Here is a 57,671-nt window from a genome sequence, read left to right on the forward strand (position 1 = left end):
TTCTTTTTTATATGTTTTTCCTTAATCCTAATCTTGATGAAAGCAGTCTGAGCTAAGAAAAATAGTCTGTCATGATTACAGCTTGCTGCCGTAGCACAGGTCGCCGGCATCGCCGAATCCCGGCACGATGTATTTGTGCTCGTTCATGCCCGGGTCAACGGCTGCGCACCATATTGTGGTCTTGTCGTCGGGCAGAGTCTTCTTTATGTGGTCTATGCCGTCGGGTGTGGCTATCACGCAGGCTATGTGTATGCGCTTGGGCGTGCCTTTGGTAAGGAAGGCCTTGTAGCCCAGCTCCATCGATCCGCCCGTTGCCAGCATGGGGTCGGCTATGATGAGCGTCTTGCCGTCGATGCTCGGCGTGGCAAGATATTCAACATGTATGCCCACCTCGGTGTGCTCGTTGTCGGTATATTCGCGGTATGCGCTCACAAAGGCGTTTCCGGCATGGTCGAACACGTTGAGGAATCCGTTGTGGAAAGGCAGTCCGGCGCGGAATATCGTGGCAAGGATAATCTTGTCGGCAGGCACGCTGACGCGCGATACGCCCAGGGGCGTGGTTACGTCTTTCGTCTCATATTCGAGCGTCTTGCTTATCTCGTAGGCCATCATCTCGCCCACGCGCGTTATGTTGTTGCGGAACAGCAGGCGGTTCTGCTGATAGTTTACGTCTCTTATCTCTGCCAGATACTGATTGATGATTGAGTTTCCTTTACTAAGGTCTATGATTTCCATAAGTCGTTTTTGAAAGACAAAGATAACGTAAATATGTTGCAATGCAAAAAAAATTCGTATGAAACGATATATTTTTCTTTTTTCATATAACATGATGGCATGTAGCATAAGTATGTTTGTCAATAAGCTTAAATGTTAGTAATACAATAAAGTTTATTATATAATTTTGTTAAAAACATTATTTTGTATTAATATATTTCTTGCATGTCGATAAAATTTATATGTTTGCCATATGAAAAGAGTGGAATACGTTATTTTTATGCTTTTTGCTTTTATCATGTTTTCATGTTCTAATGAAGATAATGATACTGAGCGTCATATAATGAAAGACGGTAAGGTTGTTTATACTTATCCTGATGTCAAGTTTTATGGCGATAAGGAATCTTTTCGTGATGCAGTATTGGAAAATAGAGAGCATAATGACAGCGTAAAGGATGATTTGGAATGGCATAAGGATTCACTGTACGGATACAATGGTGAATTGAAATATGATAAATGGGAAAAGGCAAAGTTCGGCTCATGGATAAGCGATTACGGGCTGACACCTGGCGCTGTTTATTTTGTGTCAGCCGTCAAGGTGCTGAAGTATATTCCTGCAACTTATGAAGATTGGGTCGTGACAGGTGAATATTTTACTCATGATGAAGACTCGATAGGTGCTTATGCTGATTACAACAATGGCAAAGTTGGCTTTGTCCTTAATCCGAACATGAGCTACGGATATTATGAGGCCACAACTTTCGTCAAGTGCATATCTTATGACGTAGAAGGAAATACGGTTGGCGTTTATTTTCCGGTAAGTCCAGACAAATTAAAATGGAAGTTCTTTAAAACGAAAGCAATATGGTAACTAAAACGTTTTAAAGTCAGTTGTAAGTATTTTCCTATGATTTATTTACAGATATAACTTCCTGTTTTGTCAAAGTGCTAGCCATGTTTACTCCTGTTTTATATGGTGCTGCGTCTTTTCGTGGTCTCCGTCGTGATATAGAAGTAGCTTGTTTGTTATAATTTAAAGATTTGCGCAAGATGCTAGGTTATAAAGTGTTTTGCAGTCTTTTTGTCTAGAGAAGCGTTTGTTTTTGCAAAGTGCAAATTGCAAAAATACTTCGGGCAGTTTAAATTTTTAATACTTTAACCTAAAAAGACTTTTTATAGGTGTTTTTTATACCCTTCATTGTTGGCTGATAATCGATTTTTTGCTAACTTTGCAGCCGATTTAAGGTAACTATCAGGAACAAATAATTCACTTTTTAATATATTATTAAAATGGCAAAGTTTGATAAGTCAGTTTTAGAAAAGTATGGAATCACAGGTACAACTGAGGTTCTTTACAACCCGTCTTATGAGGTATTGTTTGAGGAAGAGACAAAAGACGGCCTTACGGGTTTTGACAAAGGTCAGGTGACAGAACTCGGTGCAGTAAACGTAATGACAGGTATTTACACCGGACGTTCTCCTAAAGATAAGTTCATCGTAATGGATGAAACTTCAAAGGACACTGTATGGTGGACTTCAGACGAATATAAGAACGACAACAAACCTGCTTCTCAGGAAGCTTGGGCTGCTGTTAAGGAAATAGCAAAGAATGAGCTTTCAAACAAGAAACTCTATGTTATCGACGGTTTCTGCGGTGCCAACAAGGACACACGTATGGCTGTTCGTTTCATCATGGAGGTAGCTTGGCAGGCTCACTTCGTAAAGAACATGTTCATCCGTCCTACTGAGGAGGAGCTTGAGGACTTTGAGCCTGACTTCGTTGTTTACAACGCTTCTAAGGCTAAGGTTGAAAACTACAAGGAGCTCGGTCTGAACTCAGAGACAGCTGTTGTGTTCAACGTAACTTCAAGAGAGCAGGTTATCATCAACACATGGTATGGTGGTGAGATGAAGAAGGGTATGTTCTCTATGATGAACTACTTCCTGCCGCTGAAGGGCATCGCTTCAATGCACTGCTCTGCTAACTGCGACAAGAACGGCGAGAACACAGCTATCTTCTTCGGTCTGTCTGGTACAGGTAAGACAACTCTGTCTACTGACCCGAAACGTCTGCTTATCGGTGACGACGAGCACGGATGGGACGACAACGGCGTGTTCAACTTCGAAGGTGGATGCTACGCTAAGGTTATCAACCTCGACAAGGAGAGCGAGCCCGATATCTACAACGCTATCCGCCGCGACGCTCTGCTCGAGAACGTAACTGTTGACGCTGAGGGCAAGATTGACTTCACAGACAAGAGCACAACTGAGAACACTCGTGTTTCTTATCCTATCTACCACATCGACAACATCGTTAAGCCTGTTTCTCACGCACCGGCTGCTAAGCAGGTAATCTTCCTGTCAGCTGACGCATTCGGCGTACTGCCTCCTGTATCTATCCTGACTCCGGAGCAGACTAAGTACTACTTCCTCTCAGGCTTCACTGCTAAGTTGGCTGGTACAGAGCGTGGTATCACAGAGCCTACTCCTACATTCTCTGCTTGCTTCGGTCAGGCATTCCTCGAGCTGCATCCTACAAAGTATGCTGAGGAGCTGGTTAAGAAGATGGAGAAGAGCGGTGCTAAGGCTTACCTGGTTAACACAGGTTGGAACGGAACTGGCAAGCGTATCTCAATCCGCGACACACGTGGTATCATCGACGCTATCCTCGACGGTTCTATCAACAACGCTCCTACAAAGAAGATACCTATGTTCGACTTCGAGGTTCCGACAGAACTTCCTGGAGTTGATCCTAAGATCCTCGATCCGCGCGACACATACGCTGACGCTGCTGAGTGGGAAGCTAAGGCTAAAGACCTCGCAGGCCGCTTCATCAAGAACTTCGTTAAGTACGAAGGAAATGAGGCTGGTAAGGCTCTCGTAGCTGCAGGTCCGAAACTCTAATTCTGAATAAAATAGATTTAGATATCCTTTTAAGTAGGCGTGCCTTATGGCATGCCTACTTTCTTTTTGTGCCCTGCCGTATGGCCCATGGCGCCCTGCCGTGCAGCGTGCGGTGAGTCTGCCTGACAGCCCCTGATGCCTGTCGGAGGGGTGGGGCAGATGGATAATCCCAAGTCTGCCGTTGTTATTCAGTCTGTATTTTTGCTTAATATTGAGCGGGTCGTAGTTTTCGCCTTTCGCGGTTATGGCGGGCTATGTCATTAAAAACAGACGAAAATGCTTCAATAGAGACAAAAAGACGGCTTGAAGGCATGAATGAACAAAATGGATTAAGCCATATACGATATGATGACGATTTGGGATAATATGAAACAGAAAAGTTTTTCGTATTTACTCGTCACTCATCACGGCGGTATGTTATGCGCTGTATGTCAGACGTTTGCGGTGTGATGAGTTGATGTATTGACTCATCACATCTGCCTCATGGCATCCCGGCGTGATGAGCTGCAGACATGGTTTGCTGTGGCTTATGTTGTTGACAGTCAGTCGGTTATACCATATTGTCGTGGGTGATGAGCCTTTCTTGAAAACATATTGCATTTTACGGCTTTGCAAAAGCATACCTTTTACGTTCCAAAAGGTGCCCTTTCAGCCTGCAAAAGGCCATGTTTCGGCGTGCCGTTTGCCGTCTTTTGCAAAGCAGGCTGTTTTTGTGGTGCCGGCATTAGGCCAGGCCCTTTGTTTCTGCGCATTTTACAGTTGTCAACATTTCATGCCATATCCCCTCTGCCTTATATAAATTATGCGGTTGCGCTTTTATTTTTTTTATCCTGCCGGCACGAAAGAAAAATAAATTCAGTATATTTGTAAAAAAATATCCCGTGCGTGTCATTGTGCGTCTTCCGCCCTTGTATGCCCTGCGGGGATGAGTTTCTTAAATGTTTAACCTAACCATCTTATCTCAAAATTATGAAACCTGCAATGCTGCTAAAAGCTATTATCAGTGTGTTGTTATTCTCGTCTGTAACTGCGGCTCAGGCTCAGACTGCCCGTCCGTTCAAGGGTGCCTGGTATGCCGACGGACTGTATGTCGACATCGACTTCTACGGAAAGAGTATATCTGACCCTAACTCGATGGACGGCGACCCGTGTGCCGGCATAATAAGAATCAAGCCCGATGACACGTCGATGGCGTATACGATTGAAAACCTTAAGATGAGCGGCAACAGGGCCACGGCCACAGCCTACTTTGCTGAGAAAGACTCTAGGCTCAGCTTCGAGTATATGGCAGACGGCAGTTTGAAGATGACCAGCAGCGACGGCTTCTCGTATGTGGACGACGAACTGAAGAAACTGCCGCAGAATTCGTATGTCCTGCACAGGGCGTCGCCGTTCAACGGTGAATGGAAACTGGCAAAGGGCGACGGCACGCTGCGCATAAACCTCTACTACAAGAGCATGTATGAGGAAAACGCCGAAGGCGGAAGCGAGATGTGCTACGGAACTATTTATGTTGCATACGGCAACGGAATGAAGGTGGACAACAGCCTGATAAGGGCCCGCAAGATAGAGGGCAACAAGGCTGTGATTGAGTATGTAGGCGGACGCGACGGCAACACTTACCGTGCCGTGCTCGTTTATAACCCGTCAACACGCCAGATTACGGTCAAGTCGCCCGTGTCTGTCGGTGCCTCTGGCGGAATTAAGGAGAGCTTTGTGGTAGACGGCATGGTGTTCACGCGCCGCTGATGCCGCTGCGTGATAGTCTTTTTGTCCCTTTCAGGGCGGTATGTGCGCCCGGCCTGCATGCGTGTGCATGTGTGGCCGGGCGCGGCTTTTGTCATGTCCTGCCGCAGGCTTTTAGCTCCCGTGCAGGCTGCCGCCGCCCGGTTTCCGTCCGTGCATGCTGCGGCGTGCGGGGGCATATTCCGTGGCCGTTCGGGCCGTTTTAGGTGGTCGGCTGTCGTGCGGCAGCCTGTTTGCGTTGACGAAAAACAAGTGTTTTGATTTAAGTCAAAAAAACAGCTTTTTGATGCAAAAAACAAAGTAAAACGCTTGTGTGTTCGCACACAATGCGCTATCTTTGCTTCGTGTTCGTGAGAATACGTTTTCATAGGTTAGTAGTTTGATAGATTTAAGGTAAAGATTATGTTATTAGATTTTTAATTAAGTGATGTTGGTCTTAAATTTTGTTGATGACCAAAATGTACATCATTAATTTGATTAACACCAACATCAGTTAAGGTTTTGTGAGGTCGGCGTGAGTGATTCATACCGGCCTCTTTTTTATAAAAACTTTAAAAAAACTTATATATGTATATAAAAAGTCCAATTTATTAATAATTTAGACAATAAAGTATTTAAAATCAGGCTTTATTTAAGGAATTCTGATTAAATTTGCAGCTAAAAATAGAAAATATTCAGCGAATGAAACGTATTATCCAGTGTTTGGCAATACTGTTCTCCGGGACATTTTTACTGGCTTCATGCCTTAGTGACGACAACGACAACAATTTTGTATATTATGACGACACCGCCATAACGTCATTTTCTTTAGGTACGGTCAATCAGTATCTTCACACTCTGTCATCCGAAGGAGAGGACAGCGTCTACAAGGTAGAGATTACCGGCAGCAACTACAAATTCTACATCGACCAGCTTAAACGCGAGATTTACAACCCCGACTCTCTGCCCGCAGGCACTGATGCCGCGCACGTGATATGCAACGTGGGAAGCAAGAACTCGGGCATCGTGGTGATAAAGAATGTAGACAGCGACACCCTGTCGTATTACAGCAGCTCTGACTCTGTAGACTTCACACAGCCGCGCGAGTTCAGAGTATATTCGGTAGGCGGAGCATACTATCGTGCCTACAAGGTCAGCGTGAACGTCCATAAGGAAGATCCCGACTCATTCCGCTGGAACGCTCTGCCCGTGGAGCCGCGCTTTACGGCCATGAGCGGCATGAAGGCCGTTACGCTCAACGGCAAGGTGATGCTGTTCGGAAGCAACGGAACGGCAACTACAGCTCTGACAACTGATGCGGCAGGCACATGGACCGCCCTGACTGCGGCAACTCAGCTCGACGCCGACGCTTACAAGAGCGTTATCGTGAAGGACAACATGCTGTATACGCTCAGCAACGGCACCGTGATGACATCTGCCGACGGAACGGCCTGGACAGCAGTGGCAGCCGCTGATATCAGACAGCTCCTTGGCGCAGGCACAAGCAAGATATATGCCATGGATGCGGCAGGCAGACCCGTAAGCTCTGCCGACAACGGTGCCACATGGACAGCCGACAACATAGTAGGCGACGAGGCAAAGTTGCCCGTGCACAATGCCGGACTTGCCACCTTCGCGCTTAACACAGACAAAAGCTCAGAGCGCATAATAATAGCCGGCAATCCTGCCGACGACGCCTTTACGGCAGACTCTGTGGCTTTCGTGTGGAGCAAGATAGAGGAGTATGCCCCAGGTTCGGAGCAGCACTCATGGATAGAATGCAACGAAGAGAACAACTATCAGCTGCCGCGTCTGTCTGACCTCAAGATGACACGCTACGGCGACGTGCTCATAGCCATGGGCGGAACAGCGCTCGGCACATGCAAGGAAAAAGCATTCGGAAAGATATATGTAAGCCAGGACAACGGACTGACATGGCATACAGACGACAGCTATGTTATGCCCGAGGGCTTCACCAACGGAACGAGCAACACGTTTGCCATAACGGTTGACGACGAAAACTGCCTTTGGATAATATGCGGCGGCAACGGACAGGTGTGGCGCGGAAGGCTCAACAAGCTGGGATGGGCCGACAACCAGACCTCGTTCACAAAATAACAAAATAACCGTATAATAACAGTTCACCACCCGTAAATGAGAAAAATCCTGCTTTGCATCATTGTCTCGGCGCTGTCGCTTTGTGCAATGGCACAAGACGACAACGAATATAAGATGGAGATTGGTGTGGGCGCAGGCATGGTGGCATACGAGGGCGACTTCAACGGCAACGTGACCAAGAACATGCAGCCCATGGCGTCGCTCATTCTCAGACGTGTAATCAATCCGTACATGGGCCTTAAGCTCGACCTCTCATATGGAAAGCTGAAGGGCAGCTCGGCCGGGCTTGAGACATGGTATCCCGAGTATTCCGACAATCCGGTTGAATTCAGCAACACGCTCATCGACCTCGGAATAACTTATGAATACAACTTCTGGCCTTATGGCACGGGCCGTGAGTACAGAGGAGCCAAGCGCCTCACTCCGTTCATATTCCTCGGACTTGGCGCAACATACGTAAAGGCAGACGCCGACAACGTGTTTACGGCAAACCTTCCGCTCGGCCTGGGCGTGAAATATAAAATAGGGTCGCGGCTGAACCTTGGCCTTGAGTGGGCTGTCCACTTCTCGCTCAGCGACAAGCTCGACGGCGTGGCAGACCCTTACTGCATCAAGAGTTCGGGACTTTTCAAAAATACTGACTGCTATTCGGCTCTGAAGCTGACATTAACCTACAGCTTCATGCCTAAATGTATAACATGTAATAAAGATGACTGAGACTAAGATTGACATGAACCGTATACCGCAGCACATTGCCATCATCATGGACGGCAACGGCAGATGGGCAACTGAGCGCGGCAAGAAGCGCAGCTACGGCCATCAGGCCGGTGTTGAGTCGGTTAGGAAAATCACGTCAGAGTGTGTGAAGCTCGGCGTGAAGTATCTGACGCTTTACACCTTCTCAACCGAAAACTGGAACCGCCCCGCCGATGAGGTGGCCGCACTTATGGGCCTTGTGCTCACGGCTCTTGAGGACGAGATATTCATGAAGAACAATGTGCGCTTCCGCGTTATCGGTGATGTCGACAGGCTTCCGCTACAGGTCAGGGAGAAGCTGGACGAGACAATGGAGCACACCAAGGACAACAGTGCCATGACGATGGTGGTGGCTCTCAGCTACTCTTCAAAGTGGGAGATAACCAACGCCGTAAAGAACATAGCCGCCGAGGTTAAGGACGGACGTCTCGCAATCGACGCAATCGACGAGAATGTCGTGGCAGACCACATGCAGACACGCTTCATGCCCGACCCCGACCTGCTGATACGCACGGGCGGAGAGGTGCGCATATCCAACTATCTGCTCTGGCAGATAGCCTATTCGGAGCTTTATTTCTGCGACACTTACTGGCCCGACTTCGACGAGCAGAGCCTGCATGAGGCCATTGCAAGCTATCAGAAGCGCCAAAGACGCTTCGGCAAGACCGAGGAACAAGTTGAAAACGATAATTAATATTCAAGACAACAGACATATAAGATGAACAGAATAATAGGATGCTTGACACTGCTCGCTGCATTGCTTTTCAGCATTGGGGCTGTAGCGCAGGAAAAGATTGTTAATCCTGAAATCTCTTATGCGGGCACTCCGCGTTCCGGTGTTATCGGCGGAATCGCTGTGTCAGGCGTGGAAGGTTACGAAGATTATATGCTTACGGGTATTTCGGGCCTTACCGTCGGCCAGAAAATAGAGCTTCCGGGTCAGGAGATTACAGAGGCAGTGAAGCGCTATTGGAAGCACGGACTGTTTTCAAACGTGCAGATTGCGGCCGACTCTATTGTAGGCGACAAGATATATCTGCACTTCTATCTGGCTCTGCGCCCGCGTGTGTCAACTATTAATTATATAGGTGTGAAGAAGTCTGAACGTGAGGACCTTGAGACAAAGCTCGGACTTCTTAAGGGCAACCAGATTACGCCTAACATGATAGACCGTGCTGAGCTGCTGGCCAAAAACTATTTCGACGACAAGGGTTATAAGAATGCTGAGATAAACATACGCCAGCGCGACGACGTAACGGCTAAGAATCAGGTGATACTTGACGTCGAGATTGACAAGAAGGAGAAGATGAAGGTGCGCCAGATTATCATTGAGGGCAACAAGAACCTGAGCGACTCTAAGATTAAGGGCGGACTGTTCACAAAGGGTGCCTTCACCAAGACACACGAGGCCGGCAAGCTGTCGACATTCCTTAAATCGAAGAAATATACCCCCGAACGATATAAGACTGATAAGCAGAACCTTATAGACAAGTATAACGAACTTGGCTATCGCGATGCCACCATCGTTGAAGACAGCGTATGGAACGTTGACGACAAGCATGTCAGCATTTATCTGAAGGTGGACGAAGGAAAGAAATATTATATAAGAAACATAACATGGGTGGGCAACACCGTGTTCTCAACCGACTATCTGAGCCGTCTGCTCGGCATGAAGAAGGGTGATGTGTATAACCAGAAATTCATGCACAAGCGACTCTCTGAAGACGACGACGCTGTGGGCAATGAGTACTGGAACAACGGTTATCTGTTCTACAATCTGCAGCCTACCGAGGTGAACATCGTTGGCGACTCAATCGACCTTGAGATGCGTATCATGGAGGGCAACCAGGCCCACATCAGCCGTGTGCGCATCAACGGTAACACCCGTGTGTATGAAAACGTTGTGCGCCGTGAGCTGAGAACAAAGCCGGGCGACCTTTTCTCGAAGGAGGCCTTGATGCGTTCAGCACGTGAAATGGCGTCTATGGGACACTTCGACCCTGAGCAGATCAATCCGGATGTAAGACCTAACTATGAAGACGGAACCGTTGACATCAACTGGGATCTTGTTCAGAAGTCTAACGACCAGGTTGAGTTCTCGCTCGGTTGGGGACAGACCGGTGTCATCGGACGTATCGGCTTGAAGCTCAACAACTTCTCAATGGCCAACCTCTTCAACAAGAATAAGGAGCACCGCGGCATATTGCCCGTCGGCGACGGTGAGGTGCTTTCTATCGGAGCGCAGACCAACGGTACGTATTATCAGTCGTACAACGCATCTTACTCAACCAACTGGTTCGGCGGAAAGCGTCCTATACAGTTCACCGTCGGAGCTTACTTCTCTAAGCAGACCGACGTGTCGAGCAACTATTACAACAGCGCCTACATGAATAATTATTATAACTACCTTTACGGTTACGGAAACAGTTACAATAATTATTATGAAAACTTCTACGACCCCGACAAGTATGTCAAGCTGCTCGGTGTGTCAGTGGGATGGGGTAAGCGTCTGCGCTGGCCTGACGACTACTTCCAGTTGTCTGTCGAGCTGGCCTACCAGCGCTATATGCTGAAGAACTGGCAGTACTTTATCGTTACCAACGGTAACTGTAACAACCTTAACCTGGGCATCACCCTGTCGCGTGTATCTACCGACAACCAGCTCTTCCCGCGCCGCGGTTCAGAGTTCATGGCATCGCTCACAATCACTCCGCCTTGGTCAGCGTTCGATCATAAGGACTACAAGAACCTTGCCGTCAATCCGGAGTCGCCGACATACACAGCCGAGCAGCAGGAGAAATACCGCTGGGTTGAGTATCACAAGTGGAAGTTCCGCGCCAAGACATATACCGCACTTACCAACGGACAGAAGTGTTTCGTGCTCATGACCCGCGTAGAGTTCGGTCTGCTCGGTTCTTACAACAAGTATAAGAAGTCGCCTTTCGAAACCTATTATATGGGTGGTGACGGTATGAGCGGCTACTCAACAGGTTATGCCGAAGAAACTATCGGCTTGCGCGGATACGACAACGGTAGCCTCACTCCTTACGGATATGAGGGCTATGCCTACGACCGCTTCACTCTTGAGCTTCGTTATCCGTTCCTGCTCGGCAACACCACAATCTATGGTCTTGGATTCCTTGAGGCAGGTAACGCATGGAACGACACCAAGGACTTCAACCCGTTCGACATGAAGCGTTCAGCCGGTATCGGTGTCCGCATCTTCTTGCCGATGGTAGGTCTTATGGGTATCGACTGGGCTTACGGCTTCGACAAGGTGTTCGGCACACGCGGCGGCTCACAGTTCCACTTCATCCTCGGACAGGAGTTCTAATGGCTTAGATGCCGAATGTCAAGATAAAGAGAGTTAATAAATTGGCCGTCAGGACATATAGGCGTATCTGTCACGTCGGTTTTGTCAGTTTAATTTATAATAAGGAGAAAAAGTATGAAGAAGATATTGATGATGTTTGCCATGCTGGCCGTTGCATTTACGGCCAGTGCGCAGAAGTTTGCTCTTGTCGACATGGAGTATATCCTGAAGAACATCCCTGCCTATGAGCGTGCCAACGAGCAGCTCACCCAGGTGGCCAAGAAGTGGCAGGCAGAGGTGGACGCCCTCAACACAGAGGCTCAGACCATGTACAAGAACTATCAGAACGAGGTGGTGTTCCTCTCTCAGGAGCAGAAGAAGGAGCGCCAGGAGGCCATAATGAACAAGGAGAAGGAGGCTAGCGAGCTTAAGCGCAAGTATTTCGGACCGGAGGGCGAGCTCTTCAAGAAGCGCACCAGTCTGATGACTCCGATTCAGGAGGAAATCTACAACGCGGTGAAAGACATTGCCGACCTGCGTGGATATTCGCTCATACTCGACCGTGCGTCAGACACAAGCATCATTTTCGGCTCGCCGAAGATAGACATAAGCAACGAAGTGTTGTCGAAGTTGGGCTATTCTAACTAATGTCTTGTGTTTGAACAAGATATGGCCGGCGCCTGAAATTAAAATAAAAGCGCATTTCACACTCTTTTATTTTGTAGTTCTCGCTGCTTGCATTATCTTTGCAGACAAATAATAAACATTTAAATATAAAAATTGCAATTAAGAAATGAAAAAACTAGTTTTAATGTTGTTGCTGTGCGCACCTCTGACATTGTTTGCCCAGAACGCTAAGTTCGGACATGTTGACGCACAGGCTATCATGCAGAGCCTTCCCGAATTCATCAAGGCCCGCGGCGAGCTTGAAGCTCAGTCTAAGCAGTATGAGAATGATATGAAGGCCATGCAGGACGAAATTCAGAAAAAGTCTGACGAGTATGACCGTACAAAGAGCACAATGAACGAGACAAAGCGTCAGGAGACAGAGGCTTCACTGCAGCAGCTGTTCCAGAAATATCAGCAGGCTCTGCAGGACAACCAGCAGGCTCTGCAGAAAGCTCAGCAGGAGAAGATGCAGCCTATCATGACCAAGATAATGACTGCCATAAAGAATGTAGGCAAGAACGGCGGATATGTTTACATCATGGACGTATCGGGCGGCATACCTTACATCAGCGACACTCTGAGCAAGGATGTTACGGCAGATGTGAAAGCTGAAATGAATAAACTGAAATAATTAAACACTATAACGAGCGCTGCTTTCCATCAGGGAGGCGGCGCTTTTGACTTTTTAACTATGCCTCTATGAAGAAACTTATTCTTTTTTTGTTGTTGCTCCTGCCGGCTGCCATGGCCGACGCACAGGTTAAGTTTGGTTATTTAAGCTATAGCGAGGCTATCAAGGCCATGCCCGGCTATGCCGACATGCAGAAGAGTCTGGCTGAGCTTAAGCGTCAGTATGCCAACGAGACAAAGCGCTCTGAAGAAGAGTTCAACCAGAAATATGAGGCGTTTCTTGAGGGTCAGAAAGACTTTGCGCCTTCAATTCTGAAGAAAAGACAATATGAGTTGCAGGAGCTTCTCAACAACAGCGTGTCTTTCAAGAAAGAAGCTGCCCGCCTGCTCGAGCAGGCCGAGGCCGACATGTATGCGCCTCTGAAGAAGCGTCTTAACGAAATATTGCGTCAGGTTGGCCGCGAGCGCGGATATGCCTTTATCCTCAACACCGACAACGACGCCGTGCCGTATATCGACACTACGAGCGGTGAGGACATAAGCTCGCTGGTGCGCAACATGTTTACATATTTGGAGAAATAGCAGCATGCCGGCTCAGGCCGTGCATGCCGTACAGTTATTTGTCATGCCGGCATGTCTTTGAGGTTCTGCCTTATGGCCTCAGACGTGCGTGGCTGATGTCTTTTTCAGGCCGGAGCCGTGCGCCTTGTGTGGCAGGTCCGGCCTTATTTCAACGGCTGTATGCCCGTGTGCCACCGGCTTAATTTGTCAGCAGCGCATTTGCAGGCAGCCTTCAACGTATAAAATATCAGTGCTTATGCAGCTTTCAGAAAAACCAGGCCCTATAGGAGTGTTCGATTCGGGTTACGGCGGACTTACCATCCTGCATCAGATGCGCAACATTCTGCCACACTATGATTATCTTTATCTTGGCGACAACGCACGTGCGCCTTACGGAGCGCGCTCGTTCGACGTGGTTTACCAGTTTACGCGGCAGGCTGTCATGAAGCTTTTCAGCATGGGCTGTCATCTCGTAATCCTGGCATGCAACACGGCTTCGGCCAAGGCCCTGCGCTCCATTCAGCAGAACGACCTGCCCTCTCTCGACCCTAACCGCCGTGTGCTGGGCATCATACGTCCCACGGCCGAGTGTATAGGCAGCATCACTCAGAGCCGCCACGTGGGCATCGTTGCCACCGAGGGAACAATAAAGAGCGAGAGCTATGTGCTCGAGATAAACAAGCTATTCCCCGACATCACCGTTACGGGCGAGCCTTGCCCAATGTGGGTTCCGCTTGTGGAGAACAACGAGTACGACGGTCCGGGTGCCGACTATTTTGTAAAGAAGCGCATTGAGAACCTCATGATACGCGACCCGCAGATTGACTCAATCATCCTCGGCTGCACTCACTATCCGCTGCTGCTCAACAAGATTCTGAAGTATACGCCGCGCGGTGTCAAGATAGTTCCGCAGGGCGAGTATGTGTCCAACAGCCTAAAAGACTACTTTGTGCGCCATCCCGACATTGAGGCAAAGTGTACAAAGAACGGCTTGTGCCATTATCTCACCACGGAGAACACCGACAAGTTCCGCGAGTCGGCTCAGCTCTTTCTGCATGAGCGGGTTGACGTAGAGAACATCACGCTGGGATAAATCCGCAGGCTTGCCTCATCTGCGGCTTACGGTTTTTTGTTCAATTCTTAATAACATACCGTTCAGGGCGGCATGCTGCAATGTCTTTTTGCAGCGTGCCGCCCTGAATCTTTCCCGTCTGTTTCGCCGTTGCAGCAATCTGCTCTTGTGTCATCCGTCACGATTTACCCTTAAAAACACAAGGCTTCTGCATGATATTTATAAGCGTTTTTTCTCCATGTTGCCTGCGCCCGTGCCTCTGTATCTGTCACGTGTTACGTTGAAGTTGTACTGCAGTGTGAACATCAGGCACCGCATGTCACTGAAATTCTTCTGGTTAAGCGTTACGGCATTGTTGTATAGAGTAAGATTCTGGCGTGAGCCGTTGAATATGTCGCGTGCCTCAAGTGTCATGCTAAGTCTGTTCTTGCAGAAATCCTTGTATAGCTTTGCATTTATGTATGAAGAATGGGCCGCATAGATATTTCTGTCATTTCCCGCAGTTGTAAACTGGCAGTCGATGTTCAGCCAGATGTCCATTGGCAGATGTATCGCATTTTGCCATTGCACAATGCCTATGGGCTTGTTCATGCTTTTGCTGTTGCCGTTGACCACAATGTCAAACCACTGCGTAAACATTCCCACATTTACACGTGGCTGCCATATCCCAAGCCTGAACTGTCCGCCCATAAATGCCTGCACGAAGTGCCTCCTGCTAAAGTTCTCATAAGTAAGGATGGTTTTCTCTCCGTCGTTGCTGTATGGCCTGGTGGTATTTACAATGGGATTGTCAAAATAGGTATAGGCCACCTGTGCAAAATAGTTCCTCCACACCATTCTGTACTCCAGGTTGTGCAGTCTTGTTGGCTGTAGGCGCGGATTGCCCGACTCGTACGTCATTCTGTTAAGATATGAAACATTGGCATTCAGCGCCGAATAGCCCGGCCTTTCCACCCTGTTGCCATATGATAGCGACATCTGCAGGTCGCCCAGCCTTGTGTTGGCATTGAATGAAGGGAAGATGTTGTTATAGGTCCGGCTGAGGTTGTTTTCAGACCGAGAATGCTCAAAATAGTCATAGTTTACATGTTCATACCTCAGTCCCGCACCGATGCTTATCCGGCCTAACTGCTGCATTATCTCAACAAAGCAGGCTATATTGCTTTCCCTTATCGTTGAATGACTGCTGTTGAGGTTGGCGTATTCAGTATTGAAGCGGTTGTCTGTGCTGGATCTTGTATATTCCTCGCCCAATGTCAATACACCTTTCCCTACAGGATAGCTTAATGCCAGTTTCTCGGCAGCCATGCTGGTCTTGCGTTTGCTGTATGTCGTTATGTAGCGGTCTTCCTGCATCAGACTTGTCTCTTCATTAGTGGTCTGCTGCGTTCCTCTGTTCCAGATGTAATCGGCATTGAAGTCGATGCTTAGTTTGTTTATCTGTCCGTTGTAATAAATGTTCGCAGCATGCCTTGGAGTGTTCTCCGATATGTCGTCGGCATCAGTGCTCCAACTGTCGTAAAACGTTCCGTTTTCAGACACATCGCTTTCAAGAAACGACCTTATTTCATTCTTTGCATATTCGTTCTGATAAAAGGCTCCTATGTAATGGCCGCTGCTGATTGTCCATGAAAAGCCCAATTTGCCTGAAAAGCCTTTATAATGCCTGGTGTTGGCCGTGGAGAGCTGTTGGTTCCATTCTGATTTTGTAACAGTAGCCATGTCTGTAAACTTCTTTTCCCTGCTTCTGCCCGTATCGTATGTCAAGGTGGAGAATACTTCAAAACCTCCTGCACGGTATTTAAGGTTCATCATGTTGCCACTTTGAAAGTAATGTCTGAATCCGTCTTCCGACCTGAACGTGCCGCTCCATCCGTCTCCCTGTGGCTTTTTCGTGCGGATGCGTATTACGGCCTTTGCATCTGCCGCATAAGATGAACCAGGATTGCTTATCACCTCCACATTCCGGATATTGCCGGACAATAGTGTTGATAATTCCTGCAAGTCGTTGATCTTACGTCCGTTGATATAAACGGCAGGCGTCCCCTTGCCAAATATTTCCAGATTTCCGTTGGTTTCAACAACCATTGGAATCTGTCTGAGCACATCTTTTGCCGTTCCTGCCTTGGCCAGGATGCTGTTCTCCACATTCGTTACCAGAGCGTTTCCCTTCAGATAAGTTTTAGAGGCGTTGCCTTTTATCACCACATTCTCCAGCATGGTGTTGGCTGAGGCCGTCATCCTGATGTCGCCCAGTTCGCCGTCAGGAGTGATGTCGGCATATCTTGAGTCGAAACCCACGTATGACAGCCTTAACCTTAATCCCTGCGCTGCGTCGTATGACAGACAGAAACAGCCGTTGCCGTCGGTAATAACTCCGTCGACAAATGCAGAATCATGAAGAAGTACCACATTTACAAATTCCATAGGCACCCCGTCTGTATCGGTAACACGGCCTTTTATGTCCTTGCCGGATAAAGAGGATAAGGCAAGGCCTGCTGCTACAATCAATGTGAAACGTTTCCTTATGTTCATTGCTTCTCAATCTCCTTCCATTCAATTATTCTGTCTTTATCTTCATTGCATACCACATGGGCTGTATGCATTTCTTTTACGCCATTTTCTGAAACCACACAGTAAGTTATGTTGCAGGCGAAACGCAGCTCGCCGTTTTCCTTATAGTCTTTACATAAGAATCTGCTGCCGAGTTCTACCTTTTCTCCCTTGGCAAGTGTGGCCTGCACATGGCTTACTACCGTCTCTTCAAAACTTCTGTTGGTCCTGTTGCCGTGTCCGGGCAGATGCAGTTGTCCGGCTGATGCAAGCACAATAAGCATGATGACCACCAGGCTGCCTGCTGTTTTTACAAATCTGCTTTTTCTCATTATAGTTCTTCTCCGTTTTGTTGATATTATGGTTTGCCGTCAGAGGCCGGGCGTCATGATAGTATGCCCCATGCGCCCTTTATGGATTTAAGCTTCTGACGATGCAAAGTTACGGCGAAGAAGAACCTTACAACGACTAAACAGACAAATAAAAAGTCTTAATAAGAAAAGCGTAACCTGCTGAATATCAGTGGTTACGCTTTTTGTAAATCTAAATGTCGCCCTGCCGCGTCTTAATCGGCCTTAATGCCGTTGATGTAGGACACGATGTCCTGTCCTTCGGCAGCCCCGGTCTTCTTCCTGATGGAAGTCTTGCGGACATAAATCGTGGCATCCGACTGCTGTGTTACTACGCCAATCTCTTTTGTTGAGAAGCCGGCGCACAACAGGCAGGCAATCTGTATCTCCTTTTCCGTAAGCACATTGCCGTATCGTTCCGTAAGCCTGTTGTGGAAGTTGTCATAAAGACGGTCAATTACAAGATAAAGATCAGGCCACACAAGCAGACTGTCTGTCTGAATCTTGCCCTCACTGATGCCGGCTATGCGTTTCAGAAGAGCCTGGTTATGGTTGGTCGGGGTGCTTGCCACCATGCGTATAATTCCAAGTTGCTGCAAAAGTATTTTCTTGAAGAAGGCGTCGTCTTCACTCTTCTGCTGCTTTTCTTCAGGTGTTTCTTCCGCCGGAGTCTGCGTCTCTTTCAGCATCCTTTTCAGCGTGTCTATGCTGTTTTCGGCTTCAGCCAGCCGGCTTAGTCGGTTTCTGTAATATATCCATCCGCCAGCCACGCCGAGCAGAAGCAACAGCACTGCTGCCGCCAGCATCCATCCCATACGCTGTCTGTCAAGTCTCAGTTCGTGGTTTGCCCACTGCAGGCGCTCCTTCGCTTCCTGCCGTCTTGCCAGGGTGCTCTCCTTGGCATGCATGTCGGCAGTTATCGAGTCGCAATACCGGGATAAGCCAACATAAGATACGGGCTTTCCGTCCCCGTAGTCTAACAGGCAGCGCTCCAGCTCTATCACCATCCTGCGCGAAATGTCGTCAAAGCCTTTTGCCTCAAGTCTCGCTTCGCTCTCTATGGCCTTTTCGTTGCAGATGCGCGCAGAGTCGGGCATGTGCAGATTGATATAGTTTCCTGCCATGGCCATCTGAATGGCCGACAGACCTGCCATCTGCGGCATCATTCGGCTTATCTCGCGGTAAACGTTGTTAGATTGGCGATACTTTCCGTTGTTTGCCAGATAGTCGGCATAGTTGCGCAGAAACTCACACGCCATGGCCGTGTCGCCGTTCTCAGTGGCCATCCTTACGCTTTGGCTGTAAAATTGTTCCGACCGAGGGTCTCCCGCTAACGAAAGGTTCAGCCCTATCTTATAGTTCAATATTGCTTTGTCACGTTTCGTCGGATTAAGTTCCAGCGCCCTTTCCATCACCTCGGCAGCCTTGCTGTATTCCCGCTGAAGCTCAAGCAGCCTTGCCTGTTCGGCCATCAGCTTAACCCGTTTTGTTGAATCCTTAATCTTGCCAATCCCTTTGTTTAGGACGTTTATGGCGTCAGCCCTCTTGCCTTTCCAGTTCAGGTATGATGCCTCCAGAAGATAGCTGTCTGTTTGCTTGTCGGCCTCTTCACGATAGTGTATGATGGCCTCCGGCAGCTGTTCGTCCTCAGCCAGAGACATCCCCATTATCTGATGGGCCATAGCCCGGTTCCATACCAGGTGCAGCTGCTCTTCCCTGTTCAGTCCTCCGGCATTTTCTATAGAGTCCAGTATGGCCAATGCCCTCTCCGGTGCTGTCTTCAGCATATTGTCGCTTAGCTCCAGCGCCTTCCTTCCGGGTGAACTGCATGACGCAAGCAGCACCGCAACCAGCATCATTATATATATTGCCTTTTTATGCATAAATAGCTTATTTCATGTTTGTTGTCATGCAAAGATAAGGATTTTAAGGCAAATCCAAATCAAAATACTTTGTTGTTTTCGTTCGCCGTTACACACGCCTGTGTCAGTCTTTGTCGCATAGATGTTTACGGGGGAGAAATGCATCACAGATAAACACTGTCCGGGCAGTCCGTCTAAAGTTAATGTGCGTGGTGGTTTTGCGGTAAGACAGACCGTCTTTTATGCGCCTTTGTAATGTGCTGATATTCAGCGCGTTGCGAAAGGTTGCCTTTTGGCTCCTGAAAGACCATCTTTTGCAGCCTAAAAGGATACCTTTTACATCGCAAAACGTGGCCTTTTACATTCATGCTGCTTTCGCCATGCCTTTTCTTTTGCGTCAGCAGACCTTTCGTCTTGTTGCTTTCCGCCTTTCAGTCCATGTGTCTTGGTCCATGTTCCGGCAGTGGTTCTTGTGCCTTGTGCCGATGTTCTTTGCCGTCATGTCTGTCAACTCGCTGTTTACCTGCCGATATGTTAAATTTAAAACATTTATGTAAAAACATGGTGCCGTTAATATAAAAACACTTAACTTTGCCCACGCAACGGTTCGCCGTATGGCGATTAAAAGGGAACCGGGTGAGAATCCCGGACAGACCCGCTGCTGTAATCCGCCCTTATATCGGGGTGCGAACAATGAAGCCACTGACATTTTTTCGGGAAGGCGTTCGCATCCGGGCGGTAAGTCAGAAGACCTGCCTTGCTGTTTTAATAACCTTCCGCAGCCTCGTGGATTAGGCTTCAGGAGAGCATTCTTAATTTTTTATGAAACAAAGATTAGCCATTATGTTCTTGTGCATGGCTGTCTTTACGGGCTAAGCGCAAAAGCATGTGAGCCTTTCCGACAAAGTGTCGGCATCGTTTAGCGGCGAGTGGCTCAGCAGCAGCGGCAAGTATAAGTTCCGCTACCGCCGCAAGGCCGTCATGACCGACGAGATAATGTACGACACCACCGCCGTGAGACAGAACGGCGACGTGCGCGCCACGCGCATGGAGGGCGCGCTCTTCGGCACCATCAGCGGCGGCGAGTGGATGCTCAAAGCATACAACTACACCTCGGAGCGCGGCGTGCCGGGGGCCATTGTCAACAATGTTTGGCGCCGCGGTGAGCGCATCTGGGACAACAACTCGTTTGTGCAAGGCTCAATACAGAAAGATTTCGGCAGCCGTTATCACACCCGTCTGATGGCAAAGTATGCCTATTATCTAACCAAATACGTCAACAAGGACACCACCGTGATGATGATCGACAACGTTTACCGGCAGAAGGAGCTGTATCTGTCGTCGTCACATCTGTACAACATCACCAACTTCTGGGACGTTTCGGCTGCCTATGACGTGCAGTGGAACACGATGGATGCCGACATGTACGGCTTCGTTTATCCCACCCGCTGGCACCATTTTCTCTCGGCAGCCACCGCCATTACCCTCGGCCGCGTCAAGATGCAGGGCAGCCTTGTGCTTAACTACGTTCACGACCGCACCCGTCTGGCCAAGTCGGCAGGCGACAAGACCGTGCTTACTCCCGCCTTCTTCCTGTCGTGGGCGCCCTTCGGCAGCTCCGATTTTACGCTCCGCGCCTTTGCCAAGCGCAGTTTCCGCATGCCGACGTTCAACGACCTTTATTATGCCGACATGGGCAACTCGCAGCTGCGGCCCGAATACACCACCCAATACAACATCGGTTTTGCCTACGACAGTCGCCGCAGCCGCGGCTTTCTGACCGAATGGAGCCTTCATGCCGATGCTTACCGCAACTTCGTCCGCGACAAGATTGTGGCCTATCCCAAGGGCGCGCAGTTCCGCTGGACCATGCTCAATCTTGGCCGTGTGCGCATCACCGGCGTCGACCTGACCGGCTCGCTCACGCTCAATCCGCTGCGCGACCTTTATATCACCGGCAAACTTCAGTACACCTATCAGGAAGCAATCGACGTAACCAGTCCGGCCGACACCTACTATCGCGACCAGATACCCTACATTCCATGGCACAGCGGCTCGGCCATCGTTCAGGCAACATGGCGCTCATGGAGCCTTAACTACAGCTTTATCTACACCGGCGAACGCTACAATCAGCAGGAAAACATCGTGTATAACCACACGCAGCCGTGGTACACGAGCGACATCTCCATTGCGCGCAGCTTCCGCTGGAGCCGCTATTCGGCCAAGGTTCAGCTCGAAGTGAACAATCTCTTCAGCCAGGACTACGACGTGATACTCAACTATCCTATGCCCAAGCGCAACTATCGTCTTACCCTAAGTTTTGAATTATGATGCACAACATACATTTTCTGTATATCCTCCTGCTGTCGGCTGTCCTGCTGTCGTCATGCCGCGAAGATGAGGTCGTGGTGCCTACGGAGTACGACATACTGCCCGTAACCGTGCCCGAAGGCAGCGATGTCGTAGGCATGTACCTGCTCAACGAGGGCAACATGGGCAGCAACAAGTGCACGCTCGACTATCTCGACTTCGTGCAGGGCTACTATGTGCGCAACCTCTACGCCGAGCGCAATCCCCATGTCATAAAGGAACTTGGCGACGTCGGCAACGACATACGTGTCTACGGCTCAAAACTCTACGTCGTGGTCAACTGCTCCAACAAGATGGAAGTGCTCGACGCACGCACCGGGGTGCGCATATCTCAGGTGGACATACCCAACTGCCGCTACGTAAACTTCTACCGCGGCCACGCCTATGTCAGCTCCTACGTCGGCCCCGTTCAGCTCAACAATCCTAACGCCGTTAAGGGCGCGGTCTACAAGGTGGACACGCTCACGCTCAAGGTGGTGGACAAATGCACCGTGGGCTACCAGCCCGAAGAGCTCGAAGTGCTTGGCGAATACCTCTATGTGGCCAACTCCGGCGGCTACATGGCGCCCAACTACGACAACACTGTGTCGGTGATAGAGTTTGAAGGGTTCAGGCAGATGCAGAAGATACCCGTCGGAATCAACCTCCACCGCATCAGGGCCGACCGCCACGGACGGCTTTGGGTTACGTCGCGAGGCGACTATGAGACCATAAGTTCTAATCTCTACGTGCTCCAGAAGAAGAGCGGACGCAACGAGATGGAAGTTACCGACACGCTCAACATTCCCTGCTCAAACTTCTGCATCAGCGGCGACTCGCTCTATTACTACAGCACTGAGTGGAACAACTTTACCCAGCAGAACACCATAACCTACGGAATAATAAACACCGAGACGCTGCAGCGCGTGAGCGACTCGTTCATAACCGACGGCACTCAGGCCGACATCACCATTCCGTATGGCATCAGCATACATCCCGACACGGGCGACATATACATCACCGACGCCAAAAACTACGTGTCGAGCGGCGTGCTTCACTGCTATTCGAAAGACGGAAAACACAAGTGGAGCGTGCGCACGGGCGACATTCCTGCCCACATGTGCTTCATAAAAGGTTCTTCAAAATAATTCATTATGAACAGAATAAAACATCATATAGTGCGCCTTTCGGTCATGTCTGCCGTTGTTGTGGCGGCTGTGTTGCCGTGTTCGTGCGAGCGCGACGCCGAGAATGTCAGTTCGGGTCTTGACGACTATTACTACATCGAACGCATGAAGAAGCTCAGGCTTGCTCCTGCCTACACCGGCGACTCTTACCGCTGGACCGTCAGGACGGCATCGGGCGCCGACTCGCTCCTTTCCACCGACCGCGAGTATATCTTCCTCGCGCAGCATGAAGGAGAGTATGTGATTACCTTTGAGCTCGACGACGGCGGGCGCGGATACAAGCAGACATTTCCCGTTACGGTGCTTCATGAGGAAGTGGAGTATAGTCCCTATACGGCAAGCGTGTATGAATATTGCCCCGCTCCGGGCCAGTTTGTCAACACGATGCCTATCTATGAGCCTGGTGACGACACTGAAACAATGAGGCAGAAGGCCGAGGACGACCTAGTGAACGACGTGATGATAACCCTCGGAGCCTATGGAGGCTACGTTACGTTTGCCTTCGACCACACCGTGGTGAACGTGCCGGGCGAGAAAGACTTTTACATAAAAGGCAACTCGTTCTACTCTGACATACCCGGATATGCCGAGCAGCGGGGCGGCAACTGCGAGCCGGGCATAGTGATGGTGGCGTTCGACCGCAACATGAACGGACGCCCTGACGACGACGAATGGTATGAGCTTGCCGGCAGCGAATATAACAACAGCGCCACGATAAAGAACTACGGCATAACCTACAGCCGTCCGGTGGAGCACGATCCTGTGCCCGACGCTTCGGGAACGCTCACCGACACGCTCTACATACCATGGAAAGACAACCGCGGAAACAGCGGACATATATATAAGAACATGTACCATACGCAGAGCTATTATCCCGAATGGATAGATGCCGAAGAGCTTACGTTCAGCGGAACGCGACTGCCCGACAACGGCAAGGACGTGAGCGGATGGGGCTCTTACTATGTTCTCTACTCATATCCGTGGGGCTATGCCGACAATCATCCCAACGACTCTATCGGTCTTAACAGCTTCGACATAGGCTGGGCTGTGGACAGTCAGGGTAACAAAGTCAGTCTGCCGGGAGCCGACTTCATACGTGTCTACACCGGCGTAAACCAGTATTGCGGATGGGTGGGCGAGACCTCTACCGAGATTTCGCGTGCGCAAGACCTGCACGTGCAGGCCGACATGCAGCCCAATGCGGCTCCCCTGACCATAAGACGAGCAAAACAGACAAATAAATAACAAACATGTTTAATTTTTAAAAGTTAAGTTCTTTATGAAGAAAAAGATTTACTTATTGTTGTTTGCACTGCTGTCGGGCGTGTTTGCCATTGCCCAGACAATAAAGGTGCAGGGCGTTCCGCGCAACATCAAGAACGGAACCGTAATGATGTCGGCCACCGACAACACGTGCGATGTCGACTTCTCTAAGATTACGCGCTGGATAGGCGAGGGCGACAAGCAGGCCGCGCTCGTCATCAAATGGAACGACAGCCGCGAGGAACGTCTCTACGTGTGGGGCTACCGCTGGACCGACGAGGCCGACGGCACGGGTGCAGCAATGCTCTGCAACATAGCAAAGAACGACCCTAACTTCATCGTTCTCGTTTATGGCAACACTCCTTACGGCACCACCATCGGCGGTGTGGGCTACGACTTTGACGGCGACGGATTCAGCATAACAAAGAACGGCGAGGCCGTGGAGCCTGATGAGGACGGACTGCTGCACACCACCAGCTACGACTTTGACAGCTATGTGTCGGCCGATGAGGACGACCTCTGGTTCTCAGGCTGGTATGACGGCTATCTGTCTTACTGGGTGTGCGACACTCCGGGCGAAGTGTTCGGCTACTCTAACGTGGGCGCAACGGGCCGCAAACTCGTCGACGGATGCGTTGACGGATGGTCGGCCGTGAGAGACATGAGCGACATGAACATGGGCAACATGATTGGCGAGTTGTATTATCTGCCCGCGCTGACGTCAGAGCCCGTGCTGGTTGACTACACCAAAGGCACGTTCATCGTGAACGAAGACTGGTATGGCCACCAGAACTCTACCGTAAACTTCCTCACAGACGAGGGCGAATGGGTTTACCGCGTGGTGCAGAAGGAGAATCCCGGCGTTGAGCTTGGAGCCACCGTGCAGTATGGAGCAATCTACGGCGACAAGTTCTTCATCATAGCCAAGCAGCCCAAAGATCCGGGCGCAAGCATCATGGGCGGCCGCATAACCATCTGCGACGCCAAGACAATGAAGGTGCTGAAGCAGATAGAAAACATTGCCGTTGACGACAATGGCTCAAGCATTGCCGACGGCCGCGGCTTCCTCGGAGTGGACGAGCATAAGGCATACGTAGGCACAAGCAACGGCATCTACGTTCTCGACCTCGACAAGCTGGAGATTACGGGCAGCGTAGGCGGAGCCGGAACAGACAGCGACGACCCGTATCAGCAGCTCTACGGCGGACAGATTGGCAACATGGTGCGCGTGAACGACCGCGTGTTTGCCGTTCATCAGAAGAACGGACTGCTCGTCATCAACCCCGCAACCGATGAAGTTGAAAAGACCGTTGAGGCTCCCGAGGGATGGGGCTTCGGCTCTGTGGTACTGTCGAAAGACGGCAACCTGTGGCTCAGTCTGGCTGCATCGTCAGGTTCAGGCCAGGCCGACACACGTATAGTAAAGCTCAATCCTGCAACACTCGAGCAGACCATCATAGAGTGCCCCGAAGGCATCTTCGGTCCGGCAAACTCATGGTATGCATGGACACCCGACTGCTTCTGTGCAAGCAAGCAGAACAACGTGCTCTACTGGAACGGCGGAAACAGCAGCTGGTTCAGCGGCAAGACCGTATATAAATACGACATCGACAGCAACACCTTCAGCACGTTCATCGACTATAACGACGACCCCGACGGCTGGCAGATCTACGGATGCTCGTTCCGCATAGACCCTGTTACCGACGAAGCCGTAGTAAGCCTCTACAAAGGCTACGGCGACCCGACCTACGTTGTGCGCAAATATGACAACGAAGGCAAGCAGATAGCTGAGTATTCAATGATAAGCAACTACTGGTTCCCGTCGCTTCCGGTATTCCCCGACAACGAGGCTCCTGTCGTTGCCGACATCGACCCCGTAAGCCTTACAACCGAGGACGGCACCACCGTTTCGCTGAAAGACGTGGCTACCGACGCCGACAACATGGATGCTGCCATCGTGAAGACCGTCAAGGAGGTGAGCGACGAAGAAGTGCTGAAGGCTGAAATGGCCGACGGCGACCTCGTGATAACTCCGCTCAAGGCTGGCAAGGCAGACATAACCATCCAGATCAACTCTAACGGCAAACTGGCTGAGACCGTTGTAAGCGTAGAAGTAACTGAGGCTACAGACATTGATGCCGTTGAAGGCGTCAAGGCTGAGGAAACTGGCCGCTACACGCTCGACGGCAAGATGCTCAACGCTCCGCAGCGCGGCATCAACATAATCCGTATGAGCGACGGCACAATCAAGAAGGTTATCGTGCGCTAAATCATGCAGCTGCATGCGCCCCTCGTGGCGCATCACACATCAACGGCACGCCCGGCATCGTATGTCAGGCGTGCCTTTTCTTTTTGTCGGTAAGTCATGATGAAGATGCGTAAATAATGGTCAAAACGAATTTTCAACCCCGTTTTCGCCTGTCTTTTACTCGCCTTTGTAACCTCTTGATATTCAGTGTGTTGCAAAAGGCCATGTTTTAGCCTCTAAAAGACCACCTTTTGCAGCCTGAAAGGTTACCTTTCGCAATGCAAAAGACGGCATTTCGCATTTCGTCTGCCGGCGTTCCGATTTTTTTAACCTTTATCCCTGCCGCGCCTTTCTCCGTGAGAAATATTTTCATTAACTTTGCATCCCGTCAGAGTAACATCCTTATAGCTTGCAAAAACAATGGAAAATAATTATGCTATACAGTTCCCCGAGATAATGAAGGGGAAGAAAATCCTTTATGTTCATGGTTTCAGTTCATCGGGACAGTCGGGCACTGTCGTCAAGATTCGCGAGATGCTGCCCGGCGCCACCGTGGTGGCTCCCGACCTGCCGCTGCATCCTGCCGAGGCCATGGACCTGCTTCACCATACTTGCGAGACTGAAAATCCCGACCTGATTATCGGTACGTCGATGGGCGGAATGTATGCCGAGATGCTCTACGGATACGACCGCATATTGGTAAACCCTGCCTTCCAGATGGGCGACACCATGCTGAAGCATGGCATGCTGGGCAAGAACACCTTTCTTAATCCCCGTCAGGACGGCGTTCAGGAGTTTATCGTAACCAAGTCTCTCGTGGAAGAGTATAAGGAGATTACCGCCAAATGCTTTGCCGGCGTAACCGATGAGGAGAGCTGCGACAGGGTGTTCGGACTGTTCGGCGACGAAGACCCAGTGGTGCATACGCGCGACCTGTTCTCGCAGCACTACCGCAACGCCATCAGCTTTCACGGCGAGCATCGCATGAACGACAAGATATTGCTCCACTCTGTGCTGCCCGTAGTGCAGTGGATAGACGACAGACAGGAGCATCGCGAGCGCCCTATAATATACGTAAGCATCGACACGCTGCGCGACGCGCGCGGCAAGCAGATGTCGAGCGCTATGAAGGCGTTCCGCTATCTCTTTGAGCATTACGCCATGTATATCGTTGCTCCGTCGCCTGCCTACAACCCTGAATACATTGCCGAAGTGATGCGCTGGGCAGAAGACGTGGTAAACGTTCCGGCATGGCAGCACCTTGTGTTCACCAACCGCAAGGATCTTATCTACGGCGACTACCTCATCGACCCGTCAGAAGAGTATGGCGCAGCTGACTTTATGGGCACGCTAATCAAGTTTGGAAGCGACACATTCAAGACTTGGGAAGAGATAATAGAATTTTTCAGCAGGCTGGGAGGACAATGATAATTCATAATTGGCTAATGCCGAACTTCGTTTCACAATTCATAATTCATAATTGGGCGGGTGTTATTCTATAACAATATACGATATAGGGTGATGTCTCGTTTAAATTGTGAAACGAAGTTCGGCATTAGCTAATTATGACTTATAAACGTGAATTATAAAATCGTGAATTGTGAATTATAAAGACGTTAATAGTGAACTCTTTTCTCGCGTTTTAGAACTTACGCGCCTTTATGATACTGCCGATGCTAAGAGCGTCAACAAGATGGCGCACGAGACGCTGGTGCTGACTTGTCATGAGGGACTGCGCGACACGGGACAGGCCTTCGGTAACCTCTTTTCGCAGGTAGACTATCTGTGCAAGAGGCACAACGTCAAGCTGCCCGACTGGATTGCAGTTCAGGCCATGCGCCGCCATACCAACAGCAGTGAGCCGCTCTCGCGCGAAGATTTCTTCTACGATATGCGCGCCCTCAGCCGCTTCATCTCTGCCGTTACGGGCACCGACGTGCCGGGCGAGCTGCTCCGTGTGCTGCCTGCCGAGCGCAAGCCTTACACCAAGGCCGAAGGCACCGACGTAAGATACGTGAGATGTATCGTAAGAGGGTTCGACGACAAATATATCTATGTGTCTGCCGAGGAGGTGCTCGGCGGAGCCATGCTTGCTGCCGACTATACGGCAGACGACCTAACTTATCTCTCCGAACTGCTGCGAGAGGGAATGCAGCTCAACCTGCTCGACTGCAAGCTCGAAGGCTCATGCACATACAGCGGCAGCGAGGGCGACGTGAAATGCGACATCATCGTGCCTTCGCTCGTTATCGTTGAGCCCGACTATCTTATCGACATCAGCTCAATATCCGCATGCTTTAAGGAGTACGGCCACCATCCGCTGATATACACCCTCGACCGAATGAAGCCGCGCGCCAACAGTCAGGCAATACTCCTCGGTAATCTTGCCGGCAGCGTGCTCGACGATATTATCAACAGTCACGGCACCTACAATATGGCGTCTACGTTGAAAAAGAGTTTCAGCGAGAAGGCTCTCGAATATTCAACCTGCACCGACTTCAATCCTGCCGTGTTCAAGGCAAATGCCGCCGTGCAGGCATCCAATATCAACGCCGCCGTTACGGGCATGTTCGGCGAATACGACCGCAGTCGCGTTGTGCTTGAGCCGTCGTTCGTCTGCGAGCGTCTTGGCCTTCAGGGCCGTGTCGACCTCATGACCACCGACTTCCGCCTGCTTGTTGAGCAGAAGTCGGGGCGCAACCTCAACATTGAGCGCGCCGCACAGTCGGGCGGCAAGGGCCTGCAGCTTGAGCCTCATTATGTTCAGCTGCTGCTTTATTACGGCGTGCTGAGATACAACTTCAATCTTGGTTTCAACAAGACAGACATCCGTCTGCTCTATTCTAAATATCCCCCGGCACAGGGCTTCCTTGCCGTGGCCTTCTATCGCAAGCTCTTCGCTGAGGCCATCAGTCTGCGCAACAAGATTGTCGCTGCCGACTTCGACATAGCCCTCGACGGCTTCGACAGCGTGCTGCCCGAGCTTACGCCCGCCACGCTCAACACCACAAAGACCGCTTCGTCGTTCTTTCAGCGCTACCTCCTGCCGCAGATAGAGACCGTAACGGGGCCGTTGGCAGCCATGCCGCCGCTTGAGCGCGAGTATTTCTGCCGCATGATGACGTTCGTATATCGTGAGCAGCTCTTAGGCAAGGTAGGCTCGCAGGAAGGCGTAACGAGCTGTTCGGCAGACCTCTGGAACATGCCGCTGGCAGAGAAGCTGGAGACCGGCAACATATACACCGGCCTGACAATAAAGGCAAAGGAGTGTGCCGAAGGCAGTTCCGTGCCCGACCGCATAACGCTCTCCGTGCCCGGACAGGGCGAGGGCTTCTTGCCAAACTTCCGCCGCGGCGACATGATTTATCTCTATCAGTATCGTGCCGACAGCGTTCCCGATGTGCGCAACGCCATACTTTACAAGGGAAACATTGACGAGCTGCACACCGACGAGATAACAGTGGTGCTGACAGACGGACAGCAGAACCCCGACGTTCTGCAGGTTCAGCATCCTGAGGATATGCCCGACGACATGCATAAGGCAATGGTATATGCCGTAGAGCATGCCGGAACAGATGCTTCGGGCAGCAGCGGAGCGCGCGCATTGCTTGAGTTTGTAACCGCTCCCGACGACCGACGCAGTCTGCTTCTCGGTCAGCGTGCCCCTCGCAGAAACGAAAGCGTAAGGCTCACAAAGAGTTATAACCCAAGCTACGACGACATACTGCTGGCCGCAATGCAGGCATCCGACTATTATCTGCTCGTCGGTCCGCCCGGCACGGGCAAGACATCAATGGCTCTGAGGTTTATGGTTGAAGAGGAACTTACGCGCCCCGGTGCGTCGGTTTTGCTCATGGCATACACCAACAGGGCCGTAGACGAGATATGCGCAATGCTCGAAGACGCCTCGCTCGACTATCTGAGGCTGGGCAGCGAATATAGCTGCGACCGCCGTTTCAAGCATCGTCTTATTGGCGAGGCAGTGCGCAACTGTCCCCGTCTGTCCGACATCCGCGAGCGCATAGCCTCAGTGCGCATCATCACCGCCACCACGTCAATGCTCATGTCGCGGCCTTTCGTGTTCAGCTTGAAGCACTTCTCGTTGGCCATTGTCGACGAGGCGTCGCAGATACTTGAGCCGGGACTTATCGGTCTGCTTGCCGCCCACGACCATGAAGGCGGCGTGCGCACACGTTGCAGCATCGACCGCTTTATCCTTGTAGGCGACCATAAGCAGCTGCCGGCTGTGGTGCTGCAGAGCGAAACCGAGTCGGCTGTGAGCAGCGAGTCGCTGCGTGCCATCGGACTCGACAACTGCCGCAACTCGCTCTTTGAGCGTCTGCTGCGCACGGAGCGCGCCGCCGGCCGCACAGAGTTTACAGGTGTGCTGCGCCGTCACGGCCGTATGCATCCTGACGTGGCCGAGTTCCCCTGCCGTGAGTTCTACGCCAGCGAGCATCTCGAGCCTGTTCCGCTGAAGCATCAGAAGGAGACGTCGCTCAATTATGCCGACACAGGCCTTACAGACAAGCTTGACACGCTGCTGCGCACTCACCGCATGATCTTCATTCCGTCGCAGCCGTGCCGCCGTCCCGATGTGTCCGACAAGGTGAACACAAGCGAGGCAACCATAGTGGCCGACCTTCTGAGCCGTCTTTACTCTATGCTCGGCAGCAGTTTCAGCGCATCCAGGAGCGTGGGCGTAATAGTGCCTTACCGCAATCAGATAGCCGTGATACGCAAGGAGATTGAGAAAACCGGGATAAAGGAGCTTGAAGACATATCCATAGACACCGTAGAGCGCTATCAGGGCAGCCAGCGCGACGTGATAATCTATTCGTTCACGGTGCAGAACAGGTGGCAGCTTGAGTTTCTTGCAGCCAACTGCTTCATGGACGACGCACGCATCATAGACCGCAAGCTGAACGTGGCCATGACCCGTGCGCGCCGCCAGATGATAATGACAGGCAATGTTGAGACGCTCAGCCATAACGCAGTCTTCCGCGAGATGATAAGCTATGTGGAGTCGAAAGGTGGCCTGTTCAGATATTACGAATAGCCTTTCATGACGGCGTTTGCGGTTGTTCAGCCGTTGGTGTATTGAAAAATGCCTCTTGACATCTGTCGTCGTGAATGGAGAATAAATACAAAAAAGTTTTTCTCAGAAACTCATCACTCGTCACATTGCAGCATAACTTTCAGTTAGTCAGATTGTTGCAGTGTGATGAGTTGCCGTCCGCACTCATCACGCCGGCAGCGTAAAGCCCTTGATGTGATGAGTCGGCAAGTCAAAACGTCACACCTTAAGGCGTTGAATATTAGAGCGTTACAGGCAGATGTGACGAGTGATGAGTTTCTGAGAAAAACTTTTTTGTTTAATAAACATCGGCCTTTTGCAGCGCAAAAGCTATCCTTTTATGCTGCAAAAGGCCGTGTTTTATGGTGCAAAAGCATACCTTTTACAATGCCGTTTGGGGTGTTTTGTAATACAGAAACATAACTTCTGCGTTATGCTCACGGCCATTCAACATTGCGGATATGCAGAAACGATGTTGCCGTTAAATGACTTTCGGCATAATCTTCGTTACGTTTTAATATCTTAGAAGAATGTTTCGGGCTCGCGTCTTGCCGAGAATGCCGCTGTAAATTTAGCCGCTGCTTCGGCATAAGCGGGCAGATATATGGCGCGCGAGCCGTGAGGACAAACCACCACGCAGCGTCCGCATGCAATACATTTGGATGTATCTGTGCTGCAAGGGTCGCTCTCGCTTATCGCGCCGGCAGGGCAGAGCCTTACGCAAGTCATGCATTTGGTACATGTGTTCTTGTCGCCCGTTGGGCACATCGGCACTTTGTGAGCCTCCCTATACGGGCGGTTGCCCTTCACTTCCGGATTGCCCAAGGCGTCTGTTCCGGCAGCATCGGCGAGCAGTTGGGCACATCTCTTTCCGAATGCGGCAGCCTTTTCAAGGTCGGCAGCATCGGGACGGCCCTCAGCAACCTTCGGGAATATGCAGTGGCGGCCTATGAACGCGCCGGCGGCAAACGTGTGGAAGCCGTTGCCGTTGAGCGTGTCTTTTATCTCGAGCAGCGCGTCGTCGTAGTCGCGGTTGCCGTAGACGCACACCGCAACGGCAGGAGTGTTGTTGCCGTGAACCATCTTCAGCGCCTCGGCGGCAGCCTCGGGTATGCGTCCCACGTAGACAGGAGCGCCAACGATGAGCATACTGTTGTCGCCGCTGAGCCTTATTTCGCTCTCGGGCAGGGCGTTGGTTATGTCGTGTTCAATGATGTTTCCGCCAATGGCTTTGGCTATTTCCCTTACTATTGTGCGTGTGGTGTAGGTAGCACTGAAGTACACCACGTGAATGTCCGTTATGTTCATAATCTGTTTTTTTGTATAAAATGAAGCCGATAAAATGTTTCTCTATGCAAATGTAAGAATAAAAAATGCACGGCGCAAGCATACGCCCCGTGATTTTTATGTGTTGAGGCTGCGTGCCGTGCGGTGTGCCTGTAGCTGTGAGGCATGAGCAGACGTCGTTGCGGCGTGTGCCGGAATATAAAAAAGTAAAAGATATAACATTATCCATGATATGGGTATGCAGGTTAATGCCGATAATAGTTATCTTTGCAGCGTGCAGTAAAACGGCCGCTCTGCGGTGCCGGAGCGGTCATGGTTAGGGCACAAATGAAACGACAGTTAATGAAAAAAGGACAATATATCATTATGACATTGAATGACTTTTTGGCTTATGTGGCCACAGGCAAACCGCTGAACACACCCGAGATATGCAGTTTTATGGACGAGATGAGCAACGAGGCGCGCCGCGTTACGTTCAGGCTCAACGCCGAGTTTCACACTCAGGAGGAAGTAAGGTCGCTGCTCTCAGAGATTATGGGATATAGCGTTCCCGACACGCTGAGAGTGTTTCCGCCGTTTTATACCGATTTCGGCAAGAACATACACATAGGCGAAAACGTGTTTATCAACGCCTGCTGCCACTTTCAGGATCATGGAGGCGTAACCCTTGGCGACGGCTGTCAGATAGGCCACAACGTGGTGTTTGCCACGCTCAACCATGGACTTGAGCCCGAAAATCGCCGCTTCACTTATCCTGCTCCGATAGTCTTGGGGCGCAATGTGTGGGTAGGTTCTAATGCGACGATACTTCAGGGCGTTACGATAGGCGACAATTCGGTGGTTGCTGCCGGAGCCGTGGTAACCAGGGATGTGCCTGCCGACACGATAGTTGGCGGCGTTCCGGCGCGCGTGATAAAGCATATCTGACGCTGTCAGGCTATAAACGGCTCTCAGCGAGGCTTGGGGTCTCGTAATGAAATATGTGTAAAAAGGGTAAAATAATCAGTAAATGTGGTATCGTGGCGACGGAGGATATGTGCTAACTTTGCACCGTAACCAAAACATGATAGCATGAAACTGATTAATGTAACAATGATTGCGGCGGCTATGTTGATGGCCGTATGCAGTCAGATAAAAGCTGAAGAGAATATGAAAAACGTACTAAACGAAAAGCAGCAGTGCATGGCTGCCATTGCATGCCTTGAGGCAAAGGGCGACATCGACGGTCTGACTGTCGCCATCAACGCAGGATTTGACGCCGGACTTACCGTGAGCGAGATTAAGGAAGCCCTGTCGCAGTTGTATGCCTACACGGGATTTCCGCGCAGTCTTAACGCCCTTGGCACACTGCAGAGCGTTGTCAACAGCCGCCGTCAGCAGGGCAAGGCGTGCGAGGAGGGCAAGGATGCCGACCCGATGGCAGAAGGATACGACGCACTGAAACAGGGAACGGAGGTGCAGACCAAGTTGAGCGGCAAGCCGTTTACTTATGATTTCGCTCCCGCCACCGACTATTATCTGAAGGCTCACCTGTTTGGTGACATCTTTGCGCGCAACAATCTCACTCACGCCGAGCGCGAGTTGGTTACCGTAAGCGCGCTGTCAGGCTTGCAGGGCGTTGAGCCGCAGCTGCAGTCGCACGTCAGCGGAGCGCGCAACATGGGGCTGAAGGACGACGAGATACGCTCAATACCGGCCACGCTTGCTGCCCGTGTGGGCGAGGTTGAGGCATGGCGCGCAGCCAAGGCCATTGCGGCAGTGTTCGGAGAGCCGTTTGATGAGGGCAAGCCCGTGGAGCAGATGATGTTCCCAAAAGGCGACTTCAATTCGGCTTATGCCCAATATTTCATCGGCAACAGCTATCTTGCACCGCTCAGTCAGGGCAAGGTGCCCGTGTCGAACGTAACCTTTGAGCCCCGCTGCCGCAACAACTGGCACATCCATCACAAAGGAATACAGATGTTGATATGCGTCGGCGGCACAGGCTGGTATCAGGAGTGGGGCAAGGATGCCCGAATGCTGAAGCCCGGAGATGTGGTTGAAATACCCGAAGGCGTTAAGCATTGGCACGGCGCAACCAAAGACAGCTGGTTCCAGCACGTAACGTTCACCGTTGCCGAAGAGGGCGCGTCGAACGAATGGCTCGAGCCGGTTACGGATGAAGAATATGACAAACTGTAACTTTCAACATGTCTTTATAACCATAACACCCCGCAGACAATAGCCTGCGGGGTGTTATGTTTTGTTGCTTATGACATTATGTAAGTCGCCGTTCACTTATGTCCTGTGATGTTGCCGGCTTTTATTTCGCTATATATAAAACATCATTTAAGATGCTTCAGCATCCATTCCATCTGTCCGTATTCAGTGTCGTCAGATGTCCAATGCTCGTTGATGGGCGTCAGCAGCGCCTCTTTCGGACAGTTTAGAGTGTTCCATACGGCATAGCTTGTTGTCGGCGGACAAGTGTTGTCGTTATATCCCCATGTCATATAAGTGTCGGCTTTCACGTGGCGTGCAAAGTTTACGACGTCATAATAAGCCATGGTCTTCATGTTGTTCTCGGTGAGCATGCCCTCAATGCGGTTGAAGTGAGGATATCCGCCGGTAAGTCCGGCGCTGTATGCCGCCATGTCGCTCAGCGCGGGATGATTGACTATGCATTGCGTCACGCGGCTGTCAAGTCCGGCAGCCACCAGTGCAAGCGCTCCGCCCTGACTGCCTCCCTGCACGATTACGTTGCGTCCGTCCCATTCAGGCAGCTGCGTCAGCAAGTCGATGCAGCGCACAAGAGCCAGATAGACGCGCTTCATGTAGTAGCGGTCGCGGTTGTCTATGCCGTTGGCAAGATAGCCGTTCTCCTTGCCATTGAATGCTTTGGATATGTCGTTGAACATCTCCTGGCTCATTCTCGGGTCGAGTCCGTGAATCTCCATCTCCATTCTTATACATCCGTTCTCGGCATAATACTTGTGGCGCAGCGGCTCCTTTATGGTCTTTATGCCTGCTCCGGGAGGGCACAGCACCACCGGACAGCTTCCCTTTGCGGCGTTTTTGGGATAAAAGAGATAGGCGTATACGGCCTGTTTCTGCTTGTTCAGCGTCAGTTTCACGAGGTAACAGTCAATCTTGTCGGTGCAATATTCGTCGGCTCTTTCCTTTGTATATTTCAGCGGAACGGCCCTCATGTCCTCAATGTTCTTGTTCCAGAAGTCCATAAAGTCGGCAGGCTCCTTGGTGTAAGGCCTGATTTTATCTACCGAGAATCCCACTTTTATGTGATGTTCGTAGGTCTTGCCGTCAACCGTGGCTTTCAGTCTGAGGTCGCGGAAGCCCGGAGTCTTTCTCGTTCCCATGTCAATCGTGGCCCTTCCGCCGTTGAGTTTCACAGAGCCTTCCTTGTCAGCCTCCAGCATGTCGTCGGCTATTTCGTAGTTCACCTTGCAGTCTCTCGGTATGCCGTATTTATACAGCTGCACCTCAATCTTAGCCTTTTCGCCCGTCTGATAGAGCCAGTCGGCATGGTCGGGCACGGTCAGCCACAGATAGTCAGAGCGGTAAGGATAGTTTTCGGCTGCGGCGTTGAGCCATGCAGCAACGGCAAAGATAAGCGTAAAAACAATTCTTTTCATTGGTTGTAGTATATTAGTTTTTGTGCAAAGGTAATGCAAACAGCCTTAACGGCAAAATAAATCAAGGCTAATCAGCATTTTTGTTGAGGCTTTGGTGAGGGGGAATTGATGGGAGGGATGGGACTTATGCGACTATGTAAACTAATGATTTTTGGGTATGGGGATGTTTGTTATTGGGGTATTTGGGTGCATTGCGGCACCCAAATGTTTACTGTCCGCCGTCAGCCGTTGCGGTATTCATGGGGCGTGCAGCCTGTAATCTTCTTGAAAACCGTGTTGAAACAGCTCTCGGCACAGAAGCCAAGCATCGATGCTATGTCGCCTGCCGTCATGTCGGTAGACAGCAGCAGTTCCTTTGCCATCAGTATCCGCCTCAGCTGTATGTATTCGCTCACGCTCTTTCCCGTCTCGTGCTTCATCATGTCGTTGAGATATTCGGCCGACATTTTCAGTTCGGGCGCTATCCGGCATGCCGTCAGCATGCTCTGCGTGGCGGCCTTGCCCGAGCGCAGAAAGCCGTCTATTATGCCGTCAACGGTCTTTATTGCAGCCGTGTTGGCCTCGTGGCGGGTGATAAACTGGCGCGTGTAGAACCGCTGACAATAGTTGAGTAGCAGTTCGATGCAGTTGCTTATTATTGCCTTGCTGTATTCGTCTACGCCCCATTTCAGCTCGCAGTCGATGCCGTCGAGACATCTGCCTATCACCTTCAGTTCGCAGCACGACAGATGGAGCGCCTCGTCCGTGTGGTATTTAAAGAACGAGAAGTCCTTTATCCTCATGCCCAGCGGCGTGCATCTTATTATGTCCGGATGAAATATCAGTATCCTTCCGCCGCACTGTCTGAGGTCTATCTCGCTTGCAGGCATGGCAAACGTCATGGTGGCTTCGGAGAAGTCGTAGTAGTGCTGTCCGCATTTGCCGGCGGTGCATCCGTCGCTCACCACCTTCACCGCATAGCAGTCGGTGGCCATGTTGCGGCAGCTGCTCTTGCCCGACATGTCTATCAGGCTCACCTGCGGATGCCTCGTCTCCTTGTCGAAGGCGCGGTTGCACTCGCACACATAGTTTGTCGTGTCGCAGATATGGCGCATTGTGTCTCTCGTCATCTTGTCTTTTCAGCGTTAGCCGTCATCGTCCTACACCGAAGCCTTGCGGTATTCGCTCGGCGTCATGCCCGTGTTGCGCTTGAAGTAGCGGTTAAAGTGCTGCGAATACTGGAAGCCCAGACCGTAGCTTATCTCGTTGATAGTCTTTCGTGTGCCCAGCAGTTCGTCCTTTGCCAGGTCCATAATCTTGTTCTGTATATATTCCTGCGGCGTGCGTCCCGTCTCGCGCTTGATGAGGTCGCCGAAGTAGTTGGGCGACAGGAAGCATTTCTCTGCAAAATATTTCACCGTAGGCAGACCGTTCACTGCGGCCGTATCGCCCTCGAAATAGCCGTCGAGCTCGTTCTCAAACTTGGTCAGAATGTCGCGGTTAACCACCTTACGGGTGATAAACTGGCGCTCGTAGAACCTCATGCAGTAGTCGAGCAGCAGTTCGATGTTGCGGCATATCAGCTTCTTGCTGTGGTTGTCTATCGGGCGTTCGGTCTCAATCTTGATTTTCTCGAGACAGTCCTTGTATATCATCTTCTCCTGTTCCGACAGATGGAGCGCCTCGGTTGACGAATAAGAGAAGAACGAATACTGCTTTATCTCCTGTCCAAGCGACGTGCCGCGTATGAGGTCGGGGTGAAAGAGCAGGCCGAGAGCGTTGGGCTCATAGTCGGGTCTGTGCTTTACATGTACGACCTGTCCGGGCGCAAAGCTCGTAACCGTGCCCTCCTGATAGTCGTAGGGCATGCGGCCGTAGGTTATGTCGCCGCAGTAAGTCTGCTTCAGGAACAGGGCGTAAACGCCGTAATAGTAAGACACCTCCTGCGGAAATGCCTTCTTGTCGGCCTTCTTCAGGTCTACCACTGCCACGAGCGGATGCTTCGTCTCAAAGCCCATCGCCTTGTTGTATTCGTCGATGGAGTTGAATTTTATCAGGTTTTCCATGCTCAAATAGTTTATTCTTTCTTGTTGAACTTCAGCCGGCTGCAGCGCAGAGGGGCTTATGCCGTGTTGCCTGCTGCTCGCCGATGCTAATGCAAAGATACTTCTTATCGGCATAACAGCGTGTGTACGATTTACTGAATTTGTTATATTTATTACTTTTTCAGCAGTTTTTCGCCTCCTTATCGCATATTGTTATGCCAAATGTTTACCTTTGTGTAGAATTTCACAAATGTTTATGCACACACCCGGTTACCGTTTCCGCCGTGCCATGAGGCTGTTGCCCGTGTTGCTGTCTTTGGCAACATGCGCCGGCGTTTATGCCCAAGACTCGCTCAAATACAGACGCCACGACCTGGCGCTGACCATAGGACGCACCGACAGCAGCGCGGTGCGCACATCGTATCTTAACGTCGGTCTGCTCGGCGGAGCCGCCCGTCTGCACGGCTTCCAGCTCAACGCCATGACCTCGTTTGCCGGCAGGGAGATGCACGGAGTGCAGCTCTCGGGACTTTCAAGTGTTGCAATGAACATGCGCGGCGTGCAGCTTTCAGCGTTCAGCAACGTCAGTCTGTCGCCCTTCAGGGGCCTTCAGCTTGGCGGAGTTACCAACATATCGCGCGGCGTGGGCGGCGGAATGCAGCTCTCCGTGCTGGCCAACATCAGTTCGAAGGTGATGCGCGGCGCACAGCTCGGCACGTATAACTATGCCGACACGCTGCGGGGGTGGCAGATAGGACTGGCCAATGTCTGCATGGAACATCCGCACGGCGTGCAGCTCGGACTGGTAAACTACAGCCGCGACACAGTGGCGCACAAGATAGGACTGGTGAACATCAACCCCAAGACGAAGGTAGACTTCATGTTCTTTGGCGGCAACAGCAGCAAGATTAACGCCGCATTCAGGTTCCGTAACCGCAGCACTTACAGCATAGTTGGTGCCGGAACGCATTACATGGGGCTTGACGAGAAGTTCTCGGGCGCGCTGTATTACCGCCTTGGACAGTATTTCAACCTCGGCCGCCGGTGGTCGCTCAGCGCCGATGCGGGCTTCTTTCACATAGAGACCTTTCAGCACAATTCGGCCGACAAGCCCGAACGCCTATACTCGCTGCAGCTGCGCGCCAACGTAGACTACAGGCTCAACGACAACATCGGGCTGTTTGCGTCGGCCGGATATGGCTTTACGAGATATTATGAGCATAACAGGAAATACCGCAACAGGGCCATAGTTGAGGCGGGACTGACCTTTGCCTACAACCGCGGCGGACTGAAGAGCAGGGCAAGTGATGACGAAACGGAGGCAGGTGTAGCTGATTCGGTGTCGATATATGCCTTCGACAACCCTGAGAACATGAAGAAACGGCCGTGGAAGGCGGCTGCCGAGGCTGTCGGAATAAACGTGCTTGTGAACTGCTTCGACCGCTTTGTGCTGTGCGAAGACTTTGCCAAGGTTAATCTGAGCAGCATCAAGGAGAACTTCAAGACGGGCTTTGTGTGGGACAACGACCAGTTTTCAACCAACCTGTTTGCCCATCCTTACCACGGCGGACTATATTTCAACGCCGCCCGAAGCAACGGCCTGAGCTTCTGGGAGTCGGCTCCTTATGCTCTTGGAGGCAGCCTGATGTGGGAGCTGGCGTGCGAGGTTGAGCCGCCTGCAATAAACGACCTCATGGCGACAACCATCGGCGGAATATGCATAGGCGAGGTAACCCACCGCGTGTCTAACCTCATTTACGACGACCGCGAGCGCGGCATGCGCCGCTTTCTGCGCGAGTTTGCCGGTGCGCTGGTGTGTCCCATCCGTGCGTTCAACCGCATATTGAGCGGCGATGCGTGGCGTGTGCGCCATGATTATTACAAATATCACGACTACAGCCGTATTCCCGTAGACTTCACCGTGTCTGTCGGCGACCGCTATCTTGCCGACGAGGGCGGACTGTTCAGGGGCGAACACAATCCGTATGTTGACCTGTGGCTGCGCTACGGCGACGCATTCAACGGCGAGGAGAGCAAGCCTTACGACTATTTTACGGCCAACGTAACCTTCGGACTCAGCGGCAATCAGCCGCTTATAAGCAGCGTTCATCTGTTAGGAAAGCTGTGGGGCGTAAACTTCTACGACGAAGACGAGATGACGGCGGTGTTCGGTCTGTTCCAGCATTTCAACTATTACGACTCTGAAGCCGTTAAGGAAGGCACGTCGCGTGTGCCTTACCGTATATCAGAGGCTGCCAGCTTCGGTCCCGGTCTTATCTACCGCTTTCCTAAAGTTGGCAACGTAGGGCGCATGGAGCAGCGCCTTTTTCTCGACGCCATATTGCTCGGAGGCTCGCTGAGCGACTATTACAACGTGATAGACCGTGACTATAACATGGGCAGCGGATTTAGCGCGAAGGCACAGACCGTGCTGGAGTTTCCGCGCTTCGGCAAGTTTACGCTCAACGCCGACTTCTACAGCATATACACATGGGTGGGATATGAGGGCAAGGACCTTGAAAACACCGACCCGCTGCACCTCAACGTGCAGGGCGACAAGAGCAGTGCGGCGCTGCTGGTGGTAAATCCGCGCCTGCAGGTTTATCTCAGAAAGAACTGGAGTCTCGACCTGTTTGCATCGTATTATATGCGCGAAACGAGATATAAATACCACGACAACGTGCGCTCGGAGACCTTTGAGGTGAGGATGGGACTTAGCTACAGCTTCTGATAATGTCATGTCTGTGGCGGAAAAACAATGGCAATGACATGCCGTCGGCATGGTTTAATGTGGCTTGTTGCTGCCTTTTGATTTGTCTGTATGAAGAACAAATATGGAATGTGTCGCATTTAATGGTTAACAACCGTTAAGTGTGGCACATTCTGTTTAACATAAAAGTGCGAAAAACGGCTTGTGAAATCTTTTTCGCAGGTTTTCGGCCGAAAAATCGGCGTTTTCTTGTAATTTGTGTAATGTATTGTCAGTCAATGGGTTATTGCTTTATACCTATTGAATGGCCATAAATTAAATTATAAGAGACGGCCTTTTACATTGCAAAAGGCCGTCTCTTGCAGTGTAAAAGGCCGTGTTTCGTATGGTGAAAGGCTGCTTTTAGCAACCCGTTTCACTGCTTTATCATCTGTATTTTAGTGTAAAATCGTGCAGAATAGTATGCCTGCTTGTATTTGATAAGCATATTCGCACATTTTGAAGGCATTTGTCTTTTCTAAAAGGCGCACTTCTGACGCATATCGAAATGTTAACACTCGTCGACTTAATGTTAACGGATGTTTAGCTGATAGAAGTATTTCCACAGCGGCGCAGCCATCAGACTCTGTTTTATTTCGTCGTTCACGAGCAGTTGCATCACCTCGTCCTTGGTCATAACATGCACCTCGATGTCCTCCGTTCGGTCGAGGTGCTGACTGCCAACCTTCTCAACTCCCGTAGCCACAAAGCAGTGGGTTATGTTGTTGGTGGTGCTTGTGTTGCCCGATACGGCCATCAGTTCGTGCCATTCTCCTCCGGCATAGCCCGTTTCTTCTAGCAGTTCGCGGCGCGCGGCGGCCTCAGGGTCTTCGCCTTTCTCGCACACGCCGGCAACAATCTCGAAGCAAGTCTGGTCTATTCCGTGGCGATATTGTCTTATCATCACCATGTTGCCGTCGGTTGTCAGCGCTATCACGTTGATCCATGTGGGGTATTCCAGCACGTAGTATTCATCGTTAACGACGCCGTTGGGCAGTTCCACGGTGTCGCGGCGAGCCGTCAGCCACGGCCTTTGTATAAGATATTCGCTTTTCAGCGTCTTCCATTTCATTTTGTCTTCCATAATATATCTCCTTTATGTCTTTATTTTCCCTGTGTTTGGGTTTGTTCCGTTTGTATGTCGTATTTATCAGTCCTGCGGCATATTGACCGTCTGAAGCCGGCAGTGCGTTCAAATGTCATTTCTTTGCCTGTGGCAGGATGGCGGAAGGTTATTGCCTCAGCGTGCAGATACAGACGGTCGGCAGGGTGGCCGTAGAGGCTGTCGCCTGCTATCGGTGTGCCAAGTCCGAGCCTGTGTGCACAGTGAACGCGCAGCTGGTGGGTGCGTCCGGTGTGCGGAAACAGCTCTATCAGCGTGCGTCCTGCTGCCTGTCCGATAATCTTATAGTCGGTTACGGCAGCCTTTCCGTTGTCGGTGTCCACCTTCTGATACGGGCGGTTAAGCGGGTCGGCGATGAGTGGCAGACTTATTCTGCCGCTTGTTGGCGCCTTGGGTGTGCCGTCGAGCAGTGCCACATAGCGCTTGCTGATGCTTCTTTGGCAGAACTGCTCCTGCAGGTTCTTGTATGCCTCTGGCGTCTTGGCAAGTATTATCAGTCCCGATGTGTCCATGTCGAGGCGGTGAACGGGCACAGGCTCGCTGCCTTCGGCATATCTGCTGCCTATCAGTGACGCTGCCGACTGGCGGTCAGACCTGCCTCTGACAGACAGCATTCCGGCAGGTTTGCATGCCACGATGAGCCATTCGTCTTCATAAACAATCTCGGGCTGCCGCTGTTCGGGCGCCTGTCGCGGGTCAGGATCAACGTCGAGGCCCTGCAGCATATGCGTTAATATGGGCAGACATTTGCCTCGGCAGGCAGGATAATAGTGCAGATGGTGGCGTATTTCGCTCTTTGGCGAGTCGCCCCACCAAAACTCCGCCATGCACACCGGGTGCAGATGGTTGAGATAGGCATGCTGAAGTAGCTTTGGAGCGCAGCAGTCGCCGGCTCCTGCGGGCGGCACGTGCTGGGGCGTGTCGGCAAATATTGAGCAGAGTCCGCGCCGCTCTCCGCGTGCATTGAGCATGTTGTATTGTTCAAAGAGCCAGTGTTGCAGACTGTCTGACATTGCCTTACGCTTAGCTTTCAGTTGCCTTATCTCGTCCTGAAACGGCTTTAGCCGTGCCTCACATTCGGCCATTTGTTCTCTGTTCCGCTTCTTCATGCGGTGCAGTTCTGCCTTCATAAAGCGGCTTTCGTTCAGCATCTGTTCCTCCTCTTCGGGCGTTATGGGCGCGCCGCTCAGCCTTTTTGCGTCGCGTGCTGCCTTTGCTTCCTTTATTTTCAGCCGGTATTGTTCCTCCTTAGCGGCAGTTTCGGTCTTGCAACTCTCAAGTTCATGCAGTGCGTTGAGATAGCTTTCGCCCTTCTCAATGCCGTCAATCGTGCGGTTTATGGCCGAAATACGTGCCTCGTTGGTCTTGAAATATCCGTCAACGGGCGTGGCATCGAACACCGGCGGCACAAAATAAGGATGCTCGTTGCTGCCGTCGAGCAGTCCTGAGAATGCCGCCGTGAAGCCCAGTCGGCCTTCTCCGTCCTCAGCGACAAGCACCCCGAACATCTTGCCGTGCTGCAGTTCGTCGCGCCATTTGTCCACTCCTGCTATATATCTCTGCACCTCTCCGGCGGCGAGCAGGCACAGCGGATGAGGCTCGTAGCAGAAAGGGAAGGTGAATTTCTGCGGCTTCGGTATATCGGTGTGTATGGGATGAAACTCTGTAAGCATGATGCAAAGATACGTAAAGACCGCAGCTGAGCCAAATGTAAGCCGCAGTTTTTTGACCGCTCCGTGTCTCCACGGGCAGTGTATGCATGCAGACCGCCCGGCGGTATGGCAGGCATCGGCTCTCCGTCTGACTGGGATTTATTGGCGGTTTGGGTATGCTGGCCTGAATGAATGTGCGGCTTGGGACTGTTGGCGAGGTCGTTCAGCGCTGCGTTCGGTTAAGGGCTGTAATCCCAAATCTGGGATTATACCGCACATAGCTTTATCAATTTTGTGCCTTTCTGCTTTCAGTCTGTCTTTTTGTTTTTATCGGTGTCTTTTAGTTAGCTTCTTCTTGACATAGTCCGCTATGCCTGCGAGAAATCTAACCAAAATCCGTTCAATATAAAGCAAAAATCCAGACCGAATACTAAAAACCGATTTTGGATAAACGGAACGAGGCATCCCGACCATTCGGGATGCCTCGTTGTAGGTTGATGTCGCGTCGGACCTGTGTCGGTCTGGGCACATTATGTAGTCTTGTTATTTAACGACAAACTTCTTTCCGTTCATGATATACACGCCTTTCTTCAGCTTCGATGTGTCGCCGTTGCGGGCTGCTATCTGTCCGTCTACTGTGTAGATGTCGCCTTTCTTCAGGCTGTCGCTGCCGTCGTCGGTGAGAGATGTTATTCCCGTAGTCTCTCCGTATTCAACAGAGTTCGATTCTGCCGACTCGTCTTCTCCTGTTGTTGCCGTTACAGTATATATGCCGTTGGCAGCATTCTCTACGACAAACGATGTGGCTGTCAGGCCTGTCTGTATCGGCATGCCGTCTCTGTATACCGTATATGTAACTCCGTCTGCCTCAGGAGCGCTTGCCTTCTCGGTGTCAATCTTCTGGTCGGCAGCCTTTATTGTGGCAGATATTGCCCAGTTGTAGTTAAACTTATAGTCCTTGTTCATCGACTTCCAGTAGCCCGGAGTGCCTGAAGCCGAGATGAGGTCGCTGTAATAGTCAGCCACGGTTGGGCCGTCGTCGCATACGAGAGGCTTCACTCCCGACATGTAAGACAGGTGATAGCCCACGCCGATGTCTTTGCCTTCAATGACCTTTACAGGTTTGTTCAGGCGCACGGTGTTGGCTCCTACATTGAGCGTAGATACGTTGATGTCCTGCATGTAGACAACGTTGTCGCCATACATAACCACAGCTGCCGCGGTCTGCAGGTCGGTAGAGTTCAGTCTGAAGTTAATGTGTGATATCTCCTGGCCCACCTTGTCGGCCATTTCTGCTGCCGGGAATTTTATCACCATATAGCCTTCAACGACATTGCTGCCGGTCATGCCGAATGCCATATAATTTCCGCTGCCGTTTTCGTAGGTAAGTACGGGCGCCTCGCTTACGGGCTTCCATGTCAGGTTAAGGTTCTTTCCGTCTACAGCTCCGCGCAGGTCGTAAGGTGCCTGGGTGCGCTGTGCAATGGTGTTTCTGAATGTCATGAGGTCGCTTGCTGGCGATTCCCATCCGTTTTCGTATACAGACGTTACGTAGTAGTAGATAATACCGTATTCGGTCAGTGTCTCGGCATAGCTCGTCTCTGTTGTTTCGAGCAGCATGTCGCCGTTTCTGTATATGCGGTAGCTCTTCACCTTGGGCTTGTCTGCATTTGCGGCAGCGGCCTTGACAGGCTCTTTTGCCGTACAGATGCCAAACTCCATGCCCTCAGCATCAGTCGTAGCCTTCGTCTTTATGATTATTCTCTCCATGTCATTGCCGTTGAGCTTGACGCTGCTAAGCCTTGCAGCCTTGACCTTCGACGGGCTTTGTGCAGCATTGTCGTCGATTATCAGTGCGCCGATAACTACGTTCATGCCCTTATAGTCAGAGGCTATCGTGCTGAGGTTGAGCCATGAGCCTGCGCCTCCCGACAGGTTGACTACGGCTCCGCCTTCAGCTTCCGGACCTGCATCGAGCAGTATCGGTGTGGTGTTGGCTGGCAACGTGGCCTCATAAGCGAGGTAGATGTCCTTTCCTTCGGGCACCTTTACGTCTATTTCTCCCTCGAAGTCAAGGGTGTAGAGATAGCCGGGAGTTATGTCGTTCTTGGTTAGCTGCTTCTCATAGAGCACCTCTCCGCCCTCTGCAATAATCTTTAGCTTGAATTCGTCGAGGTTGTCGCCGAGGCCGAATGTGAGCGAATGGAACTTGAATCCGGCATATTCAGCCAGTTCTTCTTTCGTAAACCTTGCTCCGTAAAGCAGCGGCATCTCCTCTGCAAAGCCTGCAATGTAGGTTGCTCTGCTGTAGTGTTTCAGCTCATAGGCATTTGAACTCCATGCTATGTTAATGTTCTTTCCGTCCTGACTGTTGTTCACGATGGTCGGAGCCTTGTATTCTTCAGGCAGCGTGTATGTGAGATATGCAGTCTCGGCGTCTGATTTCTTGCCGCCTTCTCCTTTGGTTACAACGGCATATTGGTATGTTCCGAGGTCAGGAACGACGTCGGTGTATGACGGCCCTGCTACGTTTTCGGCAACTAATTCGCCGTCGCGGTAAATGTCATATCCCGTTATGTTCTGCGGCTCTGATGCCTGACTGCTGAGCGCTTCTACGTCTGCTGACAGCATGAAGTTGCCCGGTATCTTGCCCTCAGACAATGTCTTCCAGTATGGACTCGACTCGGCAAAGCCCTTTGAAGACGGACTTGAGGTTGAGAAGCTGTTGCCCTTCACCTCTATTGCCTCTGTGTTGTCTACGCCAACGGGGTGGCCTTTGGCTGTGTGGGTGTAGTAAAGACCGAATGCATAGCCGTGGCCTATCTCCATCTTGTAAGGCTTTTGCAGCGCGAACTTGTTCCATTCGTTGGTCTTTATGGCTGTAACCATGTCGGCGCTGACCTCTTCGAAATAGTCGATAACGCCGTCTTTCATTATGAAGGCGGTTACTGAATTGATCGTGCCGTCGTTGAAGACGTATGCATTTATGGCTGTAATCTGATGGTCGGGGAATGCCGCCATGTCTGTAGCCGAGAACTCATGCTTGATCCATACTTTAGGCGATGTGCTCGAGGTGCCGCCTATTCCGTTGGATACTTCTTTGCCGCTCCATGTCATTTCGGCACCGCGCTTTAGCGGACTGCCCCATGTTATTGTGCCCGACAGGTTGTCTGCCTTGCCTGATATGCACGGAACCGGAGGCATGCAGCCGTATACTGACAATGTGCTGACTAGTGTCTTGGCAGACATCTTCTCGTCGGCGTCATACACGGCAGACACCTGGTATTCATGTTGTCCGTCGGTTTCGCCAGTAAGGGTGTAGCTTGTGGCATCGGCAATAAGCTCGCCGTTGACTTTCTCGCCGTCGCGGTAAACGTTGTATCCCTTAGGTTCTCCGGTAGAATTGTTTGCGAGAACGGCAGTTATGAGGAAGTCGCCCGGGCCGTCGCTGTGCCATGTTTCTCCGTCGTATGAGTATAGATTGCCCTTGCCGTATGTAGGAGCGCGGTCGCAGATGGCAACCATGTCGAGGTTTCTTCCGTATGAGTATTTGATTGATATCAGCACTTCCTTGCCCTCGGGGATGGTGTATGGCGTGTCAAACTTTACGTTTCTCCATGAGTTTTTCTCAAATCCTGAGAGGTCGGCGGCCTGCTCATACACCGGCGTACCGTCTTCGAAGATAACCACTGAGGCTTTGTACGCTTCGCGATATTCCCAGTAACGTACATCGGTAATGGTTTGTCCGGCATAGGCTGCAAGTTCAGATGCGCTGAACTTACTTGCGGCATAAAACTCGATTGAACCTTCTGGATCTTTCAGTACGCCGTCCATGCCATTGTAGTCTTCGTCATCGTGCCACTGCAGAATGATGTTGTCTGTTGGCTTCTTCCAACTTAGCGTTACGTCAGAGAAGGTAACATCGGCCTTAAGACTGTGAGGCTGACCGTTTTGCGCATGGATTTTCTCCGTCCCTGAAAACCCAAAAGCAATTGAAAAAAGTACAATTGCGCGTAAAATGTTCTTTTTCATAGGGCTGTGATGATTTAAAATAAAGCAGCAGGTTAATAAGCTTCCGACTTGTAATAAATAGGTTAATTATCTTGTCTCGGATCTACATTCAGCAGCGCCACTATCCCGTTGAATGCAGGAAATGTTCTTCTTTGGCAAATATATGAATTTATTTTATACTGCAATGCAATAAATTAATATATTTTCATTACTTTTTGATAAATCGAAGATTTTATCGGAAAAATACGTGAATTATTGAGAAATATGGGCTAAAAAGTTATAATTCGTAGATAAATATGCCTCGTCCGGTTTTGTGTGCCATATAAAAAGAAAGGAGATGCATGTGGCTCATGCATCCCCTTTACAGCTGATATGCTTATGGAAAATTATTTCAGCTTTGTGTAACCATATTTAGCTGTTTCGCCAAGCTCTTCCTCGATGCGGATGAGCTGGTTGTACTTAGCCATACGGTCTGTGCGGCTCATAGAACCAGTCTTGATCTGACCAGAGTTAGTAGCAACAGCGATGTCAGCGATAGTAGTATCCTCTGTCTCGCCTGAACGGTGAGAAGTAACTGTTGTGTAGCCGTGACGGTGAGCCATCTCGATAGCGTCGAGAGTCTCAGTCAGAGAACCGATCTGGTTAACCTTGATCAGGATTGAGTTAGCAGCACCCATCTTGATACCCTTCTCGAGGAACTTAACGTTAGTTACGAACAGGTCATCACCAACGAGCTGGCAGCGGTCGCCGATGGCAGCTGTAAGTTTAACCCAGTTCTCCCAGTCGTTCTCGTCGAGACCGTCCTCGATAGAGTCGATAGGATATTTTGTGATAAGTTCTTCAAGATACTTGATCTGCTCCTCAGCAGTAAGTTTCTTTCCGTTAGGATCCTTCTTCTTGCCGTCCTTCAGCTGACGATAGTCGTAGAACCACTCGCCGTTCTCGCATACTGCGAACTCGCTGGCAGCGCAGTCCATAGCGATCTTAACGTCCTTGCCCGGCTCGTAGCCTGCGTCCTTGATAGCCTGGCAGATGCTGTCGAGAGCGTCCTCGATACCGTTCAGTGCGGGAGCGAAACCACCCTCGTCACCTACTGCTGTAGAGAGACCGCGCTTCTTGAGCAGCTTAGCAAGTGCGTGGAACACCTCAGCACCCATGCGGATAGACTCTTTGATAGAAGGAGCGCCAACCGGACGGATCATGAACTCCTGGAATGCGATAGGAGCGTCAGAGTGAGCACCACCGTTGATGATGTTCATCATAGGAACCGGCATTGTGTAAGAGTTGCAGCCGCCGATGTAGCGGTAGAGCGGCAGGTTGAGAGCCTTGGCAGCAGCCTGTGCTGTAGCCAGAGACACACCGAGAATTGCGTTTGCGCCGAGCTTGCTCTTTGTAGGAGTTCCGTCGAGAGCCAGCATCTTATAGTCGATGGCACGCTGATTGAATACGCAGTCGCCCTTCAATGCAGGTGCTATTATTGTGTTAACGTTTTCAACAGCCTTCAGTACGCCTTTGCCCAGGTAGCGGTTCTTGTCGCCGTCGCGAAGCTCGAGTGCTTCGTTCTCACCTGTAGATGCTCCAGACGGAACAGCTGCACGGCCCATTACGCCGTTTTCGAGGGTTACTTCAACTTCTACTGTAGGATTGCCTCTTGAGTCGAGGATTTCTCTTGCATGAACTTTTTCAATCTTCATATTACCTTATTTTTAAAAGAGTTGTATTTTTGTTCTCGGTTTTATGCCTGCAAAGTTACTGCCAAATTAGTAATATAAGGTATAATTTGCGAATCTATTTTGAAAGATTTAATCTTTTTTAATACATAAAAATGTGTATAATGTTTTTACCGTCTAAATTGTCATATCGAGGTGTCGTTTGTACCCTTATACGTGTCATGCCAGCTGTCAGTTTTGCCGTCAGCGTGTCTAGCCCGGCCGTTGGCGCGCCCGTTTTCAGCCTCCGGCATGCCGTGTCTTGCCTGCCTTCGTAACGTGCTGATAATTAATGCGTTGCAAAAGGCCATGTTTTAGCCTCCAAAAGACCACCTTTTAGCGTGCAATTTGTGCCCTTTTGGAATGTAAAAGACGGCATATTAGAAAGCGGTGCCGTTCAGTATGCAGAAAGCCGGGCCTTGTCGTGAGGTGAAATAACTGAAATATGGCATCGGGAGATGCGCTGAAGTTGCAGATGAGCTATGACGACATGCCGGGGGCTGACATCAGGACCGAAGTGAATTATTCGGCGCTGCCTTCGTCGGCAGATAAGGTGATGTATCCGCTTGCGCTGTGCCGTAAGCTGGCAGGCAAAGGGCTTGGCAATGTGCCCGAAACTGACGCGGTGATACATATCAACAGCAATGCGCAATGGTGTGTAGGGGCAGGCCGTGACGCCGTTGCGGGCTCTAAGAATCTTGCCTATGCCATGCTTAGGGCCATGACTCCTGCCTTGGGTTTCGGCAAGGGCATTTTGATATTGAAGATAAAGTATGACGGCGGCGAAGTTAAGACAGTGAAATACGTCAACAGATAGCATCTTTGTCGTCAGACTGCTGTCTGCCGGCAGACAGTGGCATATTCATCCATGCGCAAAGTTTGCTGAAACTTAATGGTTCTGCTATTTCAGCAGATACTGTTTGCGGCTCTCCATTATGTCGTCCATATTGCTTAAAGCCCAGTCTATAAGGCCTTCTATGAGCGGAATGAGCGTCAGCGCCCTTTCTGTGAGCTTGTATTCAACGCGCGGCGGCACCTCGGCATACACCTTTCTCGACACAAGGTCGTCGGCCTCGAGTGCCTTCAGCACCTCCGACAGCATCTTCTGCGATATGTCCGGAATGTTGCGGCGCAGTTCGTTGAACCTCATCACGCCGTGCCCGTTGAGCGTTATCAGCACAAGCATCGACCATTTGTCGCCTACGCGCGACAATATGTTGCGTATGGGGCAGGTAGGATATAATGTGTCTTTTAGTTCGTTCTTAATCATAAAAACATTGATTACGGTTTACAAAAGTAACCAATGTTCTTAAATAAACCGCATCTGCGGGGCTCTATTTTGAATAAAAATGTCTTTCTTCCGGCGTGCATCCCCAGGCGTGATGTGCCCATGCGTCTTGGCGAAAGCCATTATGCGTGTGTGCTGTTGTTAAAGTGTGTAAAAGTGATAGGCGTAAATGGCTTGTTTTCAGTATTAGTAACCTTCGCGTAACCGACTTTAGATTTTGTAACCTCTTGATACATACGCAGATATAAACTAACTTTGCATCGTGAATAATAAAAGCATAATAAGATGAAAAAGTTAGAGATTATAGGTAGCGGCGACAATTTTACCGCAGTTACAACAGGCAGTTTCAACGAGTTGCGTGAGCACGAAATCGACTTCGGCGGCGGTGTGGTTCTCAAAGGAAAGGTATTTGCAGGCACGGCCCTTGGTGCCACAGGCTCTGAAATTTCGTTACAGACCTTTGCTCCGGGCGATGGCAGCACCTTCCTTCATGCACACAAGACACACGAGGAACTGTATATCATCGTGAGCGGCAAGGGCGAGTTTCAGGTAGACGGCAAGACTTTCGCAGTGGCTCAGGGCAGCGTAGTGCGTGTTGCTCCAGCAGGAATGCGTGCGCTGCGCAACACGGGCGCGGACGATATGGTTGTTATATGCATCCAGTATAAAGCCAATTCTTTCGGTGCCGACGACACTCCCTTTGCAGACGGCGTGATGGCCGAGGGCGGCGTAGAGTGGTGATATTTGCCGGCTGTTAAGGTTTTCCATACGGCATAAAGTATTATCAACCAAAAGGGGATGCATCAAATTATGCACCCCCTTCATTACTTTTTAAGTAATATCGAGAAAACAAACTATTTTCCGATTACAACTTTCTTGCCTCCGATGATATATATGCCACGCTTCAGCGATGACATCTCCATTGATGTTTCGCCAACTTTTCTGCCTGTGACATCATATATGGCAGACGGGGCAGACGGACGCTCCACAGACACTCCTGTTACGGATGTGGCGCCTGACCAGTCGATATCGTTCAGGATAGCAGCATTTTCAACCTGGCAATTGGTGGCGTCAGACGGGTCATAGTTGCTCACTACGGCAATGATCTGCATATTGCTCTTTACACAATTGTCTGGTACCGTCAGGTCACATTCATAGTAATAGTTGTCATTGGAGTCCCAGTTGATGGGCTCTCCCCATGTGCTGTTGTAAGCCCTGATAACATGGCGCTGGATATAGTCGCTGCCGCCGTTGTTCTGCGTGCTTGAATGAATCTCGTTCTCAACCAGATAAACCGTCAGGCGTATATCATCGCCGCCAAATACATGGTCGCGTCCGCCCGTTACGGTGACATGCAGCATGCGGGTGTCAGGGTCGTAGACGGCTTCTGGCACGATTGCCACCTCTGTCGTAAGACTTTTCATGTAGTCGAATATACTGATGTATTCACCCTTCTCGCGTGGCGCATCCATGACAGGTGTCGACGGGTATGTAAAGCATGTACGGTCCCACATAATTGCCGGAGCATAAACAGCCTCGGTGCCATAGAGCCAAAGCATGTCACGGTCGCACTGCTGTGTGAACTGATCCTCGTAAAATCCAGAGTGATGGCAAACGACGGCTATCTCATTGATATAGTTGTTGGAGGCGAGAGCTTCGTGGATAGCCTCTGCTGCCGAAGGGCAGTTGGAACAATTCTCTGTGGTGAATTCTTCCAGCAAAGGCACTTTGACAAACTTATACTTAGTGACATCATAAGATGTAGAGTCGCTGTTGTTGTCTTCGTTGACATCGGCACCCTCTTTCAGGTTGCATAATTTGACTTTCAGACTGACGTTGCGCTCCTTTTCCCCGCGCGGGGTGATATAGTCGACCACTACTTCCTTTCTCTCTCCGGGGAGTATTGACTGATTTACCGGATAAGATACGGCTTCGCAGCCATTCTCATTGGTCCAGACGTCGAAGCCGCTTATTATGCGACTTCCATGGTTGGTGACTTGGAGCGTCAGCGGCTCTGCAGAGCCTACCTGTATGCGTTCAGGCATTGAGATTGAGTCGATGCCCAAATCAAAGGTCGGCATGTTGTCGGCGGTTATGATGGCACCGATGCTCAATACGGCATCAGACACTTTGGAACTGTCAGCCCATGTGCCGTCGAGGTTGACCATAAGTCCCTGCTCGTGCTGTGGCTTGACAGCCGAAATGGCATAGCAGGCGCCTTTCTGGTAGATGGTGTAGCCAACATAGAAAGGCTTGTCGCTCATTGCCACCGGCAAGCTCTGCACCTCGTTCCAGCCCTTTACTATAGACTGTCCTTGTTTGCTTCCGATAGTCTTAGCAAAGATATTATTGCCGTCAAGCTCATAGCGTGCCCATACTTGCAAGGAGTCGATGTTCAGGCGTGAAGCAAGTCCCACCTTTACTCCGGCTATCTTTATATTCTTCAATCCGCCAATCTTGTCTTGACCAATCAGGCATGCTGCCGATACGGCTCCTTTACCGCCCTTACCGATGGTACTTGATGTCTGTATTGCACTGTTGCAATAGCTGAGCATCATCTGTCCGTCTTCCTGTGCCGCGGCGGGAATTGCAGTCCCGAAAAATAGGACTGCAATTAAAAAGAGAATGTTTCTACTTTTCTTCATATTCCTTTATCGTATGATTTGTTTGCGAACTACATTATGTCCCGTTCCGTCGACAGACTTCTCGATGATGATGCCCTTGCTGTTCTTGTCGGCCTTTTTTCCGTCAATTGTATAACGTATGGTATTTTTGCCGAATGCGTCAGATATGGTGTCACTGATTCCCGTTGATGTACCTGAAGTAACCGTGACATTGTCAATCTGCAGCAATCCGCTCTTTGGCTGTGCATCGGTGTAGAACGCAATATGGACATTTTTGCCGGCAAATTCCTTGAGGTCAATAGTCACAGGTTTATAAGAAATAGGCTCTTCATCCTCTGTGAATACTGTGGTAAAGGTGCTCGGGTCGGTTCCTTCACCCACTTTGACGCTGTAGCTTACGGTGTTGGCATTAGCAGAGCGGACAGAGCGCAAGAATGTGAGCGTAGCTCCATTTTCTGGAATTGTCATCATTGGCGATACAATGTAGTCATTAGCTTGCTCGTTAATCATATTTGCATTGAATTTTAGTATGCCTCCTCCGAGATCTGCGAATTTACCTGTGTTGCCGCCTTCTGTCTGCCATTTTATGTTGTCATAGTCGTTGTTGAGAATCGACCAGCCCACCATGCTCTCAAAATCATCAAAGTATATGAGGTTGGATGTGTCAAGAGCCTTGGCGTTGCATTTCAATACAACATCGCCGTTGCTTGTCTTTATGGTAACATCACCGTTCTGTTCGCCCTTGGCTGTCGGAGTGAAGACAACCTTTATGGGTACTACACCATACTGTATGGCATAGTTCCAGCCGTCAGGATCTGATTGTCCGGTGAAAGCACCGTTGCCATTAATGTCGCCCAGCTCCATTTGTGTGTCAGATAGATTGAGAACATTTACTGTGGCTGTTGAATAGTGACCGGGATATGTTTCCGGCATATTGACAGTTTCGCCTTCCCATATAGTAACACCGTTAAGATTGTCAAACAGTTGCAGCTTCAGATGGCTTATGGTGTAGCGGTTTGTCAGTTTTGCCTTGCCGTCACCATTGGTACAGAATGCAAATACCACATAATGCATGCCTGGTTTGAGATAAGTAAGCGCCGGTGTGGCTATTCGGTAGCTTCCGTCAACGCTATCACCCTCTAGAACTTCTGCATATAATGCGTCGTCAATGGTGAACATTGCATAGTCATCATCTGTACCGTCAACAGTGCCTTCCCATCTGAGTACGCCTATCTTGCCTTGAGGAACGGTGAAGAAGCAGCCCAGACTTGAATAGCTTTCAATGCTGTCATTTGGATTGTCGTTGCCATTGTAGGTTGTATTACCATCTACAACGAACGGAATGTCGCGGTCGGAAATAAAGAGGAAGTCGCCTTCATCTACAATTTTACTATAATCGTATGGCGTTTCCACTAAAGCCTTACAGTGAATTGTATAGTCGCCGGCGCTGGTCTGCAGGGTTACATCGCCCTGATAAGTGCCTACGGCATTGGCCAGGAAAGTTATCTTGACAGGAACAGATTCAAACTCGCCTAGTTTGTCTTTAGAAACCGTGGCGCTGAAGTTTGTTGAGTTCTTTATACCTTTAATAATAAGGGAATCACTGCCCTCGTTCTTGATGGTAATCGAAGAATCGGCATCTTCTACAGTGTCAAGATTTAGAAAGTAACGACGCATGTCAAGATTGTCGCTCGAAATTGAGGCATCAGCTGCTTTGTAGTCTACTATTTGATATTTTAGGTCGCGCAAGTAGACATAGTCCTTGCCGTATTTGACAGCTCCGGTGTTGACCATTAAGTCTTTTTTATAACTAAATGAGAGAGTGTGTGATCCAGGTGCTATTTCAACGCTGCCTTTCACGTTCTGCTCGCCTTGTTCGTCGTAAATAACCACATTTTTATCATCACAGTCAACATGGAATTCGTCATAGCTTGAGAAGCGTGGGTCATATACAGCATCCCAGCTTGCCACTACCTTCTTACCTTGTGGAACGGTAATAGTGGCATAGAGAGTTGAAGAGGTCATGCCTTCTCCTTGGTTGGTGGTTACGGCCACAGTTTGCTGTTCGATAGTATCAGTTAGCAGCCAAGGATAATCCAGACTGGTATTATATGTAACAATGTCGCTGCCTTCAGAGGTTATCTTCTTATAGTCAGGCACATCCTCAACATTAGCAACTACGTTTACAGTCTTGTCGCCATTGTCAGTAGATAGCGTAATAGTACCGGTAAACTGTTTTGCCTCTTTAGGAGTGAATTTAATGTTGATAGTAGCTGATTCACCAGAACCGAGGTTGCCGCTCGGATTTTCAATGGTAAGTTCATCACTGGAAACATCAACAACATATTCGGCTGCCTCAGTACCCGTGTTGACAATACCTATGGCTTTCTCAACCGTGCCGCCTACGAAGCAACGGCCGAAGTCGAGTTCGTCTCTGTCGGCAATTATATTAGGCCCTTCACCTTTCTTGAACATCTTGCCGTCGAAGAATATGGAGTTAAAGCCTCCGTCATAATATCCGAAATAGTCGTCATATGCCAATAAGCTGGCGGCAAAGTCCTGACGGAGAGTTATTGTGTTTCTGTCAGAAGACACATCCATTACAAGAGCGTCGTACGATTCCCAATAGCCAATGCCGTACATATCACCGGCTTGGAGAAAAAGATCGTAATCTCCGTCTTTACCGATAATCGCGCACTCTTTATACGGATCGGTCCAATATGAAGGAGTGTTCACTGTGATAGTGTTTGCATCCTTATCCCAAATGCCCGTAATGGTAGATGGTGACGACATATTTATCAAGTTGGTAATCTTAGCCTCGCCGCTATTATCGTCAAGTTGTATATAAACAGGATAAGTCGTCAGTTTGCCGCCTTCAATAAATATATTATCGCCGGTCTGAGGGTCAAACACGCTGTAAGCCCTCATAAGATACTCGTCGCCAGGATAGACGGCTTCAGCTTTTGGAGCAGTGAGCCGTGTGTCAACTTTTTTCTTGGTGAGTTTAACAGGCTGCTCAACAGAGTCTGTCGGCTCATGCAGACGCATAAGTTTATACTTGCCCTGTGCAAATGCAGGCTGGAAGGATAAAAATGACATCAACATAAGTAATAATTGCCATACAGTTACAAAGTGATAATTTTTCTTCTTCATAAGCTATAGATTTTAATGTTATACGTTCGCAAAAATAGAAATTAATGTTTGTCACAATGTTTTTAACAATCATCATTCAGTATAAACATAATGCTTGTTGCATACAGATTATTATATACATTTTTGTATAACATGCTGATAATCAGGCATTATAAAATATACATACAAAATAGAGACAAAAAATGGCTATATATTATTCTGTTGGCTTAAAAAAAGGATTAATATTATGAAACGTTAAAAAATATGTGTATTTTTGCATCGATTACACAGAACGACAATATGCAGAATTCATCCATATTACGATATTTATTCTGCTTGGTTATGGTATTCATGTCCATGATGAGCCTTGCCGGTCCGGCTAATTCCAGTGAAGACACGATGACTGTGAAAAAAGCCGAATCCATCATCACGAGTACCGTGATTCAAAGCAGTTCCCTTGGTATATACTTTGACGCGCTAACTAAACTAAAACAGGTGAAGTCGGCAGAGGAAATGCAACGATATACCTTACAGACTTTGACAGGTTTTGCCTCAATAGCACTCAGCCTTAAGAGATTCGATCTTGCGAACCTACTATTAAGCAGGGCACAACTTTATTGCACAAAGAAAGACAGTATTACTTATTATGAGATTTACTCCGGTATTGCTTACATTGAATTGTCAGAGGGCGGGTTGAAGGCTTCGTATGCCAAACTATTGAAAACACTTGAATTCTACAAGAAAAGAAACATGCACTATCAATACATCGTGACACTCATAAACCTAGCCACGTATTATAGACTTACAGACAACCGGGCTAAAGCTAAGATAATTCTTAAAAACGCCTATAAAGAAACTGTTGCGCATAAGCAAACCTTATTGCAGATAAAAGTGCTGCAGACTCTCTTTGCGTGTGATGATGACAATGAGCTCGACTATAGTCTTATCACCACAGCTATCAGACAGGCACAGGCTAATAATCTCACGCCGTTCTATCCAAAATGCCAGTTGGCACTGGCGCGTTATTATCAAGGTAAACTACAGGATGAACAGGCTTTCGTCGCCTTTGATAAAACCATTGAGTTGGCA

40 protein-coding genes and 1 riboswitch (1 of these 41 running past the window's edge) are annotated in these 57,671 nt (G+C 50.1%); of the genes, 23 read left to right on the forward strand and 17 right to left on the reverse strand.

Features of this window, described 5'->3' with window-relative positions; genetic code table 11:
* Positions 1 to 75: 75 nt before the first annotated feature.
* Positions 76 to 735 carry a uracil phosphoribosyltransferase gene (gene upp, locus ACU52_RS10245; RefSeq protein WP_053398709.1) on the reverse strand — a complete coding sequence of 220 codons (660 nt, stop codon included), beginning with the start codon at positions 733 to 735 and terminating at the stop codon, positions 76 to 78.
* A 322-nt stretch (positions 736 to 1,057) separates the two neighbouring features.
* On the opposite strand from upp, the gene ACU52_RS10250 reads away from it, so the two are divergent.
* Both ACU52_RS10250 and pckA read left to right on the forward strand, forming a co-directional pair.
* Complete coding sequence (locus ACU52_RS10250; RefSeq protein WP_147630840.1) at positions 1,058 to 1,585, forward strand: hypothetical protein; 528 nt, start codon at positions 1,058 to 1,060, stop codon at positions 1,583 to 1,585.
* Between the two features lie 419 nt (positions 1,586 to 2,004).
* Positions 2,005 to 3,618 carry a phosphoenolpyruvate carboxykinase (ATP) gene (gene pckA, locus ACU52_RS10255; protein WP_053398711.1) on the forward strand — a complete coding sequence of 538 codons (1,614 nt, stop codon included), beginning with the start codon at positions 2,005 to 2,007 and terminating at the stop codon, positions 3,616 to 3,618.
* A gap of 417 nt (positions 3,619 to 4,035) precedes the next feature.
* Here pckA and ACU52_RS10260 read toward each other — a convergent pair whose 3' ends face one another.
* Positions 4,036 to 4,239, reverse strand: a complete 204-nt coding sequence (locus ACU52_RS10260; protein WP_053398712.1) for a hypothetical protein — start codon at positions 4,237 to 4,239, stop codon at positions 4,036 to 4,038.
* 348 nt (positions 4,240 to 4,587) lie between these two features.
* Between ACU52_RS10260 and ACU52_RS10265 the strand changes: the two genes are divergently transcribed.
* The 9 genes from ACU52_RS10265 (at position 4,588) to murI (ending at position 14,483) form a co-directional block, all read left to right on the forward strand.
* The gene (locus ACU52_RS10265; protein ID WP_053398713.1) at positions 4,588 to 5,367 is read left to right on the forward strand and encodes a hypothetical protein; all 780 of its coding nucleotides are present in this window, start codon (positions 4,588 to 4,590) and stop codon (positions 5,365 to 5,367) included.
* A 678-nt stretch (positions 5,368 to 6,045) separates the two neighbouring features.
* Positions 6,046 to 7,461: a BamI family beta-barrel-assembly machinery protein gene (locus ACU52_RS10270; RefSeq protein WP_053398714.1), complete on the forward strand. Its 1,416-nt coding sequence runs from the start codon at positions 6,046 to 6,048 to the stop codon at positions 7,459 to 7,461.
* A 36-nt stretch (positions 7,462 to 7,497) separates the two neighbouring features.
* Positions 7,498 to 8,178, forward strand: a complete 681-nt coding sequence (porG, locus tag ACU52_RS10275) for a type IX secretion system protein PorG (RefSeq protein ID WP_021853548.1) — start codon at positions 7,498 to 7,500, stop codon at positions 8,176 to 8,178.
* Complete coding sequence (locus tag ACU52_RS10280; protein WP_021853547.1) at positions 8,171 to 8,911, forward strand: isoprenyl transferase; 741 nt, start codon at positions 8,171 to 8,173, stop codon at positions 8,909 to 8,911. The genes porG and ACU52_RS10280 overlap by 8 nt, the downstream gene beginning before the upstream one ends.
* Before the next feature lie 24 nt (positions 8,912 to 8,935).
* Complete coding sequence (locus ACU52_RS10285) at positions 8,936 to 11,551, forward strand: BamA/OMP85 family outer membrane protein (RefSeq protein ID WP_021853546.1); 2,616 nt, start codon at positions 8,936 to 8,938, stop codon at positions 11,549 to 11,551.
* A 114-nt stretch (positions 11,552 to 11,665) separates the two neighbouring features.
* Entirely contained in the window at positions 11,666 to 12,178 is a 513-nt protein-coding gene (locus ACU52_RS10290; protein ID WP_021853545.1) for an OmpH/Skp family outer membrane protein, read from the forward strand.
* Between the two features lie 145 nt (positions 12,179 to 12,323).
* Positions 12,324 to 12,830 carry an OmpH/Skp family outer membrane protein gene (locus ACU52_RS10295; RefSeq protein ID WP_021853544.1) on the forward strand — a complete coding sequence of 169 codons (507 nt, stop codon included), beginning with the start codon at positions 12,324 to 12,326 and terminating at the stop codon, positions 12,828 to 12,830.
* Between the two features lie 68 nt (positions 12,831 to 12,898).
* A complete protein-coding gene (locus ACU52_RS10300) occupies positions 12,899 to 13,411 on the forward strand; it encodes an OmpH/Skp family outer membrane protein (protein ID WP_021853543.1) in 513 nt (170 codons plus the stop codon).
* A 235-nt stretch (positions 13,412 to 13,646) separates the two neighbouring features.
* The gene (murI, locus tag ACU52_RS10305; RefSeq protein ID WP_021853542.1) at positions 13,647 to 14,483 is read left to right on the forward strand and encodes a glutamate racemase; all 837 of its coding nucleotides are present in this window, start codon (positions 13,647 to 13,649) and stop codon (positions 14,481 to 14,483) included.
* A 198-nt stretch (positions 14,484 to 14,681) separates the two neighbouring features.
* Here murI and ACU52_RS10310 read toward each other — a convergent pair whose 3' ends face one another.
* From ACU52_RS10310 to ACU52_RS10320, 3 genes are all read right to left on the reverse strand, one after another.
* Positions 14,682 to 16,997: an outer membrane beta-barrel family protein gene (locus ACU52_RS10310; RefSeq protein ID WP_053398715.1), complete on the reverse strand. Its 2,316-nt coding sequence runs from the start codon at positions 16,995 to 16,997 to the stop codon at positions 14,682 to 14,684.
* Positions 16,994 to 17,347, reverse strand: a complete 354-nt coding sequence (locus tag ACU52_RS10315; RefSeq protein WP_053398716.1) for a hypothetical protein — start codon at positions 17,345 to 17,347, stop codon at positions 16,994 to 16,996. Before ACU52_RS10315 ends, ACU52_RS10310 begins: the two co-directional genes overlap by 4 nt.
* A gap of 233 nt (positions 17,348 to 17,580) precedes the next feature.
* Positions 17,581 to 19,224 (reverse strand): helix-turn-helix domain-containing protein, encoded by a 1,644-nt coding sequence (locus ACU52_RS10320; RefSeq protein ID WP_162207766.1) that lies wholly within the window; start codon positions 19,222 to 19,224, stop codon positions 17,581 to 17,583.
* A gap of 588 nt (positions 19,225 to 19,812) precedes the next feature.
* Positions 19,813 to 20,001, forward strand: a riboswitch (cobalamin riboswitch).
* Positions 20,002 to 20,115: 114 nt separating this feature from the next.
* Between ACU52_RS10320 and ACU52_RS10330 the strand changes: the two genes are divergently transcribed.
* From ACU52_RS10330 to ACU52_RS10345, 4 genes are read left to right on the forward strand one after another with little or no spacing between them, the layout of a single operon-like run.
* Positions 20,116 to 21,558, forward strand: coding sequence for a TonB-dependent receptor domain-containing protein (locus ACU52_RS10330; protein ID WP_053398719.1), 1,443 nt, complete (start codon positions 20,116 to 20,118; stop codon positions 21,556 to 21,558).
* Positions 21,558 to 22,724, forward strand: coding sequence for a YncE family protein (locus ACU52_RS10335; protein ID WP_053398743.1), 1,167 nt, complete (start codon positions 21,558 to 21,560; stop codon positions 22,722 to 22,724). Before ACU52_RS10330 ends, ACU52_RS10335 begins: the two co-directional genes overlap by 1 nt.
* A 6-nt stretch (positions 22,725 to 22,730) precedes the next feature.
* Positions 22,731 to 24,008 (forward strand): cell surface protein, encoded by a 1,278-nt coding sequence (locus ACU52_RS10340; RefSeq protein WP_239684910.1) that lies wholly within the window; start codon positions 22,731 to 22,733, stop codon positions 24,006 to 24,008.
* Positions 24,009 to 24,042: 34 nt separating this feature from the next.
* The gene (locus ACU52_RS10345; RefSeq protein WP_053398720.1) at positions 24,043 to 26,295 is read left to right on the forward strand and encodes a DUF5074 domain-containing protein; all 2,253 of its coding nucleotides are present in this window, start codon (positions 24,043 to 24,045) and stop codon (positions 26,293 to 26,295) included.
* Between the two features lie 32 nt (positions 26,296 to 26,327).
* On the opposite strand, the gene ACU52_RS15475 is transcribed toward ACU52_RS10345, so the two are convergent.
* The gene (locus ACU52_RS15475; protein ID WP_156316892.1) at positions 26,328 to 26,492 is read right to left on the reverse strand and encodes a hypothetical protein; all 165 of its coding nucleotides are present in this window, start codon (positions 26,490 to 26,492) and stop codon (positions 26,328 to 26,330) included.
* A 202-nt stretch (positions 26,493 to 26,694) separates the two neighbouring features.
* On the opposite strand from ACU52_RS15475, the gene ACU52_RS10350 reads away from it, so the two are divergent.
* Positions 26,695 to 27,702: a YqiA/YcfP family alpha/beta fold hydrolase gene (locus ACU52_RS10350; RefSeq protein WP_053398721.1), complete on the forward strand. Its 1,008-nt coding sequence runs from the start codon at positions 26,695 to 26,697 to the stop codon at positions 27,700 to 27,702.
* A 172-nt stretch (positions 27,703 to 27,874) separates the two neighbouring features.
* A complete protein-coding gene (locus tag ACU52_RS10355) occupies positions 27,875 to 31,333 on the forward strand; it encodes a DEAD/DEAH box helicase (RefSeq protein WP_053398722.1) in 3,459 nt (1,152 codons plus the stop codon).
* Between the two features lie 540 nt (positions 31,334 to 31,873).
* Here the strand turns inward: ACU52_RS10355 and ACU52_RS10365 are convergent.
* Positions 31,874 to 32,659, reverse strand: coding sequence for a 4Fe-4S binding protein (locus tag ACU52_RS10365; protein ID WP_053398724.1), 786 nt, complete (start codon positions 32,657 to 32,659; stop codon positions 31,874 to 31,876).
* 345 nt (positions 32,660 to 33,004) lie between these two features.
* On the opposite strand from ACU52_RS10365, the gene ACU52_RS10370 reads away from it, so the two are divergent.
* Entirely contained in the window at positions 33,005 to 33,565 is a 561-nt protein-coding gene (locus tag ACU52_RS10370; RefSeq protein WP_053398745.1) for a sugar O-acetyltransferase, read from the forward strand.
* Positions 33,566 to 33,751: 186 nt separating this feature from the next.
* A complete protein-coding gene (locus ACU52_RS10375) occupies positions 33,752 to 34,819 on the forward strand; it encodes a carboxymuconolactone decarboxylase family protein (protein WP_394330582.1) in 1,068 nt (355 codons plus the stop codon).
* A gap of 143 nt (positions 34,820 to 34,962) precedes the next feature.
* On the opposite strand, the gene ACU52_RS10380 is transcribed toward ACU52_RS10375, so the two are convergent.
* The 3 genes from ACU52_RS10380 to ACU52_RS10390 form a co-directional block, all read right to left on the reverse strand.
* Positions 34,963 to 36,270 carry an acetylxylan esterase gene (locus ACU52_RS10380; RefSeq protein WP_053398726.1) on the reverse strand — a complete coding sequence of 436 codons (1,308 nt, stop codon included), beginning with the start codon at positions 36,268 to 36,270 and terminating at the stop codon, positions 34,963 to 34,965.
* A gap of 221 nt (positions 36,271 to 36,491) precedes the next feature.
* The gene (locus tag ACU52_RS10385; RefSeq protein ID WP_053398727.1) at positions 36,492 to 37,379 is read right to left on the reverse strand and encodes a helix-turn-helix domain-containing protein; all 888 of its coding nucleotides are present in this window, start codon (positions 37,377 to 37,379) and stop codon (positions 36,492 to 36,494) included.
* 30 nt (positions 37,380 to 37,409) lie between these two features.
* The gene (locus ACU52_RS10390; protein ID WP_021853526.1) at positions 37,410 to 38,315 is read right to left on the reverse strand and encodes a helix-turn-helix domain-containing protein; all 906 of its coding nucleotides are present in this window, start codon (positions 38,313 to 38,315) and stop codon (positions 37,410 to 37,412) included.
* Between the two features lie 235 nt (positions 38,316 to 38,550).
* Between ACU52_RS10390 and ACU52_RS10395 the strand changes: the two genes are divergently transcribed.
* On the forward strand, positions 38,551 to 41,025 hold the full coding sequence (locus tag ACU52_RS10395; RefSeq protein ID WP_239684912.1) for a DUF3943 domain-containing protein: 2,475 nt from the start codon (positions 38,551 to 38,553) through the stop codon (positions 41,023 to 41,025).
* A gap of 550 nt (positions 41,026 to 41,575) precedes the next feature.
* Here ACU52_RS10395 and ACU52_RS10400 read toward each other — a convergent pair.
* From ACU52_RS10400 to eno, 4 genes are all read right to left on the reverse strand, one after another.
* On the reverse strand, positions 41,576 to 42,130 hold the full coding sequence (locus ACU52_RS10400) for an NUDIX hydrolase (RefSeq protein ID WP_053398728.1): 555 nt from the start codon (positions 42,128 to 42,130) through the stop codon (positions 41,576 to 41,578).
* A gap of 17 nt (positions 42,131 to 42,147) precedes the next feature.
* Entirely contained in the window at positions 42,148 to 43,839 is a 1,692-nt protein-coding gene (locus tag ACU52_RS10405; RefSeq protein WP_082335249.1) for an RluA family pseudouridine synthase, read from the reverse strand.
* Positions 43,840 to 44,361: 522 nt separating this feature from the next.
* Positions 44,362 to 47,850 (reverse strand): rhamnogalacturonan endolyase family protein, encoded by a 3,489-nt coding sequence (locus ACU52_RS10410; protein ID WP_053398729.1) that lies wholly within the window; start codon positions 47,848 to 47,850, stop codon positions 44,362 to 44,364.
* A 365-nt stretch (positions 47,851 to 48,215) separates the two neighbouring features.
* Entirely contained in the window at positions 48,216 to 49,523 is a 1,308-nt protein-coding gene (eno, locus tag ACU52_RS10415) for a phosphopyruvate hydratase (protein ID WP_053398730.1), read from the reverse strand.
* A 460-nt stretch (positions 49,524 to 49,983) separates the two neighbouring features.
* Here eno and ACU52_RS10420 point away from each other — a divergent pair, with 460 nt between their 5' ends.
* A complete protein-coding gene (locus ACU52_RS10420; protein ID WP_053398731.1) occupies positions 49,984 to 50,355 on the forward strand; it encodes a hypothetical protein in 372 nt (123 codons plus the stop codon).
* Positions 50,356 to 50,439: 84 nt separating this feature from the next.
* Here the strand turns inward: ACU52_RS10420 and ACU52_RS10425 are convergent, their stop codons facing one another.
* On the reverse strand, positions 50,440 to 50,808 hold the full coding sequence (locus ACU52_RS10425; RefSeq protein WP_053398732.1) for a winged helix-turn-helix transcriptional regulator: 369 nt from the start codon (positions 50,806 to 50,808) through the stop codon (positions 50,440 to 50,442).
* A 303-nt stretch (positions 50,809 to 51,111) separates the two neighbouring features.
* On the opposite strand from ACU52_RS10425, the gene ACU52_RS10430 reads away from it, so the two are divergent.
* Complete coding sequence (locus tag ACU52_RS10430) at positions 51,112 to 51,567, forward strand: cupin domain-containing protein (protein WP_053398733.1); 456 nt, start codon at positions 51,112 to 51,114, stop codon at positions 51,565 to 51,567.
* 113 nt (positions 51,568 to 51,680) lie between these two features.
* On the opposite strand, the gene ACU52_RS10435 is transcribed toward ACU52_RS10430, so the two are convergent.
* Positions 51,681 to 53,471, reverse strand: coding sequence for an Omp28-related outer membrane protein (locus ACU52_RS10435; RefSeq protein WP_082335250.1), 1,791 nt, complete (start codon positions 53,469 to 53,471; stop codon positions 51,681 to 51,683).
* 6 nt (positions 53,472 to 53,477) lie between these two features.
* On the reverse strand, positions 53,478 to 56,603 hold the full coding sequence (locus ACU52_RS10440; protein WP_147630842.1) for an Ig-like domain-containing protein: 3,126 nt from the start codon (positions 56,601 to 56,603) through the stop codon (positions 53,478 to 53,480).
* A 321-nt stretch (positions 56,604 to 56,924) separates the two neighbouring features.
* Here ACU52_RS10440 and ACU52_RS10445 point away from each other — a divergent pair, with 321 nt between their 5' ends.
* Positions 56,925 to 57,671 carry the 5' end (the start) of a tetratricopeptide repeat protein gene (locus ACU52_RS10445; RefSeq protein WP_147630843.1) on the forward strand. It continues 894 nt past the right edge of the window, so the window shows 747 of its 1,641 coding nt (coding positions 1–747); the start codon lies at positions 56,925 to 56,927; its stop codon lies beyond the right edge, outside the window.

Origin of the sequence: Xylanibacter rarus (genome assembly GCF_001275135.1) — a bacterium.
In the GTDB taxonomy this organism is placed as follows: Bacteria; Bacteroidota; Bacteroidia; order Bacteroidales; family Bacteroidaceae; genus Prevotella; species Prevotella rara.

What these genes read in the sequence shown, in the direction of transcription:
- upp (WP_053398709.1), bottom strand. Translation starts at nt 735, where the DNA reads ATGGAAATCATAGACCTTAGTAAAGGAAACTCAATCATCAATCAGTAT.
- ACU52_RS10250 (WP_147630840.1), top strand. Translation starts at nt 1,058, where the DNA reads ATGAAAGACGGTAAGGTTGTTTATACTTATCCTGATGTCAAGTTTTAT.
- pckA (WP_053398711.1), top strand. Translation starts at nt 2,005, where the DNA reads ATGGCAAAGTTTGATAAGTCAGTTTTAGAAAAGTATGGAATCACAGGT.
- ACU52_RS10260 (WP_053398712.1), bottom strand. Translation starts at nt 4,239, where the DNA reads ATGCTTTTGCAAAGCCGTAAAATGCAATATGTTTTCAAGAAAGGCTCA.
- ACU52_RS10265 (WP_053398713.1), top strand. Translation starts at nt 4,588, where the DNA reads ATGAAACCTGCAATGCTGCTAAAAGCTATTATCAGTGTGTTGTTATTC.
- ACU52_RS10270 (WP_053398714.1), top strand. Translation starts at nt 6,046, where the DNA reads ATGAAACGTATTATCCAGTGTTTGGCAATACTGTTCTCCGGGACATTT.
- porG (WP_021853548.1), top strand. Translation starts at nt 7,498, where the DNA reads ATGAGAAAAATCCTGCTTTGCATCATTGTCTCGGCGCTGTCGCTTTGT.
- ACU52_RS10280 (WP_021853547.1), top strand. Translation starts at nt 8,171, where the DNA reads ATGACTGAGACTAAGATTGACATGAACCGTATACCGCAGCACATTGCC.
- ACU52_RS10285 (WP_021853546.1), top strand. Translation starts at nt 8,936, where the DNA reads ATGAACAGAATAATAGGATGCTTGACACTGCTCGCTGCATTGCTTTTC.
- ACU52_RS10290 (WP_021853545.1), top strand. Translation starts at nt 11,666, where the DNA reads ATGAAGAAGATATTGATGATGTTTGCCATGCTGGCCGTTGCATTTACG.
- ACU52_RS10295 (WP_021853544.1), top strand. Translation starts at nt 12,324, where the DNA reads ATGAAAAAACTAGTTTTAATGTTGTTGCTGTGCGCACCTCTGACATTG.
- ACU52_RS10300 (WP_021853543.1), top strand. Translation starts at nt 12,899, where the DNA reads ATGAAGAAACTTATTCTTTTTTTGTTGTTGCTCCTGCCGGCTGCCATG.
- murI (WP_021853542.1), top strand. Translation starts at nt 13,647, where the DNA reads ATGCAGCTTTCAGAAAAACCAGGCCCTATAGGAGTGTTCGATTCGGGT.
- ACU52_RS10310 (WP_053398715.1), bottom strand. Translation starts at nt 16,997, where the DNA reads ATGAACATAAGGAAACGTTTCACATTGATTGTAGCAGCAGGCCTTGCC.
- ACU52_RS10315 (WP_053398716.1), bottom strand. Translation starts at nt 17,347, where the DNA reads ATGAGAAAAAGCAGATTTGTAAAAACAGCAGGCAGCCTGGTGGTCATC.
- ACU52_RS10320 (WP_162207766.1), bottom strand. Translation starts at nt 19,224, where the DNA reads ATGATGCTGGTTGCGGTGCTGCTTGCGTCATGCAGTTCACCCGGAAGG.
- ACU52_RS10335 (WP_053398743.1), top strand. Translation starts at nt 21,558, where the DNA reads ATGCACAACATACATTTTCTGTATATCCTCCTGCTGTCGGCTGTCCTG.
- ACU52_RS10340 (WP_239684910.1), top strand. Translation starts at nt 22,731, where the DNA reads ATGAACAGAATAAAACATCATATAGTGCGCCTTTCGGTCATGTCTGCC.
- ACU52_RS10345 (WP_053398720.1), top strand. Translation starts at nt 24,043, where the DNA reads ATGAAGAAAAAGATTTACTTATTGTTGTTTGCACTGCTGTCGGGCGTG.
- ACU52_RS10350 (WP_053398721.1), top strand. Translation starts at nt 26,695, where the DNA reads ATGGAAAATAATTATGCTATACAGTTCCCCGAGATAATGAAGGGGAAG.
- ACU52_RS10365 (WP_053398724.1), bottom strand. Translation starts at nt 32,659, where the DNA reads ATGAACATAACGGACATTCACGTGGTGTACTTCAGTGCTACCTACACC.
- ACU52_RS10370 (WP_053398745.1), top strand. Translation starts at nt 33,005, where the DNA reads ATGACATTGAATGACTTTTTGGCTTATGTGGCCACAGGCAAACCGCTG.
- ACU52_RS10375 (WP_394330582.1), top strand. Translation starts at nt 33,752, where the DNA reads ATGGCCGTATGCAGTCAGATAAAAGCTGAAGAGAATATGAAAAACGTA.
- ACU52_RS10380 (WP_053398726.1), bottom strand. Translation starts at nt 36,270, where the DNA reads ATGAAAAGAATTGTTTTTACGCTTATCTTTGCCGTTGCTGCATGGCTC.
- ACU52_RS10385 (WP_053398727.1), bottom strand. Translation starts at nt 37,379, where the DNA reads ATGACGAGAGACACAATGCGCCATATCTGCGACACGACAAACTATGTG.
- ACU52_RS10390 (WP_021853526.1), bottom strand. Translation starts at nt 38,315, where the DNA reads ATGGAAAACCTGATAAAATTCAACTCCATCGACGAATACAACAAGGCG.
- ACU52_RS10395 (WP_239684912.1), top strand. Translation starts at nt 38,551, where the DNA reads ATGCACACACCCGGTTACCGTTTCCGCCGTGCCATGAGGCTGTTGCCC.
- ACU52_RS10405 (WP_082335249.1), bottom strand. Translation starts at nt 43,839, where the DNA reads ATGCTTACAGAGTTTCATCCCATACACACCGATATACCGAAGCCGCAG.
- ACU52_RS10410 (WP_053398729.1), bottom strand. Translation starts at nt 47,850, where the DNA reads ATGAAAAAGAACATTTTACGCGCAATTGTACTTTTTTCAATTGCTTTT.
- eno (WP_053398730.1), bottom strand. Translation starts at nt 49,523, where the DNA reads ATGAAGATTGAAAAAGTTCATGCAAGAGAAATCCTCGACTCAAGAGGC.
- ACU52_RS10420 (WP_053398731.1), top strand. Translation starts at nt 49,984, where the DNA reads ATGGCATCGGGAGATGCGCTGAAGTTGCAGATGAGCTATGACGACATG.
- ACU52_RS10425 (WP_053398732.1), bottom strand. Translation starts at nt 50,808, where the DNA reads ATGATTAAGAACGAACTAAAAGACACATTATATCCTACCTGCCCCATA.
- ACU52_RS10430 (WP_053398733.1), top strand. Translation starts at nt 51,112, where the DNA reads ATGAAAAAGTTAGAGATTATAGGTAGCGGCGACAATTTTACCGCAGTT.
- ACU52_RS10435 (WP_082335250.1), bottom strand. Translation starts at nt 53,471, where the DNA reads ATGAAGAAAAGTAGAAACATTCTCTTTTTAATTGCAGTCCTATTTTTC.
- ACU52_RS10440 (WP_147630842.1), bottom strand. Translation starts at nt 56,603, where the DNA reads ATGAAGAAGAAAAATTATCACTTTGTAACTGTATGGCAATTATTACTT.